Origin of the sequence: Porphyromonas levii, from assembly GCF_018206105.1 — a bacterium.
Lineage (GTDB): Bacteria > Bacteroidota > Bacteroidia > Bacteroidales > Porphyromonadaceae > Porphyromonas_A > Porphyromonas_A levii.
Genome location: NZ_JADRGN010000010.1, coordinates 1 through 57,671, shown reverse-complemented (window position 1 = coordinate 57,671; position 57,671 = coordinate 1). Strand labels below are relative to the sequence as shown.

Below are 57,671 nucleotides of genomic sequence, written 5' to 3'. Positions count from 1 at the left end.
CTCGGAGAGGACAAGGAAGTGAGGGATGGACAATACGACATAGAGCCAAACGACATATTTGGCGGTCAGTTGGACTATGTCACGTCGAGTATAGGCGCATGGATGAAGGAGGAGTATGTATGACCCAGTGCATCGTATATGACGAGACTACCAAGGAGAGCGAGACCTTTTGCTCATTGACCGCTGCCAAGAAGTGGATGCGAGAGCGCATCAAACAGAAGCATGAGGTAAGTGGACAAAAGTACAGGGTCTATGCCGACGGAGAGTTTGTTAATTGTGGCTCTATCAGTCTCACAGGCTGCAACAAGTCTTTTGTCGCCAATACAAGGCAGACTAAGAAAGGATATTAAAATAACAAGGTAACGGCAAGCCCCACCAACTTGCCACTATAACATTTTCACATTATGATTTACACTCACACTATCGGACGCATCGGAGCAAAGGATTGCCGCGTCATCACAGGAACACACGGAACATTCATGGCTGTTGACATCGCAGTGGACGACTACAGCAAGGGCAAGCAAATCACCACTTGGGTAAGGGTGAAGAGCAGCAAAGAGAACCATATCCGCTTGGCTGAATACCTCACCAAGGGTCGTATGGTGCTTGTGGAGGGTACGTTGACCTCTTCCATTTGGACAGACCGCAACGGAGAGAACCACATACAGCATAGCATCATAGCTGACTCCATCGCCTTTGTCAATGCAGGGAAGAAGGATGCAACCGACACACCTGCAACAAAGGCACGCAAGGCAGCCAAGGCAGAGGGCGAGGCTCCCGTACCGCCAGCAGATGCACCGCAGGACAAGGGCGATGACCTGCCCTTCTGAAGGTTGTATAGACTAAGAGTAGTACGTACTAATCGTAGTAAATCCTATTTTGCTATGGTTAGTATGTACTATCAGTAGCAGAATAGTAAAGTAGTATTTACTAATAGTAGTATCACGTTATGACACAGATAATTGCAGTATTAAATCACAAAGGCGGCGTGGGGAAAAGCACGACCGCAGTAAGCCTTGCAGCAGCCCTGCAACTGAGTAAGAAGCACGTCTTGGCTATCGACATGGATGGACAAGCCAACCTCACGGAAGCTTTTGGATTGTCCATCGAGGAAGAGCAGACAGTCTATGGTGCAATGTGCGGACAATACCATTTGCCGTTGGTCAAGTTGGCTAACGGTATTACGGTTGTTCCTTCTTGCCTTGACCTTTCAGCGGCAGAGTCAGAGCTTATCAGCGAGCCGGGACGGGAACTTATCTTGAAGGGACTTATCACCAAAGCCATAGCCAAAGAGCATTTCGATTACGTCATCATCGACTGCCCACCATCCTTGGGTTTGCTGACTTTGAATGCCCTCACCGCAGCAGACTACATCATCATCCCTGTTCAAGCGCAATACCTTGCCATGAGGGGTATGGCAAAACTGATGGACATCATTCGCATAGTTCAGGAGCGGCTTAATCCCAACCTCAAAGTAGGCGGCATCGTCATCACGCAGTTCGACCGCCGCAAGACGTTGAACCGCAGCGTGAGGGAAATCGTCAATGACAGTTTTCACGAGAAAGTCTTCAAGACCGTCATCCGTGATAATGTGGCTTTGGCAGAAGCCCCCATCAACGGCAAGACCATATTCGAGTATAACCCCAAGTCCAATGGTGCCAATGATTATATGTCTTTGGCAAAGGAAGTGTTGAACCTAAAATAGCATAGTCATGAGCAAGAGCAGTATGTTGAAAGAGGGAATGAAAGGCGGTCTCAACGGACTCCTTTCTTCCACAAAGAAGCCCACAAAGGAGCAGATAGCCACAGAAATGGACTCCTCACAATCCGTTTCTGAGACTACCGAAGTGCCGGTGCATTGCAACTTCCTTATCAACAAGAGCATCCACACGAGGATGAAGTACCTCGCCATCAAGAAAGGGATGTCCTTGCGTGATATTGTCAACGAGGCAATGACCGAATACCTAAAGCGGCATGATACATGAGTGCCGTGCGGTATCATCGCCGGACAGACGATGATACCGCTATCTCTTCTATGAACAGGCTTTACTATCTGTAGTATGGTAGTAAACACTATTCGGCTATTGTACTACTCGTAGTCGATACTACTTTTAGGAAATACTATCCAAGCCTAATATAAGACATTGGTGCTTGACATTTATAAATACGCATCTTGCCCGATATAAGGTTTTTGTCCCTACATTTTCAAACCATTTTCTCTTTTCCCTTATATCAACTTACGTTCATCCCCAAATACAGCTTCGTCCCACGCCATCCCGCCCTGGTTCCTCTTTTACATAACAGATTTCTTTTCGCCTGCCTTGCCGCTGCGGATATTGTTTTGCAAAGGTAATGCTGGCGATTGTTCAAACACCAAATCGTCCATTGCATTTGACCGAAAAATCTTCCTCTGCTCGCAGAGCGTATTTCTCGCTCCCGATTTGGCTTTTTGTTCGCCATCACTCTTGAAAAGCAAAAAATATCCCTTGGGCAGGCAGGAAAAGCCTCCGAAAAAAGGGAAGAAAAAACATCAGAGCAATGGCACACAAGAATGACTATCAAATCCAAAAGCAGTTAGACAAGCCTCAGACTTGGTTCTGCAAATACTATCCCGCACGCATCCGCAATGTGGGTGAGAAAGAGATTGCCGACAGACAATTAGTGTTCGATTTCAAGGACGGAAGAGCCTACGAGGAAGTGGCGCAGCGCACCGCAGAGAATATGCTGACACTCTACGGCAAGGGTTGCGTGAACATCGTCTTCGCCCCCGTTCCGGCATCCACAAGCGAAAGCAACGAACTCCGCTACAAGGCTTTCTGCCACAGGGTTTGTGAACTGACAGGAGCGGAAAACGGCTACGAGCACGTGAGGGTATGCGGAGAGCGTAAGACCATCCACGATAACCGCAAAAACGAGGATGAAGTCCGCAAGGCGAATGTCGTTGAGTTTGATGAGCCGTTCTTCGACAATAAAATGGTGTTGGTCTTTGACGATGTGATAACCAAGGGTCTCAGCTATGCCAAGTATGCCAACCAACTCGAAAGTCTCGGGGCATGTGTTATTGGCGGTATGTTCCTCGCACGCACACATTATAAAGTAAGGTAAAGTATGACAAAGTACGACAAGGCAGTGTCCGTATGCTTCAGCGGACACCGCAGCGTACCCTTCGCCAAGCGGAGGGAGTTGAAGCAATGTCTCAAATCGGAGATAGCCAAGGCGTATGCCGACGGCTACCGGTATTTCTATTGTGGCATGGCAATGGGATTTGACCTGCTGGCGGCAGAAGCCGCCCTTTCGTTGCAATGCGAGTTGAAGGACTTGCAGGTGATAGCCGTTGTGCCGTTCCGTGGTCAGTCTGACAGGTGGAGCAAGGAAGAGCAAGCCAAGTATGATGCCATCCTACGCATCGTGGATGAAGTGGTCGTATTGAGCGAGCGATACTACAATGGCTGCCTTCTGAGGCGCAATGACTACATGGTCAACCACAGTTCAAGACTCATAGTCTACTTCGATGGCAATCCCAAGGGCGGCACGTTCTACACCGTCAGAGAAGCCAAGCAGCAGGGCTTGGACATAGTGAATCTTCATAATAGTGTATAACCCATAAAACAGAAAATGCTTATGGACGATATTGTTGCAATCATCGTTTGCTACTTCGTGTTCGGAGCTTTGGGCAATGTGCTCAGAGCTTTGTTCGGCGGAGAGAGACGAAACGACTTTCGCAGAGACAGATGAGCGAGTCTTCAACCGTTTCATAGAGTGTACTACGACTTTTCTTTGTCGCCGTATTGTACTCTCTCTTCCGCTGCCATCTGAATTGCCTCAGTAGGCAGTGCGTATTGCCGTGCGCTGTTTGGTGCAGTGGCGGCGGAATCAGTGGCGACGGGGGCAAGACGTTCCTTCAGCCGGGTGTTGCGCTTCAACACCTTCATGTTGTGAATGGCGTAGGCAAGGGCTTTGGTCTGACCCACCAATACACAAATCTTCTTGGCACGGGTGATTCCTGTATATATGAGGTTGCGCTGGAGCATCACATAGTGGGTCATCAGCACCGGCATCACTACAATGGGATATTCTGACCCTTGCGACTTGTGGATAGTGGTGGCGTATGCAAGGGTCAGTTCGTCCAGTTCCGACGCTTCATACTCCACCATCTGACCGTCGAAATTCACCGTCAGCGTGCGTTCTTCCATATCCACGGAGCGCACATAGCCGAGGTCGCCGTTATATATATCCTTGTCGTAGTTGTTGCGCAACTGCATCACACGGTCGCCCTCCTTGAAGGTGTAGCCACCACGGACGAGTGCCGCCGTGTTGTGGTTCAGTGCCTGTTGCAGAGCCATATTCAGGTTGGCAGCCCCCACCACGCCGCGCTGCATGGGCGTGAGTACCTGTATGTTCGCCGTCGGCTGGCGGTAAGCCTTGGGCAGTCGGTCGCGCACTAACGAGACGATGGTCTCCGCCACCTTCTCCGGCTCTTCCTGCTTCATGAAGAAGAAGTCGGTGTGCTGACCATTGCTGATGTCAGGAAAGCAGCCACGGTTGATGGCATGGGCACTCATCACGATGCGGCTCGACTGTGCTTGTCGGAAGATGCGTGTCAGTCTTACCACTGGGATGACACCAGAATCTATGATGTCGCGCAGCACATTGCCAGCTCCCACACTGGGCAACTGGTCGATGTCGCCAACGAGCACTAAGCGCATCGTCGTGGGCAGTGCCTTCGTGAGGTTGTTCATCAGGATGATGTCTATCATCGAGCATTCATCCACAATCAGTGCATCCCCCTCCAAGGGGTTCTCGTCATTCCGTTTGTAGCCGTCCTGCGGATTGTATTCCAGCAGTCGGTGGATGGTCTTCGCCTCCATGCCTGTCGCCTCGTTCATCCGCTTGGCGGCACGACCGGTGGGAGCGGCAAGCAGTATGCGCATACCTGCCGACTGCAGTGCGGCGATGATGGCCTTGGTCGTGGTGGTCTTTCCCGTGCCTGGTCCACCCGTGAGCACCATCACTTTCGAGGCTATGGCCTGTCGGATGGCTTCCACCTGCACCTCGTCATATTCAATGCCAGTCTCTCTTTGCAGTTTGCCAAGGTCAAAGCGAGTGGTGAATATAGAACCCTCTTCTTTCGTATGTACCAATGTGTTCAGGCGGTTTGCAGTGCCGCACTCGGCATAATAGAACGGCGGCAGGTAGATGGCAGTGCCGTCGAGCATCAGGTCTTCCGTCTCGATGGCATGGGTCATGGCGGTGCGGATGCACTCCTCGTCGGCTTCGAGCATCTGCTTTGCCGTGGCTATCAACTGTTCCTCCTCCGCATAGCAATGCCCCTCGTCTGCCAATTGGTTGAGCGTGTAGATGAGTCCGCTACGTAACCGCCTCTCGTCGTTCATCTCATATCCCATTTTGCGGGCGATGCCGTCGGCGGTCTTGAAGCCGATGCCCCAGATGTCATCAGCCAGTCGGTAGGGGTTCTCCTTCACCTTATCGATGCTCTCCTTGCCATACTGACGGTAGATTTTCGCTGCGTATGCCGTGCTCACTCCGAAGCCCTGCAGAAAGAGCATCACGTTCTTGATGTCCTTCTGCTTCTCCCAACTCTCACGTATCTTCTCCACACGCTTCTTGCCGATGCCCGGCACCTCGTAGAGCCGCTCAATGTCTGTCTCGATCACTTCGATGGTGTCCGTTCCGAAATGCCCAACGATGAGTTTGGCGAACTTCGGGCCTATGCCTTTCACCAGTCCGCTGCCCAGGTATTTCTCTATGCCATAAGCCGTGGCAGGCATCACCTCCTCCCACGTCTCGCACTGGAACTGCTGTCCGTACCGCTTATCCACCCTCCATTCGCCTTCGCATAGCAACACCGACCCTGCCGGCACTTCCAGCAGGTTGCCCACCAAGGTGACGTGGTCATCGTACCCTTTCACCTTGACTTTCATCACCGAATAGCCGTTCTCGGCATTCTGGTATGTGATGCGCTCTACGACGCAACGGAGTTTGGTCATGCTTTTCAATCCTTATTTCAACTGCTTGCCGTCTGCAAACGCATTGCCCACACGCTGCCCCAAGGCGATATAGCCGTGATGAACAGGGTCGTAGGTGATGAGCTGCATCTTCTCCACGTCTGGTTTGCTATCCTCGGCAAGAAACTTTTCATCTACCAGAATGTTCACTATCTCAGCCACGATGTAATAGCCCTCTTCCGACTCGTCTATTTTCTCTTTGATGCGACATTCCAATGTCATAGGGAAGTCTGTAAAGACGGGAGCGTTTACATTCTTCGACTTCTCGACGTTCCAACCTGTCTTCGCCATTTTATCCGCATCGTTCTTGGCAGATACGATGCCTACGAAATCTGCTGCCACCATGGTCTGCTTTGTAGCAAATGCCACGGTGAAGTCAGGGCAGTTGTTCAGGTTCTCCGTAGTGGCATGTGCGCCCATGGCAATCATAATTTCCTTTGCGTCCCATTGACCACCCCAAGCAGCGTTCATTGCATTGGGCTTGCCGTTCTTGTCGTATGTGCCGATAATCAGTACCGGCTGTGGAAGCATCCAAGATTTTTGTCCAAATGATTTCATTTTTATTCTATTTGTTGTGTTATCAATTTATTCAACTTATCTTCTCGTATTACCTTCGGTTGTGCCTTACCTGCCAAAACGAGAATCTTCTTCCCATTCCTGTATATGTGCAGCTGCCTGCTTCTAACGATAGCCGTCAAGGTCTCATCATCCTGCATGGCTTGCCATATCGGATAATACACACCTTCGGGTTCAAACAGCATCTTTTGAAGGAGTGAGCACATATTGGTCGTATCTATTGTCATATCGTTACGTCATATCATTAACATGATTCTGCCAGCTTCTTTTGTGAACATTTCAGGGAAGTGGCAGATTGTTGCATACACCTGCTTGCTTGTCACAGGCTGACCGTCCTTTCTCAGGTGCAGCCCATTACGATTGATGGCATCGGCTATCTGGTCAGTTGTCATGCCGCCATTTCGCTTCACCATCACATATACTATGGCTTCTTCTATCTTCATTTTGTCGTTATATATCTAATAGCACCACCTCTACCGAAAGGGTATTCACTGACATCTTTATTCATATAAAGAGAATCCGAATAGGTATTTCCTTCAAAGCAGCAACGAGGTTTTGGAAAGATAGTACCGTCCTCTGCTTGCGTGACAAATGAATATGACTTGACTTTAATGACACATCTAACAACACCTTTATATACGCCAAGTACATATCCTATGTGTGATGCCTTTTCACTACTTATTTTCCAATATTTACGAGTTGACTCATAAATGTCGTATCTCTTATAAACCCCATTAGCTTTAGCTTGATTATAACTTTGATTGAGATTTACCAAAAGTATGTAATCCCCATTCTTTATTTCAATCTTTGGGCAATCATATAAGATGTTGAGTTCTTCTATGCTCATAATACCTTCATCCCATTGGTGGTGACCAGCCATGAGATTGGTCAACTGGTTATTGTGATTGAATCTTGAATATGTCAGCATGTCTATCAAGGTGGACTCTACCAGATATGCTTCTTTTTCTTCAAGATTATGACGGACAATGTAGTGAGCTACCTCTTTCCCCTCTGATATGATGCTTCGAATGGTGTCAAGTTTCAGATTAGGGGTATTATCTAAAAGAGCAGCCTCTGCATGTTGGAAAACCCTGTTTCCCTTACCTTTGCCTATGTAGAATATTTTACTGTTTCTTGGATCAACCAAGGCATACACATAATATCCTAAAGCCTCTTTGACTTTCTGTCTGAATTCCATATCTACGATTATTAGTTGATTATGGCTACTTTAATGACTCCATCCCGCTTCTGCTCGAAAAGTTCGTAGGCTTCCGCTATCCATGCAAGCGGATAGCGGTGCGTGATGAGCGGAGTGGTATCTATCTTGCCTTCTTTGATGAGCTGAAGTATCTCTTCGCAGTCACAGCCGTCCACACCTCCCGTCTTGAAGGTGAGGTTCTTGCCGTACATCTGAGGCAGTGGCAGCACCTGTGGCTCGTCGTAGAGGGCTACAATCGTTACTATGGCGTTTGGTCGTGCACATTGCCATGCCAGTTGGAATGTGTCCTTACCTCCCGCAACCTCCATCACCCGGTCGGCTCCTCCGTGGTCACTGTGCTTCATAACAAAGTCGGGACATCTCTCTGGTGTAGTCAGCAGGACATGGGGATAGTGTTGCTTGACGAAGGCGCGTCTTTCTTCTGATTTCTCACAGACGATGATGCGCTTGGGATGTTTCAGCATCGTGCAGAGCAAGGAGCAGATGCCTGTAGGTCCTGCTCCGATAATCAGCACAGTGTCATCTTCCGTAATCTCACTGATGCGAGCTGCCCAGAAACCTGTGGCCAACACGTCACCCACAAACAATGCCTGTTCATCGGTCACGCCATCGGGAATGTGGTTAAGCCCCTGCTGTGCCAAGGGTACTCGCACATATTCCGTCTGACCTCCGTCGATGCGACAGCCAAGTGCCCATCCTCCATGTGGGGAGGTGCAGTTGTTCACATAGCCATGTTTGCAGTAGAAGCATTCTCCGCAAAACGTCTCCACGTTCACCGTCACACGGTCGCCTTTGCGGAATCCCTGGACTTCAGTACCCAGTTCTTCCACAATGCCAACCATCTCATGGCCAACGGTTATTCCCGGCACAGCCCTTGGTACACTGCCATGCTTGATGTGCAGGTCGCTCGTACAGATACTGCTCATCGTCACACGAACGATAGCATCCGTGGGCTCCTGTATCGTAGGTTTTGGCTTATCCACTAACTCGAACCTACCTTTATCTATATATGTATATGCTTTCATTACTTCAAGAATGGGTCAATCGTTGCCAACAACTCTGATTTCTGCATCACACCGCTTGTTCTCCACAGCACTTCGCCGTGTTTGAACAACATGAGCGTAGGTACAGACTGTATGCCATACTGGCTTGCAGTCACCCCATACTTGTCCACATCCACCTTGATGATGCGGATTCTGTCACCCAATACTTCCTTCACCAGCTCCAAGATGGGGTGCATCATCTTGCATGGCTGACACCATGTGGCGAAGAAATCGACCAAGACCAGTTGGTCGCCTGATATAACGTCTTTGAATGTTTCCATTGTCCTTTATATATGCAGTTCTACGTCCTTTCCGAATGGCGCGAGCGACAGTCCTGCCATCTTGAAGTGCTGTTTGGCAAAGGGAATGCCAATGATGGTGATGAACAGCAGCGCCCCGAAAAAGACGTGCATCAGCCATGCCCACAGACCGCCAAAGACAATCCATAGGATGTTCAGCGGTATGCGGATGCAGCCGGTGGGACTCTTCGCGTCCTTCACCTCAGCACCGAAAGGCCACAAGCACAACAAGCCAATCTTGAATGTCTGCAAAGCCACAGGGATGCCGATGATGGTGATGGCCATTGCCAAGCTTCCCGTAAAATAACCGATGGCGGCTTCCAGTCCACCGAAAAGCCACCACAAAAGATTTCCTATTATACGCATATTCTTATTCCTCTCTATTATTCCTTTTCTTCAATGGTCCGCTGTGCGGCCCGCGGTTCAGCGTCACACCATGCTTGTTGAGTATGCGGAACACGGAACTTCGGCTCGTGAAACCGCTGATGGCGAAGATGTCATCAATGCTATGCCCCTCGTTGTACATGTTCACGATGTTTTTCTCACGCTCCAGCTTCGACAGTGCCCTTTCCGACTTCTTGGGCGGTCGGATATTCTGTTGCAGATGAATGATGTGAGCCGATGTCTTGCGCAGCACGGCACACTCCTCAGATAGTGACCCAAACATACGGATGACCTGAGAAGGCTTGGTGTCGGGAAATAGTTCGTCAAACGTGTCGATACGGTCTTGGATGGAAATGATGCGAACCACCTTCACACGGCAGTATTCTATGAGTGTAGCCAGTTCGCGGGTGCCACGCAATGCGTTGCTGAACCTCGACACCACCAGCTCATCGCCGCGCTCCAGACTCGATATGAGCTGCTTCCACATCGGGCGCAGCCTTTCATGTTCGGACAGTTCCTCTATCACCTGTACACAGCCGTATTGCTGCATCCAAGCCTTGTCTTCTGCATACTCTTCGCCATTGGTGGCGATGAAGATGTAACCTACTTTTGCCATACTGTTGTACGCTATTAAATGAAATCAAGTGCAAAGGTACACTATTTTTCCGAGAAACAATCATACTTGGACGAAAAATCATACTTAAACACGATAATTTGCCATTTTCTTTTCACTTGATTTCATTGAAAATCATACTCGCAAGTATGATGCACAAATAAGATTAAACTTACTGTCATTCTTGCAAATATATCGCTGAAACGCATTAACTTTGCACCGTCAATTTCAAAATCAGACTCAAAATAATGACAACAATGAAATATGAACCCCAACTTTTCGGAGGACAAACCAACCTCCATTGCATGAAGCAAATATTGCATAATGCAAAATCAAACTCGCATGGCGGTATCAGACTTGCCATTTGTATTGCCACTGCGTTTGCCGTAATCATGCTGACAGCATGTTCAGACGGAAACGGCACGAAGTCGTTCCATTCAAGCGATGAAGCCATCAGAGAGTATCATGGCTTTCTGACCACTCTTCGGCAGAGCGACAAGGTCACCATCCAATCGTTGGCAAAGACCATCAATGAATGGCGCGTGTTGAACGATTCCGTGACATCTTGCATCTCACGTGACACTATCAGGAAGGCCCACTCATACCCATTTGCGATATATCATGAGTTGAACGACTCCATCCACATCGAGCTGTGCCGTATGGCGATGTCTAAGCAACGCACCTTTCACGACCTGCTCTATCTCAGAGAACAGACCTCTTCCCATGTTGGTGATGAGGAACTACAGCAAGCCGTGAAGGAAGCACAGCCGTTCTTCGCTTCCTTGGACAGCCTGCCTATCTATAATAGAGGAGGTAAACAGGCGGTACTGAAGCGTTACCTGCTGTTCCTGCAAAAATCCGCCAAGCAAGGCATTCACGGCAAGGAAGACCTGCTCGCTTTCATCAAGGAAGAGCATTTGTATTTCAAATCTTTCCTGCAATACCTGCCGGATTTTGCTGACGATGACATCGGTGACATCAGACGGAATACCGAACAATGCTGTCGGGAGATACTCCGTGCCGCCGACCGCAAAGATTTGTCCCACAAGGATGCAATGATTTATCTCTCCATGCGCACTAACCTCCGTCTGCTGCGCAACGCACAAGCGGCTATCGAGGATCTGAAAAGTGGCAGGGTAAAGGACGAGCACACCATGCACGCCTACCTCCTGATGATGATGCAGCCGTTCATGTCCATGGATGACCTTTCCGTGAGTGTGCTCTCCGACAAGGACAAGGCAGACCTCTACGAGATAGCCGATGCGCTTCCTAAGGAGATGGACAACCTGGCCAAGAAGCTGCACCTCGACAAGCAACGCCTGTCAGATATGCCCATTCTCATGATGAAGATTTATGTCACAAGATTATAAACACCCCAAACAGAGAATACGATTATGTTAGAACAGTTTTGCGATGATTTCCTTGCCATCGTGCCTTTGCAGTTGCCAGAACTGCTGGACAAGCGCAAGATGGAGAAGCCTGTCAAGTATGACGATTACGTGCTTCTTACTTTCCAGTTGAACACCCCTTTCACGATAGAGGAAGTGATGGATATGCTCGAAGACGAGATGGAAATGATAATCCTCTATCACCACATTCCAAGCCGTCATACGGAGTTCGGGCACAGCTGCTGTGCCTATTCCAACCCCTCTTTTGGACGGATGTTCAAGGTAAACGGCTCCACCGATGAGCGTGGCATGGTCAGCCAGATAAAAGTGACCATCTATGACTCGCTGGAGCACATGTCGGCAGATGTATGCCTCGACCTCAGCCTGCACTGCAAGAACGGATTCTTCAAATACATGAAGCCCAAGGAGGAAGTCCTGCTCGACTTCATCTGAAAGTTACATTTGCCAGATGACAGTCCTGTTCTACCGCAACAACGCTCCATTCTGTTGTCCACAACAAAAGCTAAAGTCATGCCGCAAACTCCCGACCATCCGATGAAGGAAACGCTTTACATGAAGATTATCCATCTTCTCGACCGTCACCGAACATGGCTGGAGATTGAGAGCATCGCCACTGTCCGCAACCACACGATAGTCAGGAACGGCAGAATGACCGACATCCTCAGCCGTGTGCTTGTGGTCAAGGCCATCCACCATCATTTCCCCTACACGAGAGGGCAAGTGTGGCAGATAGCCGAGTACGACATGGAACAGGCTATCAAGAGCCTTCGGACAACCGACGGAGCTTTCCGTCAGAGAATAATCAAGGGAGAACTGACACTGGAGGATGTGGAGCGTATCATATCCACTGCCACACACGGTGTCGTCCAGCCCGACCTGAGTCCACTTCCATTATTCACATGCTATACATATTATGACAAGTAAGATACTGTTTCTCATCCTGACGTCGGCGTTCTTCTTTGTGCCGATGATTCTGCACAGAAGCCGCAGACAGTTTATGACACGGTTCTATCTGCGCATGACCGCGCTTGTGGCAGCGAGGAAGCTCTACCGGCTGATGCTGCTCATCCTGCTGTACGTGTTCCACTTCCTCTACCTCTGTGTACACTATAACGACATAGGCGTAGTGGCTTCCACCATAGCGTTTGCCATATTCTTTGTCTTTATGGATGTAGAGAGGTGGCTACAGCGTCTGCACGAGGAGCGGACACCATTCCGCATCGCCGCGTTGGCGGCAGTGGTGTTTGTCTTCACTCCTCATCTGTTCACGCTTGCTGTCACCATCTCCTTTGTCCTTCTGGCATCACTGTTCTATCCCTCGCGCATAGTCATATCGCTGTGGAAGAACAAGGCTGACCGCAAGATGCTCCTCGAAGACACAGAAATGCTCATCATATACTACTATTAAGTATCACCTGTATCATGCCGTTCCTTTTGTATAATGGAGCTGGCGACAAACAACAGTATTCACCAAACAGATTATTGAAATGAAGAAACAGAAACATAGAACGAGTTCCGGCAAGATGTCTGAACGGATGTCCCTGTTGGAGTTCTTGAAAGAGAGGTCCGGGATAAGGCTGTCGAAGCTCGAAGCCTACCTTGACCTTGTGGACAAGGCTTCTGTACAGTACATCCCCAAGGATCTGTGCAAGCAGGAGTTCAGCCTGTCCCACGGGCAGTTTGTAATCACCATTACCGAACTGGCAGGATGCTGGCATTGGCATCGCGCCACTGTCCGCACCTTCATCGAGCAGTTGGAGAAGATGAACCAGATTTCCGTCACCCGTCTCACGAAGAGCCAGATTATCACCATCCCGATGTTGGCTGAGACACCTGCCGTTTCTCCGATTGACGCAGCCTTGGATGTGTTCCGCCAGAAGATGCGTACCGCATTGGACGAATGGCGAAGCGGCAAGATGTCCGCTTCGGCTTGCGCCTCGGAATGTGAACAACTCTACGAAGATGCTACAGAGGAAGTAGCCATTTTCTTGCAGAAAGCCGACAATGGCGATTCAATTGGCAAAGTGCCATGCGGAAGCAACATTCCCGAATCTGTAGGACACGCCTTTTGTATGACCGCACTTACAACTGTCTGCGAAGCCACCTTTCATCAGGTGCTTGGTCAGAAATCAGATAACACCCTCGCCACCTCCCTTCTTCCCTTCTTTTACAAAGACCTGGGAGGAGACTGGCTCTCATTCATCGAGGCGGCAAAGGCAATATCAGAATTGGCATTGGATGGCAGCTCACCAGCCTTGCAGCAGGAAAGCGCAGCCATCAAGTCGCAGTTCCAGTCGCTCTGCCGACCGTTCCTTGCCATTATAGCCAACCAAGAGGTTTCCTGTCCTACTATTATAGGCTCTAATGACCTCTAATAATCATCGTATAACGCTTCTTCTTTTCTACTGGCACCGTGCTTCACACGTCTGCCATTGCTGTAAAATAATCGGGCTTGCCCGTTGGTCGGAAATGAGGGAATTTGGGTAGCCTAATACCCCTCTTGGTCTCCGACCATCGGGAGGCTGTCCTTACAAGCAGCAAGCTGGGGACAGGAGAGTTGTACACACATAAAAGGAAATAGGTTATGGCAACACCAAAACAGGTTATGGATTTCCGACCATCTAAGGGAATCACCACAGCACAGAGCAACGAGCACCAACGCCGTTGGACGGAAAAGGGTTGGGGATCCGCTGAAGCGACAGGCAACTACGACCGCAGCCGTGAGCGGCTCAACTTCGAGATTCGGGGCGGCAAGGTCTGTCCCATTGACAAGAGCCGAAGCATCCCGGAGCGCATGGCTGACATCCTGCGGAGCCGTGGAATCAAAGACCCCAACGAGGGACTGGCAGAGCCGCGCTTCCGCACTGTGGTCAATTTCATCTTCGGAGGCTCTCGTGAGCGTATGACGGAACTGGCATTCGGTGACCAGAAGGTGAATCTGACTCATGGAGCGGACAATTCACACCTTCACCGATGCAAGGACATTGAGGAATGGGCAAAGGATGTTTACCGCTTCGTCGCGGACAAATACGGTGAGGAGAACATCGTCGCTTTCATCGTACACTTGGACGAAACCAATCCACACGTCCACTGCACCCTCTTGCCAATCAAGGACGGCAAGTTTGCATACAAGCAGATATTTGCCGGAAAGGACAAGTACGAGTTTTCTGCCAGAATGAAAGCCCTGCACAGCGAGTTCGCCGAGGTCAACAAGCGTTGGGGCATGGAGCGCGGGACTTCTGTTTCAGAGACGGGAGCACGCCACCGCACCACCGAAGAATACCGCCGCCAGCTGTCAGAACAATGCACCACCATTGAGCAGTCCGTCGCCGCCCATCAGCGGACACTCGCCTCGCTACAGTCGGACATCCGTCTGGCAGAGCGGAGAGTAAAAGGACTCACATCTATGGTGAACAACCTTTTGCAGGAGAAGTCGGAGAAGGAGGCGGCACTTGCTGAATTGCATCGGCAGGTTCTTGCAGGTCACGACAATCCTGATGCTCTCCGTCAGCAAGTCCAAGAGCTGGAGCAGGAACTGTCCGCTATCCAGTCGAAACTGGACGACAAGCAGGAGAAGCTCTCAGAGGCTGACCGCAAGCTCGATGCCCTGCGTGAGGAGATGACCGCCATGAAGGAGCGCACGGAGGAGTTGCGGCAGGAGGCACACAGATATTCCGATACTATCCGACAAGGTGCGGACACCGTTCTCAGAAATGCCCTTCTCGAAAACATGGTCAGCGAGTTCTCCGAACGTGTAGCACGGCTTTCCAATGAGGGCAAGGACGTGTTTGACGGTTCCCTGCTTCAGGCCTTTGCAGAGAATGGAACGGAGGTGATGTACTGTGCCACGCTTCTATTCCTCGGCTACGTCGATGATGCCACCACCTTTGCCGAAGGTCATGGCGGTGGCGGCAGTTCGTCCGACCTCAAATGGGGACGTGACGATGACGAGGATGAACGCGCTTGGGCACGCCGATGCATGATGAAGGCTGCACGCATGATGCGCCCCTCTTCCGGCAAAAAGAAGAAACGATAAGCGGCACTGTCACGTATCACCTGTTATAGTATTCACCAGATTAAATTGAACAACATGAGAAAAATACTTATTCTATCCCTTGGCTTAGCCCTGTCATTGGGCTTACAAGCCAAAGACTATCACCGCACGGCGGACACCACCACCGTTGTACGCAGACTTTCGGCAGACGGTATGCTTCGTCCGCTTAAACCTTCCTACATGAAAGGGGCATTGGTCGCTTCGCCATGGACGGACAACTGGTTTGTCCAAGCGGCAGGAGGAACTACGGTCTTCCTCGGCAAACCGCTCGGATGCAACGACCTATTCGGTCGCATGAAACCGGCATTCTCCGTGTCGATCGGCAAATGGTTCACACCTTCCGTCGGCGGTCGTCTGAACTATGGCGGTATGCAGTTCAACGACTGCAACAACTCCTCGCAGGACTACCAGTACCTGCGTGCTGATTTCATGTGGAATGTCCTCGGCAACCTCTACAAGGACGATGTACACACCTTTGCCCGATGGAGTGTCATTCCATACGTGGGCGTGGGTATGCTACACAACAAGGTGAATGCCCACAAGCCCTTTGCCATTTCCTACGGCATACAGGGGCAGTATCATCTCTCCCCACGCATTGCTGTTACGGCAGAGATAGGCAACATGACCACCATGCAGGATTTTGACGACTATGGCAAGGCACACCGCCTTGGCGACCATCTGCTGTCCGCATCCCTCGGCCTCTCTGTCCGCATCGGCAAGACTGGCTGGAAGCGAGTGATAGACGCTCGTCCGTACATCGCACAGAACGAATGGCTTTCCGCCTACGCCGCATCCCTTTCTGACAGCAACAGCCGCTATCACGCCCAGCACGATCGAGACTGTCAGACTCTGGAACAGCTGCGTAAGATTCTTGCAATCGAGGGACTTCTGGACAAATACGGCCACCTCTTTTCTGACGATGCCACTTCCTCCGTCACAAACGGTTATCCTCGAAACGACTACAGCGGTCTCAACTCCCTTCGAGCAAGAATGAGAGACAAGTATGGTAATGGTCAAAAGGCAAAGGTCGTGGAGTCCGCCTCTTGTACAGAAGAATATGGCAATGCTGAAAGTGAGCCGGAAGACGATTACCTTTCGCTCATCCACTCAGGAAAGGCTTGCATAGGTGCGCCCATCTATTTCTTCTTTGAACTTGGCACTGACAGGTTGCTCAACAAGTCGCAGCTCGTCAACCTTGATGAAGTGGCGCGCATCGCCAAGAAATATGGCTTGAAGGTGAAAGTCATCGGTGCTGCCGACAGTGCCACGGGCAGTGAAGCCATCAATGACAACCTCAGCCGTTCCCGTGCCAGATTCATTGCAGAGGAACTGATGAAACGTGGCATAGAAAGTGGCACCATCTCTCAGATTTTCGACGGCGGCATTGACGATTACTCGCCCAATGAGGCGAATCGCCATACCAGAATCCTGCTGTATCTATAGCCAGACATACAGCTCCGAACAAGAGCACTAAAACTTTTTTTCATTGATAAATTTTAGAAAGGGAGGGCTTGTCCGTGATGGATAGGCCCTCCCTTAATCATATATGTATCAACGCATATTCTATGCGCATATCTTTTTTTTATCCGTGTTTCTCAGTACTTGACCAGTCAAGCAGGAAATCATATATACTCATTATCTGTATGCCGTTTTCGTCGCTCCACTGCTTGGTATGTTCTCCCACGATCAGTAGTTTACGGAAAGAGTCATCTACAAGACGCAACGACCGTTTCTCCTGTTCCATCTTTTCTGCATCGGGCATACGCCACGCCGACTGGATGTAGATCCGCTCGCTCCCTTTGTTGCAGACAAAATCCACTTCCAATGTCACCCTCTGCTGCTTTCCTTCCGTATTCCTCACTCGATGATAGACGTTACCCACATCCACGAGCCATCCTCGCATACGCATCTCATTGTAGATGACGTTCTCCATGATATGTGTCGGCTCGCTCTGACGGAACGACAGAATAGCATTCCTCAGACCTACGTCCTGATAATAATACTTGGACAACGAACCTATGTATTTCCGTCCCTTGATGTCGAACCTTTCTGATTTTTCGATAAGGAAAGCATCCTGCATATATTCCAAATAAGCCGACACTGTCTTGTCGGTTATGCTCTGCACATTGCTGACGGACTTGAATGTATTGGCTATATTCAGCGCATTGACAGGTGCGCCGATACTGGATGCCACGGTCTTCGACAATTCTTCAAATTCCGCTTTCAGTTCTATGTTGTTCCGTTCGTAGATGTCACGCAGATATACCGTGCGATAAAGGCGACGCAGGAAATCAGCCTTCTTCTCATCCCCAACCTGTGTAAGTAGTTGCGGCAAACCTCCGTACAGTCTGTATTCAGCCCAACCGTCTTCTTTCGAACCGTCATACACCGTCATGAACTCCTTGAAGGATAGTGGCCACACATGTATCTCGTCACCTCTGCCTCGGAATTCCGTCACCACGTCAGAGGACAGGAAACGCGAGTTGGAGCCTGTGACATACACATCCGCCCCTTCGGTAACCGACAAGGAAGAGAGCACCTCTACAAAGTCGTCCACCTCCTGCACCTCGTCAATGATGATGTAATAGTTCTCATCGTCAATCATCATCTTTTCCACCCAGTCCAACAGGTAGTCCGGGTTCTTGAACTCTCTGTTCTTCCTACTCTCCATGTCGATGACGAGGATATGGTCTTCTCTCACGCCCTCATCCAACAGATGCTGACGAAAGAGTTTCTTCAGCAGGAACGACTTGCCTGAACGTCGCAATCCTGTGATTATCTTTATGAGCCCGTTGTTCTTTGAACGGCTCAACTGTTCTATGTACCTATATCTGTTTACTATCATGTTTTACGAAAAACTGTCACTTGTGACACTTTTTCGGAGGCAAAGTTATATATTTTATCTCAAACCAAAGAAGGAAATCAAAAAAAAGAACTAAAAATCAATGATTTTCCCGTTTTGTAGTGTCTATTCCACTTACCGATGCCCATTTTTCTTTGCAAAGTTACTGCCCGGGCGAATGGTCAAGTACCGCCATGCTAACAGGCAGAGGACTGAACGACAGCTTTCCGCAAATCAAAGATTTGGGTATTTCATTAACTCCTCTGTCTGTTTCCTTGCCTTATCGCCCTCATTCCGCAGTCTTTTGATGCACGAAAAATCAGTTCCCGGCAAGCGGAGCCGAAAGGCTTCAAAAGGAGGGAAGAAAGAAACGGTTAAGCGAACGCAGAGGGAATTTATTCACTATGCTGAGTGTGAGTTTCTTCAACGAAGTTAAAAACAAGTTGAACATTCAAACATTAAACGATATGAGGACAAGAAGATTGAGCAAAGAACAAGGAAAGCAGTGCAATATCAGCCGTTTCCCCAACTTTCACAAGAGCGGAAGCATCAAAGGCATGAAGCGCATCTATTATGGCATGGATGCCTTGTTGGTGCGTTGCGGAGATTATATCTACAACGTCAGCAGTGAGCCAAACATCTATTATCAGGCAAGTTTTTAACTCTTAATTCAAAGGATATGAACAATAGATTATCAGAAAACGAGCAGGCATTTGTCGAGTGCTTCTCACGGTTCGTAAACGGTCAGTTGGGTTCAGCCGCCAAGGTGGGCAACGCCCTTGCAGATGACCATCGCTATCTCATCAACGAAAAAGGTAAGGTGGTGTTTGCCTTCTTGGAACGCCTTGCCAACGACTATCAAAAAGGTCGTTATGACCAGCGTGACGAGTGGGTGTGCCGATTGGCAGCAGAGACCATCGAACACCTTGTAGAGAACAGAATGTATTACAGAACACTTAACAACGATTGACTATGGCAAGCAGATTGATTACACCCACGTTGGAGGAGAGACTGAAATCCTATCCTCTTTACTCACAGGACGGCAAAGGCAAGGATGCCGTTTGTGTGGCAATATTCTTCATCGGACACGTCCGTTGGTTCGTACTTGAAGGGCAACAGGAAGGTAACGACACCACGTTATTCACCATCGTATGTGGTCTGCATGAAACGGAGTATGGCTATACCTCCGTCAAAGAAATGGAGAGCGTAAAGGTGGATGGTTCCAAATATGGAGTGGACGAGATATTTCAGGTGGAGCAGTTGGACGGCTTCAAGCCGGTGAAACTGAAGAGCATTCCAGACGAGGATTTACAGGCTTTCCTGAATAGAATGGAAAAGAAGTGAACATCATATGATAACCCCCAAAGACAAAAGATAATGGACAGTAATCAACTTATCAGGCATATCTGCCGCTGCATTAAACGAGACCGCTTTTGTTGGAGGAACTATCTTCAACCATCCTCTTACTATGGTCGAGAACTCGCAGTCACTCCGTTATTTTGCTCCTATGGGCAAATCGGGTACAGCATCTATTTCCCATATTCCAATTTGCCAAACATCGACTACGATTGGGAGACCAAAGAATTAACTGTTGATGACATAGATTGGAAAGAGTGGATAAGAGACTGTCAAAAGTAACTCCATAACCAAAGCAGCCGCAGGGACAATACTCCTTGCGGCTGACTATTGTTAGTACCTACTATGAGTAGTAAAGCCTACGATTAGTATATACTACGATACTACTCTCATCTTCGGAAAGCGGACTTGGCAACGTGCTCCTCTTGTACCTCTTCCTTCTGGTACTCCTCCATGTCGAGCAGTTGCTCATACGCGGAGCTGATGTTTGCGTCCATAGAATGGTCATGGCTGAAAGGGAAGGAGTGCTTCACAGAGAGTCCTGCATTGGTCACAGTCCCCACATCCAGACTATCCTTATCCTTGTTATATTGCAGGTTCAGCAAACCACCATTTGGCATCTGGAATATCGGCATCTTTCGTTGCGCCAATTCCGAAAACTCTTCGGCGGTCATTTCCCTCGCCACTGCCTTTACGTCCTCACTGGCACGTCCTATGCCATAGCGAGTGATATGGTCCCGCACCTCCTGTTCCGTATGCTTTAGGAATACCTCGTAGGTGCCACCGACACTCCCGTTATAGACCACTGCAAAGTCTTTATCCTCTATCAGCAGGTCGTCGCCTCTGTTCTGGCACGGCTTTCTGTAGGTCTGCTCCTCGTCCATGCCGTTACCGTCATAGTAATCCTTGGCAAGTTTCATCAGTCCATCATAGTCTCCTCGATCTTTCAGCTTATCCAGTTCCGATGTGTCATCCGTTGATTGGAGATAGGCGACGGAGGCGTAATATACCTGCCCGGCATCCTTACTTCCCTCCATCTTCTTTTCATTGCCGACATTTTCCGTCTGCTCAGCCTTTTTCTCCTGGTCTATCTCCATCGCAATCTTATCGATATGCTGCGTGAGCATCGAGGTGGCTTTCTTCACATCGAGCAACGTGGTCTTGATGAACTGCGGCGACTCTTTCAGCGAATCCAGCCAAGACTTCAAATAGGCAGCCGAATCTCCTTTCAGATACTTCGTCATTCCATACCGCTGAGCGGTTAGCGCAGCCGTCAGTTCTGCCACCAGTTCCTCGCGTGCATACTCAGCCGAGCCGAAGGTAGCGGGCTTGATGCGGTCCAACTGTCCCTCCGCACCCGTTGAGTGTCCCATCTCGTGGAAAAGGTTCGAGTAGAAAGACTCCCCATCCTTGAATTGCCTTTTCTCCGGCATCACAATCTCGTTCTTGCTGATTGAGAAATAGGCGGAATCACCGAACATGGGTTTGATTGGACATATCCAACGGTTGTCCGCTATCATCCTATCCACGGGTTCAAAGGCAAACTGCTCGTCCTTCTCCACCTTAGGCATCGAGTATTCCTGTTCCAGTTTCTCCCAAAACTCTGGTCTGACCTCCTTCAGGTTGGTCTGCGACACATTGAAGACATGGTAAGTCTGAAGCTTTGGATATACATTGTACTTCTCGCGCTCCTCCTGAGAAAGCTGTTTGTAGTCCTCCCACTTGATGTGTTCCTTTGTTTCCTTATTGACCACCGTAAACGTGGTGAGCATCACGGGGAATGAATGCTCACCTTTCAATACCGACACACGAGGCTTTTGATTCTCTTCTTTCTTGCCGGTCTTGTTAAACTGTTGTATGCGGTCGAAGGTGCAGAAGCGAGGAATCTTGTAGCCCTCCTTCTCGCAATGCAGAAGCAACATAAACGCATTCATACCATTGTACTCTCGTCCGTTCAGGTTCTTCGGCCATTGCAGCGTTCCCTCGGTAAACCAGGGCTTTTTCCATCCGTCTTTGCCCGACAGCGACTGAATACGCTCAATCATCATATCGGCAAACAGGTCGAGTGCCTTGTCTTCGGCACTCGGACCTTCCTTAGCATAAGGCTTTCCCATAGTCATTTACCGTTATAGGGCTGCGGAACATATTCATTCATCTCCGACACTCGGCAGGAGAAGTCCAACTTGTCATTGAAGACACTGACAGAAAATGCGCCCTTGATGTTCGCTTTCACACCCGGTTGTAGCCATACCTCGCGTTTGCCATCGAAGAGGAAGAAACTTACCCAGATGTATTCAAATCCGTCCTGCACTTTCTCTGCGCTAAAAGCGGAGAACTGGCAGTACGGCACACCATTCTTGTCCGTCTTGTCCTCAATGCTCTTGCCCACCTTGCCGCGGAACTCCATCACACCCTTGATGCAGTCCTCGGTTTCGGCAGGCTGGTGGCTGATACTGCTTGCCGACAGATTGAAGTAAAAGGCATCACCCCGTTTCCTCGGTACCAATACACCGACTACCTCGATGCGTTCGCCGATGTTGCAGCTGCCCACCTCCGTCAGTGTTCCGTCCTTGATGACCGACACTTCGATGGTCTTGTTAATCCCGCTCTTCGCCGGAATCACTACGTTAATGGCAAAGCTCACAAAGGCCTTGCCCTCCTTGTTCGTGCGGCAGGTCGCAGCCTTGCTGACCGTTCCGCACACGGTTACATTACATTTGATCATTGCTCGATACTTTTTGAATTATACATCTCCATCGTCCAAGTGAAATGTCTTCGCAATATCAATAATCTCTTTTCAATCATCATATACCGGCGCACGTATCAGTTCATAGACTATCCACGCAGCTACAATAAGTTGGAAGCCGAGATAGATGATGGCCACGGTCTGACCGAAAAGCCATTGGGTAAGCATGAAGTGCCCTGTCACTGCCAGCATACCCATCAGCATTGTACACAAATGTCTTGCTATCCTTTTCATTTCCTTTGCAGATTTTGTTGTTGACTTTCTGCCTCCATTCCTTGCTCGAAGTTCTGCGAAGCCTGCTGTGTAGCCACGATGCCTGTCACCATTCCCGCTATCTTCATCCGCTTGCTTTCTTCCGACAGATTGGCATTGCCCAAAATGAGCGATAGTCGACTCATCTCCGAGGAAGTCAGTTCACGGTCAATCTTCACCATACCGCTCTCTGCATGAAGCACAGTCTTGCCGTTCTCACCCACAGCGATGGTGCATTGCCTCATGCCTGGAACAAGTGAGGTCAGATCTACAAGCCGGTTGGCTGCCATGGCAGAGATGAGCCCCTTTTGTCGTTCCTCATCCTTGCTGTCAATCTGCGCTGCCAACATCATCAGCGACATGAAGGTGGTCATCGCCATGTCGAGTATTGGATCATTAGTTCCCGAAATGCCCACGCCGCTGTCCTCTGAGGAAAGCAGTTTCTTCATCCAGTCCTCCGACGAAACTTTCTGCTCCTGCGGCGCATCGCTCTTGTATTTCGCCAACAGGTCATTGCCGTTATGCAGGGCCTGTAGCTTGATGTTGCCCTTCTGTCCGATTTCTGCCAAATAAGCGGCTGGATCCATATCCCTTTTTGAGCCGTCAGCCGATACGCTCTTCACTCCAAAATGCAGATGCTCGCCAGTGGTTCGTGTGCCAGTGTTTCCCGACACTCCCAACTTCTGTCCGGCATTGACCACGTCGCCTACCTTTACTGCTATGTTGGAAAGATGCAGGTAAGAGCATTGCACCTTGCTGCCATCCTCACGGCTGTATTCCACGGTAACGGATTTCCCTCCTGCCGTGTTCGCATGATGATTCACCGCCACCACCTTGCCGCCGTTCTCCGTAGCCAGCACCGCCTCATGGTTCGTCTTGATGTCAATGCCCTTGTGCATCTGCTGCTTGGTGGCATCCATCGGATCCTGGCGATTGCCGAATGGCGAGGTGATGAAGAGAAATACCTCTCGCTCTACAGGAAAGGAATACCCGGCAGACTGTGGTACATGGGCGGCAGGCATTTCTCTGCGAGGATTATTCTCCACCCCAAATGACCGACCTCCTGACCGCATCTCAGCCATCACCTCACGGTCATACTTGTCCAGTCCGTTGGCTTCAATGATGCGTTGCAGACTCGCTGCATAACCGCCGCCAGTGGCATAACCAGCCTTCTCAATGCCCTTCGTCCATCCCTTGTAGTCGTCAGGTGAAAGCGTGAAGCACTGCGCATATCGCTTGTTCTGCTTCAGGAACTGCGAATGATGCTCATAGCTGTCACCCACGCTTTTGTACTTGCAGAACTTCTCATTGGGCTTGTCGTCCGTATAGACTCCATATTCGCCGCCATTCTTCAGCCACGAATCCGTAGCCTTGATGCCGAAGTGATTGTTGCATTCGCGAGACAGTTGGCTCTGTCCGTTGCTGCTCTCCAGAATGGCTTGCGCCAAGATGACAGAGGCAGGAATCCCATACCTGCGCATCTGCTCTTTGGCTTCCTCCGCATATTGTGCGGCATACGCTGCATTCTTTCCCATAAGCCTATCTCCTTAAACTTGTATGTTGTCCTGTTTCCTGGCTTTCCTGTGCCATCTGCTTTCCAGTCTCTTGTCCAGGTGTCACCATCTCCGCGATACCACGCTTCGACGATGTTGTCTGCTTCGGCATTTCCAACTGGTCACAGATGGCTACCCGCTCTCCCGCACGAATGAGCTTCGGAAGATAGGTGTCGAGAGCATGATATGGGAATCCTGCCATTGCCAACGGTTTGCCTTCATCATCTTTGCGCCCATTGCTCTTCGTCAACGTAATACCCAATATGTTGGAAGCCTTTACCGCATCATCCTTGTAGGTCTCGTAGAAATCACCGCAGCGAAACAAAAGAATGGCATCAGGATGCTTTTTCTTCAAGTCAAGATATTGTTGGACAAGGGGAGAGATAGCAGCCTTGACTGCCTTATCTTCCTTCTTCTCTTCTTTCTTTTCTTCCCTTTGTTCTGATGCCTGTTCTTTCTGGTCTGAAGGCTTATCTTCCTGCTGTGCCATTTCCTTCTGTTCATCATGCTTCTCGACAGTTGCCGTTTCCGCTTGCTTCACCTCCGTAGCCTCTTCTTGCTTCTCCTGTGTACTTTGCTCGACGTTGTTGTCTTTCTGCAATACATCGGCAAACAACGAGGCGGCAAGGTTCTGCTTATACGAATCCCTGTCAGGAGCCACCCACAATCGTTGCCATTGTGACGGACTGACACTTCTCGGCTGCAATTTCTTGCCGTCGATAGTGGCTGCACACAGGCATTCGCCCGACTTGGCACGGAAAACTGCCACACGCTGGATGCGGTTCAGATCAACCTCCTGCTCATTGCCACCAAAAATATCCACCTTCAGATCGGGCTTAGCCTCTGCCATGGCATAATACTTCTGTGCCAATTCCTCACGCACACGCTCGATATTGTCCATCGACTGCTTCAAGGTGGTGAAGAAATGATTGAGGTCGCCTTTGTCGGGATAGACGGCAAAGCCCTCCTTACCTTCGGGCTTGATATAGAGTGCCCACCGCTCCTTGTCATCCTTCACCAACTGCACATTGTCGAAACCAATGTCACGGCTATGGGTCACGGCTTCCGTGGCATCCAACGAGGAAAGGTCTTCTATCGACCAGTTGCGCAATCTGGACACCGTGATTTTCTTGTCGGCGAAATAGCTGTCATCGGGACGGAAGCCCAAGGCTCCATCGGGATTGTAGAAACGCACGTTGTCATAACCTTCTTTCTGCAAGGCATTGGTGAAGCGTTGCTTGTTCATGCCCTTGATCTCGTTGTTCACCTCCAACGATGCCCCCTGTGGCAGCACCACATCGGCGGTCTTATTAGCATCATCTCTCACGATGACCACGGTACGCTGCTCCTCGTTGGGATGCTGCTTGATTTCGTCTGCTACGAAGTAGTGGTTGGGCAACTGCCCCTGTATCTGCGCAGTCTCTCGCTGATGCTGGTCGGTAGCATATTCCACCTTTTCACCCTGTTCGGCTTTTTTGAGCACCTTCAGTGCACCGTTCACCTCGCTCTCGATGGCATCAATCAGACAGGGGTCTTCCTTCAGCTCCCTCGTCCAGTAGTCCACCATGCCAAGGCTGTCCTTTGACAGACGGGCGGGCAGTCCCAGTTCGAGCATCTTCACACCCGAAGCAATCTCCATGATGAGACGTTCCTTCTTCACGGCATCCTCCGACGGGGCTTTGCCGTTCTTCATCACCATACCTTCACGTGCCAACCGCTGCTGATGACCGGTGGCAGACACCAACTGGCGCATCATCTCCTGTACATAGTCATTGTAGTGCTCGAAGTCTCGCTGTCGGGGCAGGTAGATGACATCCTTCTCGGTGTCGTAGTGAGCCACGCCCGTGCCGTCCTGACGGACATTCACGAGGTTGTCTTTCATCTTCTGAAGGAATCCGCTGACACGTCCATGCAACTGTTTGTCCTCCTTGTCGCCATAACCTCTGTTTTCCATCGTGCCGTCTTTCTTCAAGGCCGTAGTGTAGGCGGTTTCGTTGGCCATGGGCAGGAGGGTCTGGTCGATATTGAAGAGCACACGTATCTCACGGTTCTTCACTCCCTTGTATTGCTGCTTGTCCTGCTCCGACAACTCTGCGTATGCCTCCTTGGGGATGACATCATCGGGATGGTTGCGGTTGACGTACTTGTTCCAGTTGTAATACAGGAACGGCACACCTTTCTCATGCTCCCTCACGCTCTCACCCCGTGCCTTCGCTTCGGAGAACTGCGTAAACAGGTTGCTCTTGCAACCCTTGGCATCGGAGTCAAGGGCAAGAACAAGGGCATTGAACGGACTGACCGAAAAGCCCTTGGGATAGAGCTTCGGATATAGCTTCCCACTTGCGTTCAACCAATGCCCCTTCGCATCTACCGCACTCGTCAGTGCCTCAGTAAGCAGCGACACCTGTTTCTCCGCCGCCCGCTTCTCAAAATCTGATTTCTCTTTCATGCTTTTATTTTTTTTATTGTATTCCTCTTGGTCGTATCATTGTTTCCCGTGTCTGTTCCTCATATTGATTCGCTGCCAGCTGTCGCATCTGGTCGTTCTTGGCGAGTATGGCATTAGCCAACGTATTCAGTGGCAATGCCCCCGACTGGTACGCCCCAATCACGCTGTCAGGCAGTTGGATGGTACATGGCACATTATCGATGTTGGCAACCAAGCACCTCCCTTGCAGCATCGGGTTGCTGATGCGAGGATTGAGTGGCTCATCGGGATATTGTCGGTACTGCACACGTAACGCACCAGCACCCACCACAGTTGGCGCAATGCCTTCCTGCTGTTTCCTGCCCAGCACCTCATGTCCCGCCTTGTTGAGCAGATTGGCACCTCCCATGCCCATCAGCAACATCTTCAGTATGGGATTTTTTACGAACATTCCAGCCACAATGGAGGCCAAAGGAAGGAGACTATTGTCCATATTCAGCGATTTCGTCTTGCCCGTGAACAGTCCCACCAGTACATCGGGCAGCATTGCCAACACATAGCCAAGGTTTTTGCCAATGTCTGAAAAGCCGTCCAGCCCGAAGCTCTGTAAAAGTCCGTCCCATCCGCTTTCATTGGTCTGCAAGGCGGCTTGCTCTGGCGGTTCTACAGATGCTGTTGCCTCTTCAGTCGATGAATCAGGAGTTTCCTGCGGTTCTGCTTTCTTCTCCTTCTCAGCCTCTGCATCCAGTCTCGCCTTAACCTCCAGATACTCGTCTTCCTGTCCGGGTGCGACTATCAAGGGCACATCCTTGTACTTGCCTGTACGTTTGGCTGCTTCGTTTCTCTGAGGGTCAAGGAACGTACCTTTATTCCATGGGAAGGAGGTCTGTTCTGTTTGTTTCGTCCAATCCATAAATGTGATATTGCTCGTGGGAATCTTGTTCTTGAAATGGCTGTTGGTAGCCTTGATATAGTTGTTCTCGTGGTTCTTGATGACCTTTGCCTGTTTGCGGAATGAGGCGAAGACATTGGTGTCCGTACCGAAAACTCCCTTGCTGATACACTCCTCGACACTGACCTCTTGTTTGCTGCCTTTTTTGCCAAGGCATTCCATGCCGACATTCATCACCATATCGATACCGACAAACTTGGCGAAGGTCGCCCATGAGCCGATTCCTCCCATGGCCACGGCATCGGCACCCGCTCCAGCTGCCCATCCCGCCGCCTTCTCTGTCCGAGAGGGCTTATAGGCTGCCTCTCCTTTGGCTTCTATCTCTGCGGCAAGGGGTGACTTGTTCAATTCGTAGGGCAGACCGAACAGACTGCTCTGTGCCGCCTTGCGGATGATATAGTCGGCTGAGGATTTGGGCATACGATCTTTTATCAGTTTCTCTATCATCAGCTGCTCTATACGGTGGTCGATATAGGCGTATGCCAAATCACAACCGAGTTGTTTAGAGAGTGCATCGTACCGTTCTCGTCCTATCTCCGTCACCACCGCCTTGCGCCACTCCTCAGCCATCACGGCAAGGTCACGCTGCATGTCCTTGTTGCCGACAATAGCCTCCTTGCACATCGCCAGATAATCTTCGGTGGTCTTGCTGTTCCACTCGCCTGTAATCCTCAGCGTGGCGTATGGGTCATCACCGGGCATATTGGCAGTGGCCAATGAGCGTAGGATGCCAGCCGCGCTGTTGGAGTAGGCTCGCATCTCGTCTGCCTGTCTGTTAGACAAGTCCCGCTGTACCCTGCCCATCACGGGGGCAAGGTGACACCCGAAGTAGTCGCCCATCAGACGCTCTATCTCTGCGAATCGCTGACTGTTCTTTACTGCCATATACCTTTTTATATATTATACTGCTGTAATATCTGTTCCTTTGTCTGCTCGATGGCATTGTGATATATCTCCATCTGCTTAGGATAGTGTTTCTCCAACCATGCGTCCTTGTCCACTTGGCGGTGGATGAACTGAACAGCCATACGTTCCTCTATCTCCACGGAAGGTTCTCCCTCTTCCTTGCCATTGAACCATGCCTTTGTCCACCATCTCACGCCAGCCCGGTCGGGATAGACGCTCACCATTCTCGGTATGTCGAAACTCTGGATATCCACGTCCAAATCGGCAAGAGGATCAATGATGCCGTCATGCGTCAGGACTTGCTCTTGGAGTTTTTTTTTAATACCTCGTCCATCGTGGAGAGATACACCTGATGTCGCATGGCAAGATAGTTGAGAAAGTCGGCAATGAGCAGGTTCTGCACCTTAGCCGCCAAAGGCATACAGCGGTTGCCGATGCCCAAGGGATTAGCCATGCTCGGTATGGTCTCGTAGAAGTAATGCTTGCTCGCTCCCAACGAGAAGATGTTTCTCAACGACTGCTCCATATGCTCGGGCAGAGAGTATGCTCCCTGTTGAAGGTCCTCGAAATAGGAGGGGAGGAAGCGGAGCATCAATGTCTCTATCTCCTGACGGTCGGTGTCGTAGGGTGAAGGGATGTTCATGTCAAGTTCATTGATGCCCATTTGGGAATTGTGCTCCAATGCCTTGATATTGCCGTAGAGCATGGTGAGGAACTCCAATGGATTGATTTCCTCTCCGTCAAACCTCACCTCCATGTGCAGCAGGTCGCCACTGATGGCAATGGTCTGACCGGCCTTGACGCTTTGGGAGAAGTTGGCGAAGACATTGGAGAGGTGTCTGTAAGTCACTTCGTATTTGCCGTAGCGGATGGTCTGGTAGATGCCATGCTCCGCGTCTGACCCGATGGCAGAGACGGTTCCCGTAGCCACTGCAGACAGCAAGTAGTGGTTCACAGAGAAGTCTATGCCGTGATGGAAGAATGTTTCTCCCGTCACGGGGTGCTTCTGCTCTCCGTAACTCAAGGACATCTGCACGTCCTGCTTCGTGGGCTCCTCAAACGGCATACAGTAGCCGCTCGATGAGCGTAGTATCATTTCTTCTGTATATCTCATATCGCTGTATATTGATTATCGTTTCATCCCTCTGTTCTGGGTCTCTGCCTCTTCCAAGTTCTGCCCATGCGAAGATGTGCCGCCTCCGTTAGGCAGAGCTTGCGCCACCTTAGAATTGTTCCCGATGATCATCGCTCCAAGTAGGGCACCCGCAATCTTGCTCATCCAACCAAAGCGTCCGAATACCATGAAGGCGGCAGCCACTAGTCCGACGATGCTCATACCAGACACGTTGCCCTTGCCGATATTGCCAAAGAGATTGCCTATCATGTCGCATCCTCCGCCACCGAACATATTTCTGAAGAAGTCACTGATGCCGCTAAACTGGGTGTCCATCTTTCCGGCTACAGTGTTCACCGCATCAACGGCTTCACCAGCCTTGCCCGTCAGAAGCTGTACGTCGTTGGCGGTTTGTGCCACCGCTTCCGTGGCATTCTCGCCGATGACAGCGTCACCCACAATGCGTGCCACGCTCTTGTCCGTGGTCAGCTTCTCCCATGTCACATAGCCTGCGGCACTACCTACTGCGGCTGTCTGCATAGCCTTGCCGGCTCCCATAAGGGTGCGTTGCGGGTGGAGTGCCGCACTGCCTAAGGTTTTTCCAGTTACTCCGATGACATGGCCGGTACCTCGTGCCGCCTTGCCACCATATTTCAATAATGAGCTCCAAAATCCCATATCTCTTTATTTTATGATGATTGTTGTATCAGTTGTCTCTGTTGTCGTAGGAATAGCCACCGTTCCCGACAATTTTGTTGTCGGGTTTCAGTGTCCAGTCCTTTACGGTTTCACATTCTTGCCCACCTGCTTCCACCGCCTCTTGGCAGCCGCCGCTATCTCGGCTTTGTTCGCTTTGGCGGGTCTTGCCCCTTCGTCTATCTCCATCCAGACATCGCCCATGGTGGTGTATTTCACCGCCCTCGTCAGTCGTTTCAACTGCTTGTTCATCTTCTTCAGTTTGGGACGGATGCCGAAGACTATCTCCACACGCTCCTTTTCGGTCATCTTGTTGCCCGACAGGCATACTGTGCGGATGTCATTCACAATCTCGATGCTGTTCATAATCAGCTCGCGGTATATCTTGTTGCGCTTGGCAGACAGGGCTACGGCAAGTCCATTAGCTGGATGGGCATCTAATTGAGCCACCAATCCTCCCATGTTGTCCACCAACTGACCTATCTCGTGATAGAAACCGTATATCTGTGCAGCATAGCTGACGATGGAACGGAAGGAGTCCAAATAGTTGTTGAACTCCCGTTGCAGGTCGGTAGTGGCTTCCACTTCCTCCTTGGTCCAGATATGACCGGTGGATTGTAGCAGCATCACCTTCTCCTGGTTCTTCAGTTCTTTCTCTGCCTTGTTGGTGTACATCAGAATCATCCCCGCAAGAGTCGGGTCGTTCTGCGCCCGCACTCCTGCAAAGGATGACAACATTAATATGGAATAAACAACTATAACTCTCATATCTTATTTTCTTTATAATTAGCCACCATTCCCGACCATTCCGTTGTCGGGCAGTCACTCTCCACTCACTCTCGCCGCCCTTCTCCACCGTCCCATAGCCTGAGCCGCAATCTCCCCGTTGCTGCGGTCTATCATCCCTGCCGTCACGCTGTTCCACACATCGGTCAAGGTGTAATAGCGTATAGATAGGTAGAGCCGATGCAGCTTCTTGCTGAAGGCACTCAGCTTGTCGTTCAATGCCCACAGCGTTTTGCTGCGTTCCGCTCCTGTCAGCATGTTCTCTTTACCTCCCTTGGCGACGGCATCTTTCAGCAGTGTGAAAACAGACACCAATTCAGTGGCGGTCTCCATATACAGGTTATTCATCGAGAGGGTAGCGACAATGCCTTGCGGATTGTTGCTGATGGCCTTGCGCATCTTACACAAGGTGATGAATATCTTCACACCATCATCGTACAGATAGGTACAGGCTTTGAGGGAAGATGCATAACCGCTGGCGGTCTTTAGATAACTGTTGTACTTCTTCTCCCATTCGTGTATCTTTGTAAACTCTGCGGCGATGGTGTTCTGCAACAGGGCGGTCTTGGTCTGACCCTTGATTTCCTTTTCTATCTCACCGTTGATGGCTTCGTTGCCCTCTGCTAATGCCATCCATTCCAAAGGGTTGGCTGTCACAATCTGTGCATGGGCTGACGGCACGCTCAGTACCAATGCCACGACAATGAGCCAAATCTTATCTATTCGTAATCTCATACACGCCCTTTCTTCGTTTGTTCATTTCTACTCTTGTCCGAATCACACTCACCACATCATAGCTGTTCTTGATGCCTGTCATATCCAGTTTCGGTGTCGTTCTGTCCATCGACAACACGGTCACGCTTTTTAGTCCGCACAACTGCTGCATCAAAGTCTGGTGCTCGGCAAAGTCCACCACTCGGTACAGCTCCATATAGTTCACGCTCCGCTTAAACACTCCGTGCTCACAGATGAGTTGCTCGCTCCCGATATGGTAGCGGATGCTCCTCAGATAAATGAATCGGTAGAGTAAACAGAGGGAGGCCAAGAGACTGAGGACAAGCAACAGGGTACTATATACACAGTCTGGCAATCCTCCAACAAGGAGCATTGCCAAGCACAACAGCAACAGTGGCAGCTCGTTAATGAAATACTGCCCGATGCTGGGTCGTAAGGTGATGATGCTGTTATCTTCTTGTCTCATACGCTTCTATGATATGTGTTCTTTTCTTCTTTTTCCCTTTGTTTCTCTGCCTTGCCGGCTGCGATGAACTCGGCATAGTCAAAGGTGTCTGGTTCGCCTTTTGCAATCAGTTCTGCCGATTTCTTGTTGAGCAGCGCATCGTTCCAGTCCTTGTAGCAACCCAATGGGTGGTAGGCTTGCACATGCTCATGTTGGAAGCCCATCTCTGCTGCTACCTTCCTGAAGTTTGCCACAAACTGCCATCCGGCATCATCCTTGTCAAAACCCAAATAGTGCCGTGCGTTGGGTGTGATGGACAGAAGTCCTCGCATCTGCCCCTCGGTAGGTGTGCCACCCGTAGATACATACACCATCTTCACAGGGTTTATCTGATACTCTGCCATTGCATCGTAGGCACTCTCAAACCATACTATCTCGCTTACTTTATCCAACGGCTTTCCCGTCAGATTGGCAATCCACAATCCTTCACTGCTGTTGCTCCCCTCTGCCTTGCCCTTATAACCGCCGCTTCCATCTATCTTTGGTCGCCCTCGTTCCTCAAAGCCCACGGTCTTATCGGACTCTTTGGGCAGCACAAGTGGAAAGGCAAGATTGGCAAAGGTGAGTCCATCTGTCCGATGCTTGGTAGCCAGACAGAAATGACGATGAAAGGCATACTGCGTATAGAGGTCGATGCCTCGATATTTGAAATAATGATAAAACTTCTTCTGCGTCTCTCTGTCCTGCGGATTGAACTTGTGGATGTCGTAGTCATTCAGGTTGAATGGCTTTCCGTCCTTTCTTGGTTCTACGATTTTCGAGGGTCTGTCCTCGATGGGTTGATTGAGCAGTCGGTTGCAGACAAGGTTGACGAGTCGGTCTGGTGCCATACCTGCCTTATTCTCAGAAAACATTTCAGGATGCTCCTTGATGAACGAAATAACATTATACACCTTCTGCTGCGGCGGTTGGAAGCAACACTTTCCGTTCTGCGTGACAATGAACTTATCGCCACGCACCCGTCTGCCCTCACTGTCAGTACGCACATACGACGGATAACGCAAACCATCTCTCTTGTTCAGATGATACCCTGCGTCCACCAGCACTTCCTGTATGCTCAACCTATCCAGAAAGTCATCGTATGTCAGCTCGTTGCTCATTATAAATTGTAAATTATAAATTGTACATAGTTAATATCCTCTCCTTATCTCCGTGGCAACATGATTGGCTTCTGCCTCAAAGTACCTTGCCGCAATCTCCTGTGGTGAATCCACCCCCGGCTTGAAGTAAGGACGTGGACCTCCATGATGTTCTGCATACAATTCCGGGGCAGGATGGTGATGATGGTGGTTCATGTCATGAGCTACCTCTGCCGTAACGACCGCTCCTGCCGTCAGTGCCGCCAGTATCTTCGTACCCAGTCCGGCATTGGCTTCTGGACGTGTCTTCATATCGACCTCATTGAATACCTTCGAGAACAGTTTCATTCGATGGTAGTCATCCACCGCCAAGAATTTGTCGTAGTCCTTCTGCTTGATTTCGTGCGTGATGGCTTCACCATTGATAATGGCGGTCATCCGGTACTTATCCTCGCCTTTCTTTTCTCCCTCTGTTTGTGGAACTTTCTCTACCATGATGTCACCGACTTCCACCTCACGTCCGTGTGCTCCCTCACGATACCAACCCTTGTTTTCATTGAGCAAGGCAAGGTCTTCACCTCTCACCATGGCATCGCCTTGCAATACGTCACGTCTGACAGTCTCTTCCTCTTCCAACGGAAGCAACCGTTCCTCGTCTTGTTGCTGTCTCTGTTGCAACTCCTGTTCAAGTTCAGGATGCAGATGCAGGTCGATGCGCTCCTTGCTGTTTAGTGTGTCCATCAGGATTCTGTCTGCAAAGTCGTCCTTGATGATGCCATTCAGCAGCTCCAAGCGTTGAACGACGGGTACTTCCTTGATAGAGTTGGAGGTGAGCTTCTTCAGTTCCTCTTCCGTCAGGTCATACACCATGTCGGCATTGGCGCTGTTTGACTGGATGGTCAGCGTCTTCGCGTTCTCATCAATGATGATGCCATGCGAAGTTAAGCATTCCTGCCACTTCTCATTGGTGAAATAGACAGGTGAGGTAATCAGTTCCTTATAAGGCTTGGCTGGTTCCGTGCTTCTCGGGCGACTGATGGATGGTGTGATGATTCCTTCCAAATCTTTCAGCACATCCTGTTGCTGTGGACTATAACTCTGCTGCTGTCCCTTGTAATAGAATCCGTAACCGCCGCTCTGCAATTCGCCGGGCTTCATCCTTCCGTCCCAACGCTCCGGAACAATCGGTGCTTCAGGAAAGAACAATCGTCCTCCGACTCTACGAAGATGGAATCCCTCCTGGCTGCGTGGAGTCCAACCAAGGAAAGGAGGTGGCATACCAATGCGCCCCATCCGTCCATACTCGCCGATACCAACACGATAGCCGTACAGTCCCATAGCCACACGTCCGTTGGCATTGCGTGCATGAACGAAGTTCTTGGGCATATAGAAGTCGTTGCCCACAATACTCGTGAAGGTATTGTAGGCCAACTTGTTGGCATGATTCGTTCCCCAGTCGGTCAGAGCCAACATCTGCTTCTCGGTGATGTTATAGGTGAGCAGCGGACTGTCGTGACCTTGCACCACAAGCTGATAGCCGCTGCCATTGCTCACCACATGAGCCTGCATACCATTGCGCATGAGCAGGTCACGCATCTCTGGCTGCAGGTCCATCTGTCGGGGATTCGTATTCTTTCTTATCGCCATACTTATTCTTCACTCTTCATTCTTCACTCTTCACTCTTCATTTCTCAAGCTTCTCCGTTCTCTATTGCCTTCTCCAGTTCCTCATCCTTGTGATGTACAAACTGCTCCGCACTCTCTTCACAAATGCAGAGTCCGTTCTTCAGACAATAGCTTTCATATTCTTCCTGCCATTCAGCAGAATGATGGTTGACATACTCCAACCAACCGTACTCGCCGCTTTGCATCTTCTCAACGAGCACATCCTCTGGATAATATTTGTTTGCTGCCATATACTTATTATATTATGTGTAGATTACTTGTGCATGGAAAAAGAGGCGCGGTTGCGTTCTCCGTTCTTCTTCTGCTCATTCCATAGTTCTTCTGTATACTCCTCTTCAGGCACATAGTCGAGATTACCGTCATCGCCCATGACCCAACAGCCGTAGCAACCGAAGGTGTATTTGTCCCACTCTCGCTTGGTGTTCTCCTTCCACTTCTGACTGTCACCTTGGTTGATTCGAATGCCGGTCTTGTCATTCAGGTCAATGCCTATCGTCACTTGTTCATCCTCCATGATGAGCGTGAGTGGCTCACCCTTCTGCATCACGGTCAGCTCTGCCGAACTCAGTTTCAGCTCATCCTTCAGCACCTCTAAGTTGCGCCCGATGACAGGCGTTGGCACGGACATCACCTGATTGGTCTCCGTGTCAATCTGCACGAAAGCCTTGCTGCTTCTGCCTTCCGCATCCTTCACGTCGGCAAGGATAGCCTTTCCATCCAGCAAATCCTCTTGCTGTTCATGAGTGAATGCCTCCAACGGCGACTTCTCCAGCTGCGGATAGAAGACCACATCCACCTTGCCGTCCTCCATACGGACCAACGCAAATCTGGTGCGGCTCTTCTGCGTCTCGCCCTCATCATTAGTCACCTGAATGGGCAGCAACGGCGAACGTCGTCCCTGACCAATATCTTCCAATGCCCACAAGGGCAGGTCTTCAATCTTTTCTTGTGTGAGACCAAAACGAGCCAGTGTCTGATAAGGCACCTCGCTCTCTTCAAATCGTACTTGCTTCATACTTTAACTTTGAATTTGAAATTAAACTCATGCAAAGTTACTCCTACTATTATATACAATCACTCTATGGCTTCTCACATCCTCAATCTTTTGACGATTATTATTATTTGAGTTTGATTTCTGCTCAAAAATCAAACTCGATTGCTATATTATGTTACAATCTACTTGTCTTCCCTTTGTTCTTTATGCCAGTCAAAGAATTGCTTGTTACTTTTGCGCCATGAAACGATTTATACTCATCACAATAGCAGCAATATTCTGTTCATCAGCAACAGTATTCGCCCAGTTCAACACCGTCACGCAGACCAACGCACGCCGCAAGGCTGTGCCAAAAACGACGCAGTCCGCAACATCCGATCAACAGCCCCCGTGCTCGATGCATCAGCAGCGAGACTCTCTTGCCTTTACCCAAATACAAAACCAAACGGAGCAGACCGACCGCCTCCCGGCACTTGTCAGTCCACTCCGTCATATCTCTGTCACCAGCCCTTTCGGCTATCGCAGAGACCCATTCACAAAAAGAAAAGCCCTACACAACGGGCTTGATCTGAAGGCTGATTACGAACCTGCATACGCCATGATGCACGGCGAGGTCATCAAGGTAGGCAGGGACAAACGTTCAGGCCTGTATGTCACCCTCCGTCACGGTGACTTCACCGTCAGCTATTGCCACCTCTCACAAGTCCTCGTCACCAAAGGCATCCACGTACATCCCGGCACCATCGTCGCCCTGACAGGCAACAGCGGTCGCAGTACAGGGCCGCATCTTCATTTGACATTAAAAAAGGATGGCAAGAACATCAATCCTGCCATCCTTCTTAGTGTTTTGGAAGACCGTATAGGTTACCTAGTACCAAAATAATACCCATTTGCTATTCTTACTTGAAATCACATTTATTATTTTTACTCAACTAAAAACAAAATCAAACTCAAGCAGCTGATAAACGCAATATAAATCCTACCAAAAAACCACCTAATGCAGCAAATAAATAGGAAGAAGCATTTTCAACCTTATTCTTGTTGACAAAATAACAAATGATTCCAATCAAAGGAATTAGGAATGAACAGATGAGAGCAAACACGCCAGCTTTTTCTGATTTTTCTTCAGCCATAATTTTGATGTTTAAAAGTTATTTGAATTTTACAGATTCGAGCAACTCGTCCACATAGTCGGTAGAGTTATCCAAATCATAGAAAGAAGCCACAAACACTTTACCTGTTTCGTCATCAAAAAGAAGATAATAACGCCAATAAACATAAATACCATTCACATAGTGTTTGGTAACCCTATACAAACAGTCATTACCATTTACGTTTATGGCCCCTCTATTGACATTGTCTGTACTATAATTCCTTATATCTTCATCTTTCCAACTATTCCAATAACTATCAAAATTTTCAATTGATTTGTCTGAATCATAATCTGAGCACATAGTACAGCTGCCTATTTCATCATTATTGATACTAAACACGGTTGCACTTGTCCCTTCGATATCCACCACTTGACTTTCACACTCAAAGCTATCAGGAATAGTAAAAATCACGCGTCCGTCTGTTCTTTGATTATATGAAAGTTCTGTTTTTCTCAACTCAGTTTCCTGGTTAGTTCTTGAATCTACCAAAGAGTTAATTTGAGAATAGCCTACAATAAATAAAAAGACAGGAAGAAGTACAGAAGCAGCAACTAGTGCCCAATCGGTAGAAGATACTTTTCTGAATGACTTAGGTAAAACGTCTTGAACCTGATTAGAGAATGTCAGATATAAGAACCAAATAATTCCCCAAATGAAACTTCTTACGACCTGTGTTACACTCTGGAGTCCATTCTCTTCTGTAGATCCACTAATTAAAACAAATAGATTGGTCAAGAATACAAGAGCTACATATGTTTTACCCCAGAATACCGCATTTGGCTTTCTATTTACAAATGAATAGACAGTAAATCCTGCCACAGCTAAAATGAGTAATCCAGTAACAATATCTACAGCGCCTAAACAGAAATTGCCAGCATAATCAGCAGCATTAAATGTGGCTATAGGATATATCGCACTGATTAATCCTCCAACGATAATGGCAAAAAAGAAAAAGGACAGCCATCCATGAATTTCTGTATTTGATTTTAACCATTCACTAGTAATTTCAACAGGTTGAGAATCATTAGATAGTGGAGTCTCACCAGATGGCTCTTTTGTTAAAGTAGTGTAATCCTCGACTTTGTTTATTTTTTCAGTAAACTGTTCTTTAATTGGCCGCCAGTTATTGATGGGATAGTTTGTTAAATCAGTATGTAGGTCTTTGTTTGCCACAGACTGATCATCGATAGCTAAGAAGGTGTATTGATATTGAAAATAATAATCTTGAAATAGATTATTCAAAACATTCACTAGTGACCCATTACCAGTTCCGCTATTAACAATTCGATAAGCATAATTATTAATAATGCTCTGACTAGGTTTTTCATCGATTAAAATTTCATATTCTGTTTTAGAGACAGAACTTAAACATGAACTAACGGCATCCTTTCTATTCTGTGCTAAGGCTGATATTACGTCAAATACTATACCTTGCAAAGAATCCCCAGAAATATCCATTCCGTAAGGAATATTGAGGTAAGCTGTAAGATTATCTCCAAGTCGATTAGGTATTATTTTGCTTACAATAAGCATGATACCCGTCTTAACAGGAGATAATAATAATATGGATGTACCTGATGTTTTACCAAACAACTTGTCATAACAGGTTCTTACATCCATGACATGATTTAACCATTCTGCTTCTCGATTAGAAGCATAAATCATCTGACGTCCACCTGAACAATGGAAACAAGCTGTTTCTATATGACCTTTCATTTTGCTTAAATCTTATTTGTATTTATTATAGGAACCACGTAAAGAAACATCCAATTCGTTGATCATAGTCATTGGTATACTTGAAAAGACCTTGATCTTTTAAGTATTTCTTGTAATAAATACCGAAATCAAGATTCTTGCTAGCAAAGCCTACCTGAGGTTCAATCGATAAAGTTTGTTTATTTACACCGAAATATTCACCTTCTGAAAAGTTGAAACCGAATGCTGCATTACAGCCAATATAAAATTTGCTATATGTGCCAGTTTTAAAGAGATTAAATCTTAAACCTACAGGCACTTCTACAGCATGAGCAACGGTAAGCACAGAAGAGTCGTCCCAATAGTAATCGGCATCACTGTCTAGATACATCAGATATGAATACTCAGCCCCGAAAAGCAGATTAACAGGATCATCCCATCTACCGAATCTGAACTTTAGACCCGTACCAACAGCCATTATATCGTCAAGGTAGTCTAAATGAAATACATTCCATCCTACCATAAAGCGGTTCCTCCACCAAGCTTTATGAGCTGCAACCTTTCTCTGATGTTCGTAATATGCTTTGTCTGATTTTACTTTATTGATGTAACGTTTTACCAAAGCTTTGGTATCATCATCCTTTGCATATGACATAGCTTCATTCATATTATACTCTGATGAATAAGTAGAAAGAGAAGCTCCGAGTAAAGCCGCTAACCTGTTTGACGTTGGGTTGTAGTAAGGATTTGATGTTGAAAGAGAATTAAGATACCTTCTTACTTTTTCAACATCAGAACTTGAAATTACGTCATCAAACTCTTTCTTGTCGTTAATAGCCTTAAGGTGCTGAGCAGGAAGTCCAGACAAAGTCTGAAAGTTATTTGCATCTTTCAAATATGAATAAGCCAATGTGTAATTATTGGTTGAAAAATACCTCTCACCTTTAAGTATATTGAGTCGGTATTTAGCTTGATTGACATACGATGAAGAAGGAAAACTCTGAATAAATGAATTTAATTTGTCTTCATCGTTGGTATTCTTGCAATTGTTCCATTCTATTTCAGCCTGAATGTTCTTTATAGCTTTGTTTGCATCTTCCTTATATGCAAGGATTGAGGAATTAGACAAATATGAGTTATAAGCACTAATTGTATTTTGTTCCTTAGCCTTTTTCCACATATTATAATCCTCGATACGTTTCTTTGCTTGTAAAACGTATTCGCTATTAGGATATTTTGATATGAAGTTCTCTAACGAACTTGTTGTACCAGCGTTACATGCATCTAAATAAGCTTGATAAATCAGTTGTTTCTGTTTCTTTATTCCAGACTCACAACTTTCCAACAATTCCTTTGCTTTAGAATTGTTAGGATCAATTTTTAGCAAGCTATTTAATGTGTTTTGAGCAGCCACATAATCGCCTTTTGCAATATAATTTTGAGCATCAGATAACTTTTTATTTATCATCGTGCTCTTGTCAAATTGCTGCATGGCCATAGTACCAGCGAACACATTATTTGCACTTGACATTGTAATCATGCCAAGTACAAAAAATACGATTATGAATTTATTAAACTTCATATCAATTGGATTTCTACATGTTATAGCAATACGCTTCATTCTCATTCGTAATCAGATAAGTACCACTGTCGGTAAAAGTAATCTTATCCGGCTTAAATGATATAGATTTCAGTTTGACTTCTAAGTTATTTGGAATGTTACTATAGAAGATGCCGTTCTGACAAATTACAACTAAAGCGCGATTGGTTACACAAGCATATTTAATATGTCCATATTTATCGCTCGCCTTATTTAGATTTGATTTATCTGTAGAGTTTGAAGCATATATGTGTTTGTCTGTAATGATGACAAAATCCCCATTCTCAGCTATTGAAACACAATAAATATCTTCTCGGTCATTATTGAACTGATTTAGCTTTAACTTCATGTCATCAGGAACATATCCGTACCATCCATTGCGTCCATAAACTATGCAATAATATCCAGAACTTGTCGCCGTAACAGATTTAAATGTTTCTTTGTTACCATTCAATTCTTTTATTTTTGCGACAAATGAGCTATTAAGATTTCCTGTTGTTGCATATCCATTGCCACCATAGACGGCAACACCTGCTCCACTTTCCGTTAAAGCACCTAATCTGCATTTTCCCCAACCTTTAATGCATGTTGTCAAATAAGAAAGTCCTGACGCATTATCTGTATACGCTCTTGTAGAGCCAGACATCGAAACTCCGTTCTTTGCATAGGTTTGAGATTGTGTTATATTGATTCTCTTCTCAACACCACCTGCGGAAAGAACAAAATAATCAGTACGTTGATTACCTGTATAGTTTGCATCAACAGATAAAGTGAGGGTATTACCTTCTTGCATTAAATGCCCCCAGGAATATGTATTTGTGGAAATCTTCCAAGTGTTGTTGGTGCTAATCGTGATAGATTCTTGACCACCTTCTGAGGCAAAGAACATTTCTGTCTTTGTAACATTCAGATACGGTGAGCTTGAATAAGATGAACCGGATTGAGAAACATTAATTTTTATCTCTTGGCTCCCTGATTTTAGCTTGAAATAGTCGGTTCGTGAAGACGTGCTGGAATTAGCATCAACTTTCAGTGTCAATGTATTGCCACTTCGGGTTAAATGTCCCCAACTAGCAGGATTAACAGAGATTGACCATGAAGGTCCAGACACTGTAATTGTTTCAGTTCCTCCATAAGAACTGAAAGACAAGTTAGATTTAGAAGCAGAAAGGGTGCTACTATATGAAGTTCCTCTATTAGTCGAATTTGAGCTAGAACTAGAGCTATTGCTACGAGATGATGCAACAGGCTTTCCCCCATTATTACATACAGCCAAAAGTTCCTTGGCTTTTGCATTATTTGGATCAAGTTTCAGAACACCATTCAGGTAATTTTTAGCTGCTGAATAATTCCCATTATTGATGTACTCTTGTGCCTTCTTCAACTTCTCCTTTATCATAGTTGATTTGTCAAATTGACAAATACCATTTACAGAGGTCGAAGCAAAAGCCAAAGAGGCAGATTGACCGGTCAGTAGTGCAATCAATATGATTGCATGGGAAAGTTTCATAATCAGTTCATTAGTTCTAACAGATGTAATTCTTTACTCTCTTTGGGATTAAAAACTTTAATAGTCTCGAAGCATTTATCTATAAGGTTGTTGAGATACGGAATAGTCCAATTCTCACTATAGACATCTCTATAATAACGAGTATTCTTTATCTTATCAATGTAAGTTAATGCTTGCTTTTGACCAGTAAAAGGATTACCCAATCCCTTATCGTTCTGAGCCTCTATAAATATAGCATTAAGTTCCTGTGTAAACTTACCATATTCATTTAGCAAGAACCTCAATCTTCCAAACTTGCTTTTCAATTCTGGAGAATACATCTTCTCAAAGTTTTCCATTGCCTGATTCACTCGGTTCTGGTCATACTTCTTTCGCAAACAATCATTTGATAATCGAGCAACAATTGTGTCTGCAAAAAGAAGATAACTATTAAGCCTTTCAATCTTTTTGTTCTGAACCTTAATTGTTTGCTCATAATCATAAAGCTTACCATTTAATGAGGTCTCTGACTGCTTGTACTGTGCAATTAGACCTTTTAAACGATCTATTTCATGTTGAAGAGAGTCGACTTTAATAACCTCAACGGGAGTCTCGGCAACAACTTCAACTGTGTTTTTTAGTGTATCTTGTTCCTGAGCATTTATACCTAAAGGGAACATGACCACAGAAAATAGTAAAATGCTGAATTTCTTCATAATTAATTATTGAACGTTGCATTTGAGTAATAACTTCCAGCACGGCTTTCGAGTGAACTTATATCAGATACTCTTCCATATGTGCTTCTTGCATTATTCTTATATTCATCAAATTTTTCGGAAATGCTTAACGCTATTTTGTCATATTCTGTTTGACTGTAATTATAGTAAGGTCGTAGCCTTTCTACTTGCCCAGCCAAATAAGAATAATGAGCTTGTTCCAAACGAGTAGATACGGAATTTAAACGTGAAACGAGTTCTGTACAATTATTAATAGGTGACATTGAAGCATACTTCTTTGCTGTTGCAATTTTCTGCTTTGCTGCTTGAATACCATTATAACCACTAACAGAAGCGGCTCTCTTTGCTTCGTAATATGCTACAATCACATTATGAACTTCATTTAGAGAAGAATTCGCAACGCCCTGAATAACGATTTTATTTTCCGTAGTTACAAGACCTTGCAATTCTGAAATACGAGTATTTATTTTCTGTAATTCTCCCTCATTCCATACAGATTTACTAAATTTTGAATTACATGCAGACACATAAGTTGGAACGTACTGCGTTGCAAATAACTCCAATAATTCATTTCTTTCTTGATTGGTTAAAAAAGAGTTGGCCAGTTGCAAATCAAGTTCATGAGTAATAGCAACATAGAAAGAATCTAAGGCTAAGTCTGTATTTGCAGACTTAACCTGAGAAATATCTTTCTTGTCGGAATTGACATATTGATTTTTAAATTCCAGTTTACCAGGAGGAGACACAATGGTCTTATAATATGCCATTACGCCACCAACCGCAAGTAATATGGCAACTACGAGCAATATGATTTTTATTGATTTATTCATAATTATAGTCCTCCATTTGTAGTCTTTTCACTTTTTCCTGTTCCTTTCTTAGCTGGTGAAGCACCAGATTTACCAGATGTAGAACCAGATTTGCTCGCATTTTTCCCACTATTGGCACCTACATTAGGATGAAATCCTCCATTATTAGAAGAAGGTTTGGGAGTCTGATCTCGATCCAGCCAATTAATATAATTTGTAAGACTTATCTGCTCATCATCAGGCTTATTATATGTTGGATTGTGTGAGCCTTGTTTTGGATTCCAACCATTACTTAATGTCTTATTCGCAGATTCACATACTTTCTTAAATTGTTGAGATTTTGAAAGTTTATCATACCAATCATTTAAGAGACTGGACAAATCAAAAGTATTCATATCCTCAAACAGGCCTATTAGGTCGGGATACGTCTCCATATCTGACTTCGTCCAAGTAGAGTTGCCATCAAGATATTTAATAGCAGCATCAAGAGAGATGTCTGCGGTACCATTCTGTCCTGATTCAACCTGATTGTCGGCTTGATTTTGAATGCTATCATCAGTTTCCGTGGAACCTTCTAAATTATACTGTTGGGCAGGACGATCTTCTTCCCAAGGCGGAAGACCAAACTTGAAATGATGAGTGTCAAGCCATGCGTCAAATGCAGCATAAGCAATGATAAGCATAACAACAGCCAATGCTGCAAAAAAGCCCCATAATCTCTGTTTCCAAACGAACCACGAACTCATTCTTAAGACCTTGTTACCATGGTTTTCTTCTTCAAATTCATACCCTCTGAGAGGGGAATCGTATTTTGAAGAAAGATACTTAGATTCCAATGTCATTTCTGCATGCTTGCCATTGGCCAGTTCTATTGTTGTTTGATAAGACTTCACCTTACGATTTAAAATAATTTCACAGATTTCGTTAAGTAATAGATTTCGTTTATGTTCAAAAGGTTCGTAGTCAGGTGCAGAATATTTAACTGTAGCCTGACGACAATCTTCTTCATAAAGAAATACTTCCTGCCCATTTGTAATATCAGTGCCATTAATGGAAATACGCACATCTTCAATCTTTTCATGATTGCGGTTATAAACCGTAAACATGGATGGATTGATACGCTTTTTCCATTTTACTGTTCTTGGATCGATGAAACATTTCTGCCCATCTTCCTGAATAGTAATAGGGGGTAAAATCACTGGTTCAAAACCATCTCGCAGAGCAAACAATTGAATTCGATCCCCCTTCTTGGTTAGAACTGGGGAATTGAACTCTTGTTTTGTGGAGAAAACAATCTTGGTTCCTCTACCAAGAAGACGAACTTCTTCTGGTGATGGTGCCTTAAAGATACAAGTCTTTTCAATTGTTATCTTTGTTAAATCTTTGAATCTTGAGACTTGTTCCTTTGCAATTTTAACTTCACTGTTCTTATCTAGAAGAAATATTGCCTTGAAATTTGAATAGTATGGCTGATAACGATCAGTATCTAGGATTTCCTTCATGCTGTAATACACGTCAATAAATCGCACACCGAACTCTTCGCCAGATGAAGGAACATAAGATGCTGCATAATCTTTCTTAGGATATTCTTTTGAGAAGAAAGATTCAATATCTGAAATATAATCATTCAGGTTTGATTGAGAGAGAATATTACGTACATAATTATATGTGTTCATAACATCCTCACCACTTGCTTCAATAGTATTTGGGATATAAATCCATCCACTAAGGAAGTCGCCAACACGACCAGAGATTGCTCTAAGTTGAGTTAAGAAACAACCTCCTTCATCGAAAGACATAAATGTCACGATATTATCTGTTCCTTGCAAACCATTAAAGAGTTTAAGAAACTCTCTAATATCTACAACTTTATTTGTCCATTGACCTTTATTGCATTCAATGGCATTACCCGCACCCTGACTTGCGAGCTTTATTGCGAAACCTAACTTGTTCATTATCTCTTAAATAAATTGAATCCTTTTTGAAGTTTACCATTCTTAAATCCCTTAGAACGCTCAAGCAACTTGCGAACGACATTGCTGGCTGGTCTCTCGTCAAACAGACAATAATCCTGAAAGCATACTTGACCAAGAGAGAATGGAACTATTTCCACATTTCCATTATTAATTTCACAGTCTTTGCAAATCTTAACAAGTCCATTGTAGAAACCACCATAAGTTTCCGAAATGTATTCTCTTAAGATACTTGATAATTGACCTTTACCAGCCTTAGCCTTATCTACCTTAGTTATCATTAAATAGATGGCATCTGTATCATCTTTGAAAATACCAGTTCGTTCAATGTAGCGAAGTGCACCGTCAAGATATACATTCTGAGTAAGACCTTCATACTTTCTGTCATCTGCGCCATATTCAAGCACAAAGAAGTGAATCTTTCGGTTCTTAGTACGATTATCTATCAAGACACGAGTAAGAGTGTCGAGTGCATCCATTTCATCATCACTCATATCCTCATTTGCATCAGACTTATACATACAACGAACCAACTCACCTGCTAAGTCAATACAGGTTAGTGGATGAACTGCATTATTTTCATCTTCAAGGTCAAATCCCATCTCGTATGTTGAATAGATGGATGTTCCTTCCGGCAAAGTACCTACACGGTCATTTGATTTGAAAAGAGCTGCCAAACGAGTCATATAGCCATAGCCCTGGCAATCATTATCCTGGCACATGCTCTTTGCAACGCGACCATTGCCTGCAACGCTAAGAATTGCTCCTAATGCACAACTCTTACCAGAAGATGGAATACCCCAGAAATAGATTTCGGTAGATAGCTTATTGATCTTATCTAATTTACGCGGTATAGCAAAACCTTGAGTTGTTTCACCATTGACAAGGTGTCTGATGAAAGCCGCATTAATACCGATTGTCTCGAAATCATCATAATCGAGATAACCATTATCTAGAAGCATATTCACAACAGATGCACGCAGAATGTTATGGTCTGCCTTAAGCATAGCCATCAGGTCTGAGTGTTTGATTTTACCTCTGTCCAGATATCCTACTATGGTTTTGTAGATTTCATCATCAGTATTAATGACAGCTTTGTCTGCCTGTATATTTTTGATACGTTTGACAAGCGCGTCTATATCGAAGCCTATAAACTCTTCACGGCGTAATTTGTTTATGAGCTTCTTTGCCTCTACACAATGTATGTCATCAGGGTTTTCTTCACAGAATCTACGCAATTCTGGAATGCTGTTTTTATCAACAGACTCCCAGGCATTAGCAGAAGCCTTATGTACTTCTGCCTCCTGCAAACTGCGAATAAGTGAACGAGCTTCTTCTCTGTGGGAACCATCAGGATATGTGGACAAATACTTTTCAAGAGCTTCTATACTTCTTGAATTTCTTGCATTTGTCCAATCCTCTTGTTCGGATCCCGCAATTTTACGCTCAACTTCTTTCCTCACAGAAGCTGGGAAGCAGCCATCTGTGTCATCACATAGCTCATCGAATGTTACAATGCCACTCTTGATGTAACCAACAAGTTCATCAGCAGTGTACATGTCAACATTCTCGAGTATAGCTAATTTACTTGGCATATTATATTATTGTATTATTCTTTTGGATTATTACCGTATTCATTAGAACCTTCATCACTTCCTCCAAACATAAGGACAAAAACATAGAAGGGTATCAATTGGTACCACCCTGAGTTTCCTCTATCATGGCAGCGTTTTGCATTCTGTGCCCATATGAACCAAATCATAGGAATGAACGAAATTAAAACGAACAAGGAGGCTCCCGCAGATGGATCAGGAGTTGCCATCATTGCGTTAATTACTCCATACCATATCATATAGATAAGGAAGGACAGACAATATTCTGTTCTTCTGATTCTTCCATTAAAAGAGAATGGTCTTTTGAACATTCCTTTGTTAGAAGGAGTGTTAGAAGTTGATGATACTTTCTTTTTCGCAGGTTCAACAGTAGGGGTATCTGTTGCGGTGACAATTGAGGCTTCTGGTATAGTTATCTCAGAAGGAATATCCGTATCTATGGCTTTTGGAATTTCTATATCGTCTGAAGGATCTTCATCTAAATTAAGAGTTGGTGCATCTTCTACTGTAGGTGCTACTTCTGGTGCAGAAGGAGTTGCTTCAGTTGTCTTTGCTGCAAGTCTCTCTTCGATGCGTCTGCGCATTAGAGGAGTAAGATTACCACTTTTACTCAGTTCATATACTGTTACCGTGCCAGCCTTGATTGCTTCGACAATCTGATCTGCGGTATATTCTCTTAAATTGTTAAGTATATCTGATTTTGTTGCCATAATGAGATTATTTACATTGTAAATGAAGCGTAGTCGTCATCCTCGTCGTTAGACTTTGCTTTCGAAGGAATCGGTTCGTCATCTTCTTCGTAAGATTCAATTTTAACTTCTTGACGTTTTTTGATAGGTTTAGATGGTTCTATAGTCATACTTGACGAACGAGATGCACCCTTTTCCATTCCCAAGAGACGCAATTGGCTCTTAGTGTGTCTATCCTGAAGGAAATAAGGGAATAACAAGGCAAAGTACAAAACGATTGAACCGAGAATAGATACAATAGGAGGAAATGCTGTGCCTGTAAATTTACCAGTGAGTCCATCAAGACCTGCATCAACAGATGCAAGACTTCCACTTACTTCACTAAAAGTGTTCACCTGATTATATCCATTGAACTCTTCATTATTCATTTTGTGACTTGAAAAATCTGCAAGTTGAATATTCCATTCATGAATAGCTTTCTTAATCTCTTTCGTATTTCCTAAAAGGAAAACATTCCAAGTGCTTGCACCATTACTAGATGATTCTATCCACTTTGTTGCTTCTGTTTTCAAAGAATCATAATTTTCAGAAATAAGCTGAAGACGTAATGCCTTTACCATATTCCCCTTTTGGATTTGTTCACTACCTTTGGTAAAACCACAAGAAGTAAATTCTCCAGGTTGTATGCTTTGATTATTAATTACTCTGTCAAGCATGTGTTCATAATTTGCTATTCGCTCTTTTGAGTATGAGTCATAGTCAGAAAACATTTGCTTTGAGGCAGTAATAGCATCTGTAAAGTGACCTACAATCTCTTCGTCTTGGCTTTGTACTGTTCCAAAGTGATAGAATGGCAACATACAAAGAATAAACACGATAGGAGAACCAAATATGAAAACACGTTCTACCCAAATACGCTTTGCGAATTTTTTAGTTGTAGCCTTCATCATCTGTGCTCCAATGAAGAACACAAACAAAACTATATCTATTACAACCATGGCGATGGAAGCCTTTGTAAAGTCTCCATCCGTCATATAGGTTACACCTACGAATGTTATATAACTTAAAACAATGAGAGCCAAAAATGCTATTATATGCCCCCATGAGAATTTTAATTGTTCGTTCATTATCTTATCTATTATTCGGTAACAGTTTTTCTAATTCGGTTATTTTTTTCTTGTACTCTGCAATCTGCCTGCGAATTGCATCATAATCCGTCTCATTGGTTTGTTGAGGAGGAGTTTGAGGTACAGGGGTTTCTTCGATTTCCACTACACGACGAGCTGAAGAATCATCACCTACTCCATCAGGAACAGGTCTTAATTGTCTTTCCTCGGGTTCACTAAAATCACCTCTTTTCACAGCAGCAAGGGCTTTGTCAACCAATACCATTGGAGGAATATAGCCATACACATCTGCTCCTGTTTTATAGAGAACATTACGAGCTTGTGTCACTGTCAAATCCTTTTTCAGAGATTTCATTAAAGCTATAGTACCAGTAACAATAGGTGCTGCCATGCTTGTACCATCACAAGACTGGAATCCTCCCCTTGGGAACGAACTATAAACACCTTTTCCTGGTGCAGATATATCAGAACATGGTCCGTAGTTTGTGAAATCCGTTGGATAAAGATTCTTATCAACTGCTGCAACTACTATAGAAGAAGCATTTCTGTTTTCAGGAGGGACGCTCGACAGAATATCATCATTACCAGCCGCAAACACCAAAATGCATTTCTTTTTTGCGGCGAGCATACATACTCTTGCCCAAAGCCTTTCTACATTTTTGAATTGAGAGCGAGCAATTTGATCCTGCTGCTCTGGAGGAAGCATGTTTAGCCCTTTAAATGATGGACAAACAGAAAGATTAACAACATCTGCATCATGATGAACAGCATACATAACACCTGCGACAAGTGCTGATAATGGACATTGTCTATTGTCGAATACCTGTATTGGCATTAACTGACAATTAGGCGCGACTCCAGCTGCTCCTTCATTAACATAGTCCGCACAACCAGCAGCTAGACCTGCAGTGTGAGTACCATGACCATCACCGAGACTTAACCTGTTATCCTGAGTAAACACATTGTAAGCATCTACGATTCTTCCCTTGAACATTGGATGTGCAGCCTCAATACCATCATCGACAACTGCAATTTTAACGTCTGAGGAGCCCTTAGTAATAGCCCAACCTGCCTGAAGGTTTATTGCTTTGATATGCCAACCTTTGTTTACGGACTGAGCACTTACCTGTCCATTTAACTCATAAATTTCTTCATCAAAGACAATAAATTTATGATTTGGAATCTTACTGTTAATGTTTTGCCGGATTTGGTCTCTTTCGTTTTCAGGAATTTGTATTACAAGAAGCTTAACTTCCTTATCGTAACCAATAATGGAATACTGATTGCCAGGATAAGCCTTTTTGAAATCTTGAGCCAAAGATTCGATATTGTCATTCTCGTTCTCCATAAAGAGAAAGAGTCGATTGGCAATAGTATTTGGAACTCCAGGTTGTTCAACAATAGGGATGTCGGAACCATCCTCACCCAAAACAGGTGCTACGTAAGTTCCTCCATCAGGAAGTACACCATCTTCACCTGTTAAAGGATGAGAATAACCATTATTATCTACAACCCTACCGTCTGAACGAGTTATAGTGTCCATAGGCACAACGCCATTGATTGGTGCGTGATGACCAGAACAGCCGACACAACCTCTAAGTAGCCATGATAGAAGCCAACAAAGAAGTATGCCAAGAAGAATCCACAACAGCCACTTCAAGCATCCTTTACCAGCAAATAAACCAGTCAGCCAAAGCCACCAACGGCGATACCAAGGAATGATTTCCTCATATTGAGCAGTAAAGACTTTATCTCCGTCAACGAGCATGTTATACGGTGAGACATTCCATCCCTTAAACTTATATCCTTTATTCGGTGTTATTCCAGGAATTTCACCATTAGCTAATCTTGTATTAGCCTCTTTGCGTACAGTAGAGGCTCCATCAATCTTTCCATGTTCACCTGCATCAAACTTACAACAGAAGTAATCTGGTGTTGGCGGTACAGGTGGTACAGGCGGATTTGGCGGTACAGGTGGTGTCGGTGGAGGTACAGGGGTTGCTGCCTTCTCATATTTAGCAGTAAAACTCATATCTGAATTGACAACCTGACCAAGAGGAGAAGGTTCCCAGCCTGCAAAACTCCAACCATCCATAACGGTTAGTTCTGGAAGGTCAGCACTTGTCAGAATTGCTCCCTCTGCTCTGTTCATGCTCTTATCGAGTTTAGAAAGAGATCCGTGTTCACCGGCATCAAAAGAAATCTTATACTTCTTTACATATTCAAAATCATGAATTACGGAACCAACGACCTTGTGCTGACGAACATCAGGAGTCATACCCCATGCTACAAGATAGACTTTACCATCACCACAATAGACTCGATCATCGTCAATGTATTTGATGGCTCCTGCCATGATTTGCAAATCCTCTCCATTCAATTCCATAATGGAAGATTTGTAAGTTCTGACAGTATCTTGAAGTATACTCTTGTATCTATCGTATTCCACACCCGACAAATCTGTTAGGCGACTCGGTCGTTCATTCCAATTGTCAACATGCCAGCAAATTTGGTCTTCGTCATCCAAATACTCAGGTGTAGCAAGAAAATGATGAAGGTTTGTGGGCACAGTCCTTTTGACAACGCTAAAAACGCTGTCATATCTCTTATACATAGGGTCATGACCAATACCTTGATAGTCGGTAAAGTCAGAAACTTCTGTATAGCAGAGTTTTTGTTTTCCAAAGAAAGTATGTCCTGCCATAATAATATTATTTATAGAGGGTATCACATCCTTCGATTAATTCTTTAACCTTAGCATTTGCCACTGGGTCAACATGAGAAATGTCACTAGCGTATAGAAGACCAATTGTGACAAGGTTTTCCCAACGCTGGAAATTATCCCAGAGAGGCAGTTTCATCAAAGACGTTTTATCTACTTCATCTATATTTGAAGCTGCATCGAATGCACTCAGTGTTTGCAACAATGGCTGCGGCTTTCTTATAACATTCCAAGCTGAAGGGCTAAGGTCAACCTTAATCTTACACTTATCTGCTTTAACCCTGATAGACTCTGCTTCAGCATCGCTGATATAATTACGTCCTACAGAGCTTACAAAATTATTAAGTGTCAATGCCGCATAATCAGCAATAGCATTAGGCTGCTCGTTCAAACTGAACACCTTGCAATAGCGGTCAATGCGTTCTGATAGCACATTCTTGATACCCATCTTCTTTAGTAAAGCAGACAGCATGAATACAACATCCTCCGAGTGTGGCAACATATGCTCCAGAACCTTAACCTTATTGTTTATATAAGCGTTCCAGTAATCTACAATATGCTTTGTAACTACGTCTGCTACAGTCGTTAGTGTCTCAGTCTCGCTTGAAATAACTTCAGCTATTGTACAGCCACGTGTTTTCAAGGCCTCTTCAAGTTTTGCTATGTCGCATCCGAAGAAGCCACAAAGCTTCTGAATATTGACTTGCTTGTTCTCTGTTGGGTCAATATCTGCCTGTTTTCTTATGAAGTTGATAACGGAAAAGTCCTTTGGAGTATCTGTATGGCAGATAATAATATCGTAAGCGATGTCACGAAGGTCACCAACAGGAACCATAAGGTTGTCAATGATATGACCAAATATCTCAGGTTTCTCGCCAACACTGAGAATAAGAGACATTCTTATGTCACTTGCAATTTGCTTAACCTTCTGATTTTTGGCATCTTTATCTTCTGGCTCGAAATACACAGACAGTGTATTATACATTTCTGTCTTAATATTCATAAGTTGGACAAGGTACTTTTTCTTTCGAGCTTCTTCTAATACTCCTGCAATGGAATCAAGGCTTCTAATAATAGCCTTAGAACCATCATTATTTACAGTAGCAACATCATTCCAAGTCTGTTCAGGGTCTGCGAAATGACGCTTCACGAACTCGTTCTTCAAGAAACTTGCTTTTAAGTTATCAAAATAGTTCGGATAGTCAAGATGAGTGTGAACGCACTTCTCATCTGATTTAATGTCACCATCGCTGTAGCCATCAAATACGCCATTCTTACCTGACCAGTAAAAATCACGAAGAGGGTATATATTCTGGAAAGCAGCAGAGCGGAATAAACCACCAGGCTTCACCCAATCATCGAGCCATCTGTTTGGCTTAATGATTTCAGGGAATACAGTATCGAAACGATTCCAGTGAGCATCGAGTTTGTCAACATTAGAAGCATTGTCGGTTTTTGTTCTTTCCAAGTCAATATTGAACTTCGTGGCAACAAGGAACAATGGAGCAATTCCGTTAGTATTGTTCAACATGCTTGCACGTTCATCAGGCGTTGAACCAATATTATCTTCAAGCCAACTATTAATGGTCTCGCCAATTGTTGCTTCTGCTTTTTGGTCATTATGATGGCAGAACAAAACGCTGCTAATGCGAAGAGAACGTGAATACTTGTTAAACAAGTAAGCGACCTTACCGCGTCTGAGAATCTTAGGCAATACGGTATGTATTTCCTGTTCCTTATATTTCTCACGCGAGCGTGCGCCAGGGAAGTCAAGAAGATCCAACTTATGAAGGAACTTTCTGTCATTTGCTACCGATGCAGGTAATTCAAAGGTCAACTCTGCTATAAGTGCAGAAAGATTGCCTTTGTGGAAATCACGTGCAAGTATATTGCCCTTTGAATCGTATACATCAGTATAAATTTCATCTCTACCAGTATCTATTTGAACTCCACATACAGTGTCAAGCCATTCAATCTTAAGCAATGTACCCTTATCCCTGAGTACAGCTGAGAAAGGAACATAAATGTCTGTTTGGAAATTTAACTTTTTATACTCATTGATGAGAATGCTGAACAAGTGACTTAATTCTGCATTCTTATTCCAAAGAAGGCTAAAGATTTCCACCCATTTATCATAGGAAACGTACTGAATTACAGGAGCAACAATCTTAGCAAAATTTGACTGATTAACACCTGCTGCTGCATTGCCAATTACATCATGAAGGTAATCAGCAATATCTTTAATGTCATCATCATCAATTTCATTTTGATGTACAATCTTTGAAGCCCACAGATTATTCATTCCTTCAAGTGCCTTATTGATGTCATCATACTTCAACACGCTATCCTGATTAATCTTGATGTCATTGTAATATGAATCTGCCAAAAGAAGTATAATGTCAACAACTGAAAGGTTACGCACTTTAACGTAATCTTTCATGGCAGGGTTCCCTTGACTCAAAGTAAAACGTGTGATGACACCCGTTGATTCTATCTTGGCATTGTTACCGCCACTTGGGTTAAGATCATCGATGAAACTGTATGACTTGCCAGCATTGACAATTACAAATGGAGAATTGGGTGATGACAAGAGGCTACTCATCAAGTAGGACTTACCTACCTGACTTTCTCCATAGGCAGCAGCTGAACAATTCTCTTCCAAAGCAGCATAAATTCGTCTCAACTTACGGCGATATTCTTTGAATACCTCGTAAGGGAATGACTCTTTACCAAACTCTTTTGCCCAAGCGATTGAACCATCAATCAGGGCGATATGTTGATTTATATCTTGTAACATGATTTTTCATTTTAAGATTAGAAATCAAAAGCGCCTGAATCTAACCAGTACTGCTCGTCAACACCAAGGCTCTGGATATGAATCTCCAGATTGCCATCCATAACATCATTTCCTTCCTTATCAGTTATAGAAGAAATGGTAAGGTTCTCCTTATCTTCAGCATCACGCTCGATGGTTATCTTGAATGGCATACGCTTCTTCAAGGTATCAATAGCTTCATTAACTAAACCCATCACTTTTGCATCGGTTGGACATCCTTCGTTACTAAGTACAGCCTTCTTTCTAATCTTGTCGGCCATCTTATGACGATTAAAATCAATTGAGTACAAAGCACGGCATGGATAAGAATCCATACCAATCTGTCGAACATTCAACGTCTCAGGAATGCTACTAACAGTTATATCGCCTCGGTTCTGATCGGGAGTAATGAAGTACTCTATCGGTTGTCCTTCTCGGGAAGCCTCAATAAAGTTGACGGTTGATTTTAGATTCTTCTTCAACAAGTCAAGATTTATAATGAACTTATTCAGGTTTGACAACTCAGATGCATAATGTCCAAGAACACCACCCATTGCCACAACTGTTTTAGCATTCTTAATGTAGCCTGTATTCTCCCCGAATGGGTACCAATCGCCTACATAGTAATCGTTAAGAACAATCAGTCTGTTAGGTGAAACAGAATAATATTTTAAGAAAATATCGCGAATAGCAGGTAGCGAAGCTGGACGACCAGAGAGAAGCACCACATCACATGCAAATGAATACACGATTGTAGCAACCTTCTTCAATAGAGGTTCAAATTCTTTACGCACAATTTCCGAAACTGCTTCTTTGTTGAAACGCCAACTCAATGTTGTTATGTCGATGTTCATCTTTCTCTTGAACTCTTCAATAACAACATCATTAGGAGGACAATCTGCGAATACATCAGAGTACTTAACAACGCAATCCTTGCTATTCTGTTTCAACAACTCAAGGAAATGGCACATTAAAGGTACCGAGTACTGGATATTAAAATCCTTGCGTAATACTCTATCTGCAATTGATTGTCCGTTATAATCTTCACCGAAGAAGTCTTTTATCTTCTGACGATAATCTCTTGTAGAAAGTGATTTGAGCTCTGTCCTGAAAGCACTATTTTCATCAAGTAGCATTATGTTCTTGATGAGTGCATGAAGCATATCGTCACCTGCAAAGTAATAACTATCGTAAAACTTTGGATCAGGTGTGATGGTAGTAACATCACCCTTGATGTAAGTGTACTTACTAATCATCAAGTCTGAGGTTCCAGCTCCTATATCCAAAGAGCCAACAGTTATTGATGGTTGAACATCACCATCATCAACTTTGCCATAAAGGTTAAAGAACTCCTGACAGCAACCCTTGTATTTGTGACCTACTTCACCATACATGTAAACCAACTGAGAACATGTGGCTTCGTCATAATACCAAGAGCCATCGTCATCCTTCATAGAACGAACTGCTGGGATGACTTCTACTGACTTTCCTGGTTTTGGATTATCAGAAGGGTTCTTATATTCAAAGTTCTCAAGAAGAATAACAGCATCCTTGGCACAATGTATCAAAGCCTCACGCTCAACCTTTGACATCGCGGTTGGACATGTGATGATTATTCTGCGAATCCTTCTTGGCATGGAAGGTTTACCAAAGCCTGTCTTGTTAGAACGATGTTCTTCACCATTGATCTGTGTTTTTGCCTGAATAAGCATCTCAAGGAAAGAGAACGTCATGAGTGAGCGGCGAGAATAATGGAATGAGCTACCACTCTCGCCTGTCAAATCCAACTTTCCATCACTCTTCAACTGGTTGGTAATTCCTCTGAGGTTGAGGATATGGTCATCCTTTTCCCCATTAAGTACAAGGAATTTCCATTCCTCCTTGTTTGGTCGCCAATCCCAAAGATAACGCTTAGGACTTGAATATGTAGATAATGACTCAACTTCATCAGCACTATTAGTAGCGAGATGAATCAACGTGTTAGCTTCTTGGCCTAAACGAATCAGGCTTGGATAAACAAATTGCTTGCTATCCTTTATACCAAAGTCGCCAAAATCCACCTTGCGGAAAGCAAGTCGCATATCGAAAGGTTCGTCATGCTTGTTAACAACGAGCGATTCTCCTGCTTCTTTTACCAAGTTGGTGTAATCGGTCAGTTCGAGTTGACGAACCTGATTGAAGTTTGTGTTATCTTCAATCAATAATGCTGTCGTACGAGAGTTACCGATGTCAACAACCATGTCAACATCCTTAATCTCAACATCAGTGTCTTTATATAGTTTAATCTTTGGAAACGCGTCTTTTTGTGCAAGATAGTTTATCAAGAATGCATAGGAAGCAATATAAGCCATACGTCTAACATTGGCTCCCTTGATCTGAGAAACTCGAGCAATGCCAGGATGAACAAGATGGAGAAGATATTCATCAATATAGCTCCAGTTATTACCAGGAGAGCAGAAATCCATCAGATAAAACTCGTTGCTACAGAGCTCAAAGTCCATATCACCCCTGAAAACGTCTGGGAAAACAGGACACTCATCATATTCATCACTTTCGCAACGAGCTCTTGTATCAAAAGCAAGCAAAACATCATAGTTCTTCTGCCCCTTCTCATCTCCCTTTGGAACCAGCTTAACACGAGCCCAGTTTAGAGGACCGAATTTAAAGCGTTTTGGGGTGCGCTTAAAGAAATACGGAACGGGTATCCATACGTTTTCGAACATAGACAATTTGTTGTCTCTGTCCGCAAATGTCATACTGAAAATATCACCCTTTACTCCTGGGCAATTCTCATCTTCTATGCGTAATGGTAGTATTCCATCGTTTTTTAAATCATTAACATCGATCTCGATAGTAGGGTCGCTGAGATAACCACCTTTATGGAGCTTTTGCTTATTGTAATAATAGCATTCATCATCCGTACGTAATTCATAAACGGGATCAAGTCTCCATACACCATTTTCAGTATCGTACCATTCATGATACCATAATTTGA

The 57,671-nt window shown here is 45.7% G+C and carries 57 protein-coding genes (1 of these 57 running past the window's edge); 18 read left to right on the top strand and 39 right to left on the bottom strand.

The window, feature by feature from the left end; translation table 11 throughout:
* The 7 genes from IX315_RS03680 to IX315_RS03650 form a co-directional block, all read left to right on the top strand.
* Positions 1 to 123 carry the final stretch of a hypothetical protein gene (locus tag IX315_RS03680; protein WP_211837194.1) on the top strand. Its footprint begins 444 nt before the window's first position, so only the last 123 of its 567 coding nucleotides appear in the window; its start codon lies off the left edge, out of view; it ends in the stop codon at positions 121 to 123.
* Positions 120 to 350, top strand: coding sequence for a hypothetical protein (locus IX315_RS03675; RefSeq protein WP_244973085.1), 231 nt, complete (start codon positions 120 to 122; stop codon positions 348 to 350). The genes IX315_RS03680 and IX315_RS03675 overlap by 4 nt, the downstream gene beginning before the upstream one ends.
* Positions 351 to 404: 54 nt before the next feature.
* Complete coding sequence (locus IX315_RS03670; RefSeq protein WP_211837192.1) at positions 405 to 830, top strand: single-stranded DNA-binding protein; 426 nt, start codon at positions 405 to 407, stop codon at positions 828 to 830.
* A gap of 119 nt (positions 831 to 949) precedes the next feature.
* Entirely contained in the window at positions 950 to 1,705 is a 756-nt protein-coding gene (locus IX315_RS03665) for a ParA family protein (protein WP_211837191.1), read from the top strand.
* A gap of 7 nt (positions 1,706 to 1,712) precedes the next feature.
* Positions 1,713 to 1,985: a plasmid partition protein ParG gene (locus IX315_RS03660; protein WP_211837190.1), complete on the top strand. Its 273-nt coding sequence runs from the start codon at positions 1,713 to 1,715 to the stop codon at positions 1,983 to 1,985.
* Positions 1,986 to 2,538: 553 nt separating this feature from the next.
* Positions 2,539 to 3,105: a ribonucleotide-diphosphate reductase subunit alpha gene (locus tag IX315_RS03655; protein ID WP_025830721.1), complete on the top strand. Its 567-nt coding sequence runs from the start codon at positions 2,539 to 2,541 to the stop codon at positions 3,103 to 3,105.
* Between the two features lie 3 nt (positions 3,106 to 3,108).
* Positions 3,109 to 3,600 (top strand): SLOG family protein, encoded by a 492-nt coding sequence (locus IX315_RS03650; RefSeq protein ID WP_211837189.1) that lies wholly within the window; start codon positions 3,109 to 3,111, stop codon positions 3,598 to 3,600.
* 164 nt (positions 3,601 to 3,764) lie between these two features.
* Here the strand turns inward: IX315_RS03650 and recD2 are convergent, their stop codons facing one another.
* The 9 genes from recD2 to IX315_RS03605 are packed head-to-tail and all read right to left on the bottom strand — an operon-like array spanning position 3,765 to position 10,163.
* Entirely contained in the window at positions 3,765 to 6,008 is a 2,244-nt protein-coding gene (gene recD2, locus IX315_RS03645) for an SF1B family DNA helicase RecD2 (RefSeq protein ID WP_211837188.1), read from the bottom strand.
* 12 nt (positions 6,009 to 6,020) lie between these two features.
* Entirely contained in the window at positions 6,021 to 6,584 is a 564-nt protein-coding gene (locus IX315_RS03640) for a flavin reductase family protein (protein ID WP_211837187.1), read from the bottom strand.
* Between the two features lie 2 nt (positions 6,585 to 6,586).
* Positions 6,587 to 6,829: a hypothetical protein gene (locus tag IX315_RS03635; RefSeq protein ID WP_211837186.1), complete on the bottom strand. Its 243-nt coding sequence runs from the start codon at positions 6,827 to 6,829 to the stop codon at positions 6,587 to 6,589.
* Between the two features lie 9 nt (positions 6,830 to 6,838).
* Positions 6,839 to 7,045 carry a hypothetical protein gene (locus tag IX315_RS03630; protein WP_149876680.1) on the bottom strand — a complete coding sequence of 69 codons (207 nt, stop codon included), beginning with the start codon at positions 7,043 to 7,045 and terminating at the stop codon, positions 6,839 to 6,841.
* Positions 7,042 to 7,800 (bottom strand): LEM-3-like GIY-YIG domain-containing protein, encoded by a 759-nt coding sequence (locus IX315_RS03625; RefSeq protein WP_211837185.1) that lies wholly within the window; start codon positions 7,798 to 7,800, stop codon positions 7,042 to 7,044. The genes IX315_RS03630 and IX315_RS03625 overlap by 4 nt, the downstream gene beginning before the upstream one ends.
* An 11-nt stretch (positions 7,801 to 7,811) precedes the next feature.
* Positions 7,812 to 8,846 carry an alcohol dehydrogenase gene (locus tag IX315_RS03620; RefSeq protein ID WP_211837184.1) on the bottom strand — a complete coding sequence of 345 codons (1,035 nt, stop codon included), beginning with the start codon at positions 8,844 to 8,846 and terminating at the stop codon, positions 7,812 to 7,814.
* On the bottom strand, positions 8,846 to 9,145 hold the full coding sequence (trxA, locus tag IX315_RS03615) for a thioredoxin (protein WP_149876683.1): 300 nt from the start codon (positions 9,143 to 9,145) through the stop codon (positions 8,846 to 8,848). Before trxA ends, IX315_RS03620 begins: the two co-directional genes overlap by 1 nt.
* 6 nt (positions 9,146 to 9,151) lie before the next feature.
* A complete protein-coding gene (locus IX315_RS03610) occupies positions 9,152 to 9,529 on the bottom strand; it encodes a YccF domain-containing protein (protein WP_149882317.1) in 378 nt (125 codons plus the stop codon).
* A gap of 4 nt (positions 9,530 to 9,533) precedes the next feature.
* On the bottom strand, positions 9,534 to 10,163 hold the full coding sequence (locus tag IX315_RS03605) for a recombinase family protein (RefSeq protein WP_211837183.1): 630 nt from the start codon (positions 10,161 to 10,163) through the stop codon (positions 9,534 to 9,536).
* A 254-nt stretch (positions 10,164 to 10,417) separates the two neighbouring features.
* Between IX315_RS03605 and IX315_RS03600 the strand changes: the two genes are divergently transcribed.
* The 7 genes from IX315_RS03600 (at position 10,418) to IX315_RS03570 (ending at position 17,066) form a co-directional block, all read left to right on the top strand.
* Positions 10,418 to 11,530: a hypothetical protein gene (locus tag IX315_RS03600; protein ID WP_211837198.1), complete on the top strand. Its 1,113-nt coding sequence runs from the start codon at positions 10,418 to 10,420 to the stop codon at positions 11,528 to 11,530.
* Between the two features lie 24 nt (positions 11,531 to 11,554).
* A complete protein-coding gene (locus IX315_RS03595; protein WP_211837182.1) occupies positions 11,555 to 12,001 on the top strand; it encodes a hypothetical protein in 447 nt (148 codons plus the stop codon).
* Between the two features lie 78 nt (positions 12,002 to 12,079).
* Positions 12,080 to 12,493: a hypothetical protein gene (locus IX315_RS03590; RefSeq protein ID WP_211837181.1), complete on the top strand. Its 414-nt coding sequence runs from the start codon at positions 12,080 to 12,082 to the stop codon at positions 12,491 to 12,493.
* Entirely contained in the window at positions 12,483 to 12,977 is a 495-nt protein-coding gene (locus tag IX315_RS03585; protein ID WP_211837180.1) for a hypothetical protein, read from the top strand. The genes IX315_RS03590 and IX315_RS03585 overlap by 11 nt, the downstream gene beginning before the upstream one ends.
* A 79-nt stretch (positions 12,978 to 13,056) precedes the next feature.
* A complete protein-coding gene (locus IX315_RS03580; RefSeq protein ID WP_211837179.1) occupies positions 13,057 to 13,944 on the top strand; it encodes a hypothetical protein in 888 nt (295 codons plus the stop codon).
* Positions 13,945 to 14,153: 209 nt separating this feature from the next.
* Positions 14,154 to 15,605, top strand: coding sequence for a MobV family relaxase (mobV, locus tag IX315_RS03575; protein WP_211837178.1), 1,452 nt, complete (start codon positions 14,154 to 14,156; stop codon positions 15,603 to 15,605).
* A gap of 54 nt (positions 15,606 to 15,659) precedes the next feature.
* The gene (locus IX315_RS03570; protein WP_211837177.1) at positions 15,660 to 17,066 is read left to right on the top strand and encodes an OmpA family protein; all 1,407 of its coding nucleotides are present in this window, start codon (positions 15,660 to 15,662) and stop codon (positions 17,064 to 17,066) included.
* 139 nt (positions 17,067 to 17,205) lie between these two features.
* Here the strand turns inward: IX315_RS03570 and IX315_RS03565 are convergent, their stop codons facing one another.
* Complete coding sequence (locus tag IX315_RS03565) at positions 17,206 to 18,468, bottom strand: ATP-binding protein (RefSeq protein WP_211837176.1); 1,263 nt, start codon at positions 18,466 to 18,468, stop codon at positions 17,206 to 17,208.
* Between the two features lie 464 nt (positions 18,469 to 18,932).
* On the opposite strand from IX315_RS03565, the gene IX315_RS03560 reads away from it, so the two are divergent.
* Genes IX315_RS03560 through IX315_RS03550 form a run of 3 tightly spaced genes read left to right on the top strand, consistent with a single transcriptional unit; the run spans position 18,933 to position 19,809 of the window.
* Complete coding sequence (locus IX315_RS03560) at positions 18,933 to 19,127, top strand: hypothetical protein (protein WP_211837175.1); 195 nt, start codon at positions 18,933 to 18,935, stop codon at positions 19,125 to 19,127.
* A 17-nt stretch (positions 19,128 to 19,144) separates the two neighbouring features.
* The gene (locus tag IX315_RS03555) at positions 19,145 to 19,435 is read left to right on the top strand and encodes a sulfide:quinone reductase (protein ID WP_211837174.1); all 291 of its coding nucleotides are present in this window, start codon (positions 19,145 to 19,147) and stop codon (positions 19,433 to 19,435) included.
* Positions 19,436 to 19,437: 2 nt separating this feature from the next.
* Positions 19,438 to 19,809 carry a DUF2958 domain-containing protein gene (locus IX315_RS03550; protein WP_211837173.1) on the top strand — a complete coding sequence of 124 codons (372 nt, stop codon included), beginning with the start codon at positions 19,438 to 19,440 and terminating at the stop codon, positions 19,807 to 19,809.
* A 401-nt stretch (positions 19,810 to 20,210) separates the two neighbouring features.
* Here IX315_RS03550 and IX315_RS03545 read toward each other — a convergent pair whose 3' ends face one another.
* The 16 genes from IX315_RS03545 to IX315_RS03470 all read right to left on the bottom strand — a co-directional run bounded on the left by IX315_RS03545 (position 20,211) and on the right by IX315_RS03470 (position 36,274).
* Positions 20,211 to 21,935 (bottom strand): zincin-like metallopeptidase domain-containing protein, encoded by a 1,725-nt coding sequence (locus tag IX315_RS03545; protein ID WP_211837172.1) that lies wholly within the window; start codon positions 21,933 to 21,935, stop codon positions 20,211 to 20,213.
* A gap of 2 nt (positions 21,936 to 21,937) precedes the next feature.
* Positions 21,938 to 22,546 (bottom strand): hypothetical protein, encoded by a 609-nt coding sequence (locus IX315_RS03540; protein WP_211837171.1) that lies wholly within the window; start codon positions 22,544 to 22,546, stop codon positions 21,938 to 21,940.
* Between the two features lie 72 nt (positions 22,547 to 22,618).
* Entirely contained in the window at positions 22,619 to 22,801 is a 183-nt protein-coding gene (locus IX315_RS03535) for a hypothetical protein (protein ID WP_211837170.1), read from the bottom strand.
* Positions 22,798 to 24,354, bottom strand: coding sequence for a glucosaminidase domain-containing protein (locus IX315_RS03530; RefSeq protein ID WP_211837169.1), 1,557 nt, complete (start codon positions 24,352 to 24,354; stop codon positions 22,798 to 22,800). The genes IX315_RS03535 and IX315_RS03530 overlap by 4 nt, the downstream gene beginning before the upstream one ends.
* 4 nt (positions 24,355 to 24,358) lie before the next feature.
* Positions 24,359 to 26,821, bottom strand: a complete 2,463-nt coding sequence (locus IX315_RS03525) for a MutS N-terminal domain-containing protein (RefSeq protein ID WP_211837168.1) — start codon at positions 26,819 to 26,821, stop codon at positions 24,359 to 24,361.
* 13 nt (positions 26,822 to 26,834) lie between these two features.
* The gene (locus tag IX315_RS03520; protein WP_211837167.1) at positions 26,835 to 28,637 is read right to left on the bottom strand and encodes a hypothetical protein; all 1,803 of its coding nucleotides are present in this window, start codon (positions 28,635 to 28,637) and stop codon (positions 26,835 to 26,837) included.
* Positions 28,638 to 28,645: 8 nt separating this feature from the next.
* A complete protein-coding gene (locus IX315_RS03515; RefSeq protein WP_177828879.1) occupies positions 28,646 to 28,882 on the bottom strand; it encodes a hypothetical protein in 237 nt (78 codons plus the stop codon).
* A 68-nt stretch (positions 28,883 to 28,950) separates the two neighbouring features.
* Positions 28,951 to 29,772 carry a M23 family metallopeptidase gene (locus tag IX315_RS03510; protein WP_211837166.1) on the bottom strand — a complete coding sequence of 274 codons (822 nt, stop codon included), beginning with the start codon at positions 29,770 to 29,772 and terminating at the stop codon, positions 28,951 to 28,953.
* Positions 29,773 to 29,787: 15 nt separating this feature from the next.
* Entirely contained in the window at positions 29,788 to 30,450 is a 663-nt protein-coding gene (locus tag IX315_RS03505; RefSeq protein ID WP_211837165.1) for a hypothetical protein, read from the bottom strand.
* Positions 30,451 to 30,552: 102 nt separating this feature from the next.
* Positions 30,553 to 31,236 carry a hypothetical protein gene (locus IX315_RS03500; RefSeq protein ID WP_060451221.1) on the bottom strand — a complete coding sequence of 228 codons (684 nt, stop codon included), beginning with the start codon at positions 31,234 to 31,236 and terminating at the stop codon, positions 30,553 to 30,555.
* A 54-nt stretch (positions 31,237 to 31,290) separates the two neighbouring features.
* Positions 31,291 to 31,989: a hypothetical protein gene (locus IX315_RS03495; RefSeq protein WP_211837164.1), complete on the bottom strand. Its 699-nt coding sequence runs from the start codon at positions 31,987 to 31,989 to the stop codon at positions 31,291 to 31,293.
* Positions 31,970 to 32,455, bottom strand: a complete 486-nt coding sequence (locus IX315_RS03490) for a PH domain-containing protein (protein WP_211837163.1) — start codon at positions 32,453 to 32,455, stop codon at positions 31,970 to 31,972. The genes IX315_RS03495 and IX315_RS03490 overlap by 20 nt, the downstream gene beginning before the upstream one ends.
* A complete protein-coding gene (locus IX315_RS03485) occupies positions 32,452 to 33,594 on the bottom strand; it encodes a toprim domain-containing protein (RefSeq protein WP_211837162.1) in 1,143 nt (380 codons plus the stop codon). Before IX315_RS03485 ends, IX315_RS03490 begins: the two co-directional genes overlap by 4 nt.
* Positions 33,595 to 33,624: 30 nt before the next feature.
* A complete protein-coding gene (locus IX315_RS03480; protein WP_211837161.1) occupies positions 33,625 to 35,220 on the bottom strand; it encodes a hypothetical protein in 1,596 nt (531 codons plus the stop codon).
* Between the two features lie 44 nt (positions 35,221 to 35,264).
* Complete coding sequence (locus IX315_RS03475; protein ID WP_094399410.1) at positions 35,265 to 35,489, bottom strand: hypothetical protein; 225 nt, start codon at positions 35,487 to 35,489, stop codon at positions 35,265 to 35,267.
* A 23-nt stretch (positions 35,490 to 35,512) separates the two neighbouring features.
* A complete protein-coding gene (locus IX315_RS03470; protein ID WP_211837160.1) occupies positions 35,513 to 36,274 on the bottom strand; it encodes a DUF4099 domain-containing protein in 762 nt (253 codons plus the stop codon).
* A 376-nt stretch (positions 36,275 to 36,650) separates the two neighbouring features.
* Here IX315_RS03470 and IX315_RS03465 point away from each other — a divergent pair, with 376 nt between their 5' ends.
* Positions 36,651 to 37,136: a M23 family metallopeptidase gene (locus IX315_RS03465; protein WP_243462273.1), complete on the top strand. Its 486-nt coding sequence runs from the start codon at positions 36,651 to 36,653 to the stop codon at positions 37,134 to 37,136.
* A 67-nt stretch (positions 37,137 to 37,203) separates the two neighbouring features.
* Here the strand turns inward: IX315_RS03465 and IX315_RS03460 are convergent, their stop codons facing one another.
* From IX315_RS03460 to IX315_RS03400, 13 genes are all read right to left on the bottom strand, one after another.
* On the bottom strand, positions 37,204 to 37,386 hold the full coding sequence (locus IX315_RS03460) for a hypothetical protein (protein WP_025830757.1): 183 nt from the start codon (positions 37,384 to 37,386) through the stop codon (positions 37,204 to 37,206).
* A gap of 18 nt (positions 37,387 to 37,404) precedes the next feature.
* Positions 37,405 to 39,123: a hypothetical protein gene (locus IX315_RS03455; protein WP_139261791.1), complete on the bottom strand. Its 1,719-nt coding sequence runs from the start codon at positions 39,121 to 39,123 to the stop codon at positions 37,405 to 37,407.
* A gap of 25 nt (positions 39,124 to 39,148) precedes the next feature.
* Complete coding sequence (locus tag IX315_RS03450) at positions 39,149 to 40,684, bottom strand: outer membrane protein assembly factor BamD (RefSeq protein ID WP_211837159.1); 1,536 nt, start codon at positions 40,682 to 40,684, stop codon at positions 39,149 to 39,151.
* Positions 40,685 to 40,697: 13 nt separating this feature from the next.
* Positions 40,698 to 42,212, bottom strand: coding sequence for a BACON domain-containing protein (locus IX315_RS03445; protein WP_211837158.1), 1,515 nt, complete (start codon positions 42,210 to 42,212; stop codon positions 40,698 to 40,700).
* Between the two features lie 2 nt (positions 42,213 to 42,214).
* The gene (locus IX315_RS03440) at positions 42,215 to 42,907 is read right to left on the bottom strand and encodes a hypothetical protein (protein ID WP_034523982.1); all 693 of its coding nucleotides are present in this window, start codon (positions 42,905 to 42,907) and stop codon (positions 42,215 to 42,217) included.
* A 2-nt stretch (positions 42,908 to 42,909) separates the two neighbouring features.
* A complete protein-coding gene (locus tag IX315_RS03435; protein WP_025830763.1) occupies positions 42,910 to 43,758 on the bottom strand; it encodes a hypothetical protein in 849 nt (282 codons plus the stop codon).
* A 2-nt stretch (positions 43,759 to 43,760) separates the two neighbouring features.
* Complete coding sequence (locus tag IX315_RS03430; protein WP_025830764.1) at positions 43,761 to 45,692, bottom strand: hypothetical protein; 1,932 nt, start codon at positions 45,690 to 45,692, stop codon at positions 43,761 to 43,763.
* Positions 45,692 to 47,305 (bottom strand): hypothetical protein, encoded by a 1,614-nt coding sequence (locus IX315_RS03425; RefSeq protein WP_073312709.1) that lies wholly within the window; start codon positions 47,303 to 47,305, stop codon positions 45,692 to 45,694. The genes IX315_RS03430 and IX315_RS03425 overlap by 1 nt, the downstream gene beginning before the upstream one ends.
* 14 nt (positions 47,306 to 47,319) lie before the next feature.
* Entirely contained in the window at positions 47,320 to 48,033 is a 714-nt protein-coding gene (locus IX315_RS09735) for a DUF805 domain-containing protein (protein WP_244973083.1), read from the bottom strand.
* Positions 48,034 to 48,044: 11 nt separating this feature from the next.
* Positions 48,045 to 49,139, bottom strand: a complete 1,095-nt coding sequence (locus tag IX315_RS03415; protein WP_211837157.1) for a hypothetical protein — start codon at positions 49,137 to 49,139, stop codon at positions 48,045 to 48,047.
* Positions 49,140 to 49,143: 4 nt separating this feature from the next.
* Positions 49,144 to 51,870, bottom strand: a complete 2,727-nt coding sequence (locus tag IX315_RS03410) for a S8 family peptidase (RefSeq protein WP_342356942.1) — start codon at positions 51,868 to 51,870, stop codon at positions 49,144 to 49,146.
* On the bottom strand, positions 51,851 to 54,658 hold the full coding sequence (locus tag IX315_RS03405; protein ID WP_211837156.1) for a virulence factor SrfC family protein: 2,808 nt from the start codon (positions 54,656 to 54,658) through the stop codon (positions 51,851 to 51,853). Before IX315_RS03405 ends, IX315_RS03410 begins: the two co-directional genes overlap by 20 nt.
* Before the next feature lie 17 nt (positions 54,659 to 54,675).
* Positions 54,676 to 57,671 (bottom strand): virulence factor SrfB (locus IX315_RS03400; protein ID WP_211837155.1); only part of this gene is annotated, 2,996 nt, incomplete at its 5' end.

Excerpts from the sequence above, each read along its gene's own strand:
- IX315_RS03495 (WP_211837164.1), bottom strand. The coding sequence starts at position 31,989 with ATGAGATTACGAATAGATAAGATTTGGCTCATTGTCGTGGCATTGGTA.
- IX315_RS03570 (WP_211837177.1), top strand. The coding sequence starts at position 15,660 with ATGAGAAAAATACTTATTCTATCCCTTGGCTTAGCCCTGTCATTGGGC.
- IX315_RS03660 (WP_211837190.1), top strand. The coding sequence starts at position 1,713 with ATGAGCAAGAGCAGTATGTTGAAAGAGGGAATGAAAGGCGGTCTCAAC.
- IX315_RS03525 (WP_211837168.1), bottom strand. The coding sequence starts at position 26,821 with ATGAAAGAGAAATCAGATTTTGAGAAGCGGGCGGCGGAGAAACAGGTG.
- recD2 (WP_211837188.1), bottom strand. The coding sequence starts at position 6,008 with ATGACCAAACTCCGTTGCGTCGTAGAGCGCATCACATACCAGAATGCC.
- IX315_RS03500 (WP_060451221.1), bottom strand. The coding sequence starts at position 31,236 with ATGAGAGTTATAGTTGTTTATTCCATATTAATGTTGTCATCCTTTGCA.
- IX315_RS03665 (WP_211837191.1), top strand. The coding sequence starts at position 950 with ATGACACAGATAATTGCAGTATTAAATCACAAAGGCGGCGTGGGGAAA.
- IX315_RS03555 (WP_211837174.1), top strand. The coding sequence starts at position 19,145 with ATGAACAATAGATTATCAGAAAACGAGCAGGCATTTGTCGAGTGCTTC.
- IX315_RS03610 (WP_149882317.1), bottom strand. The coding sequence starts at position 9,529 with ATGCGTATAATAGGAAATCTTTTGTGGTGGCTTTTCGGTGGACTGGAA.
- trxA (WP_149876683.1), bottom strand. The coding sequence starts at position 9,145 with ATGGAAACATTCAAAGACGTTATATCAGGCGACCAACTGGTCTTGGTC.
- IX315_RS03435 (WP_025830763.1), bottom strand. The coding sequence starts at position 43,758 with ATGAATAAATCAATAAAAATCATATTGCTCGTAGTTGCCATATTACTT.
- IX315_RS03535 (WP_211837170.1), bottom strand. The coding sequence starts at position 22,801 with ATGAAAAGGATAGCAAGACATTTGTGTACAATGCTGATGGGTATGCTG.
- IX315_RS03450 (WP_211837159.1), bottom strand. The coding sequence starts at position 40,684 with ATGAAGTTTAATAAATTCATAATCGTATTTTTTGTACTTGGCATGATT.
- IX315_RS03445 (WP_211837158.1), bottom strand. The coding sequence starts at position 42,212 with ATGAAACTTTCCCATGCAATCATATTGATTGCACTACTGACCGGTCAA.
- IX315_RS03540 (WP_211837171.1), bottom strand. The coding sequence starts at position 22,546 with ATGATCAAATGTAATGTAACCGTGTGCGGAACGGTCAGCAAGGCTGCG.
- IX315_RS03675 (WP_244973085.1), top strand. The coding sequence starts at position 120 with ATGACCCAGTGCATCGTATATGACGAGACTACCAAGGAGAGCGAGACC.
- IX315_RS03630 (WP_149876680.1), bottom strand. The coding sequence starts at position 7,045 with ATGAAGATAGAAGAAGCCATAGTATATGTGATGGTGAAGCGAAATGGC.
- IX315_RS03580 (WP_211837179.1), top strand. The coding sequence starts at position 13,057 with ATGAAGAAACAGAAACATAGAACGAGTTCCGGCAAGATGTCTGAACGG.
- IX315_RS03455 (WP_139261791.1), bottom strand. The coding sequence starts at position 39,123 with ATGAAAGGTCATATAGAAACAGCTTGTTTCCATTGTTCAGGTGGACGT.
- IX315_RS03635 (WP_211837186.1), bottom strand. The coding sequence starts at position 6,829 with ATGACAATAGATACGACCAATATGTGCTCACTCCTTCAAAAGATGCTG.
- IX315_RS03405 (WP_211837156.1), bottom strand. The coding sequence starts at position 54,658 with ATGTTACAAGATATAAATCAACATATCGCCCTGATTGATGGTTCAATC.
- IX315_RS03605 (WP_211837183.1), bottom strand. The coding sequence starts at position 10,163 with ATGGCAAAAGTAGGTTACATCTTCATCGCCACCAATGGCGAAGAGTAT.
- IX315_RS03545 (WP_211837172.1), bottom strand. The coding sequence starts at position 21,935 with ATGGGAAAGCCTTATGCTAAGGAAGGTCCGAGTGCCGAAGACAAGGCA.
- IX315_RS03655 (WP_025830721.1), top strand. The coding sequence starts at position 2,539 with ATGGCACACAAGAATGACTATCAAATCCAAAAGCAGTTAGACAAGCCT.
- IX315_RS03475 (WP_094399410.1), bottom strand. The coding sequence starts at position 35,489 with ATGGCAGCAAACAAATATTATCCAGAGGATGTGCTCGTTGAGAAGATG.
- IX315_RS09735 (WP_244973083.1), bottom strand. The coding sequence starts at position 48,033 with ATGGCAACAAAATCAGATATACTTAACAATTTAAGAGAATATACCGCA.
- IX315_RS03460 (WP_025830757.1), bottom strand. The coding sequence starts at position 37,386 with ATGGCTGAAGAAAAATCAGAAAAAGCTGGCGTGTTTGCTCTCATCTGT.
- IX315_RS03470 (WP_211837160.1), bottom strand. The coding sequence starts at position 36,274 with ATGAAGCAAGTACGATTTGAAGAGAGCGAGGTGCCTTATCAGACACTG.
- IX315_RS03430 (WP_025830764.1), bottom strand. The coding sequence starts at position 45,692 with ATGAACAAGTTAGGTTTCGCAATAAAGCTCGCAAGTCAGGGTGCGGGT.
- IX315_RS03670 (WP_211837192.1), top strand. The coding sequence starts at position 405 with ATGATTTACACTCACACTATCGGACGCATCGGAGCAAAGGATTGCCGC.
- IX315_RS03490 (WP_211837163.1), bottom strand. The coding sequence starts at position 32,455 with ATGAGACAAGAAGATAACAGCATCATCACCTTACGACCCAGCATCGGG.
- IX315_RS03515 (WP_177828879.1), bottom strand. The coding sequence starts at position 28,882 with ATGGTGAGCGTCTATCCCGACCGGGCTGGCGTGAGATGGTGGACAAAG.
- IX315_RS03565 (WP_211837176.1), bottom strand. The coding sequence starts at position 18,468 with ATGATAGTAAACAGATATAGGTACATAGAACAGTTGAGCCGTTCAAAG.
- IX315_RS03505 (WP_211837165.1), bottom strand. The coding sequence starts at position 30,450 with ATGGGATTTTGGAGCTCATTATTGAAATATGGTGGCAAGGCGGCACGA.
- IX315_RS03595 (WP_211837182.1), top strand. The coding sequence starts at position 11,555 with ATGTTAGAACAGTTTTGCGATGATTTCCTTGCCATCGTGCCTTTGCAG.
- IX315_RS03620 (WP_211837184.1), bottom strand. The coding sequence starts at position 8,846 with ATGAAAGCATATACATATATAGATAAAGGTAGGTTCGAGTTAGTGGAT.
- IX315_RS03550 (WP_211837173.1), top strand. The coding sequence starts at position 19,438 with ATGGCAAGCAGATTGATTACACCCACGTTGGAGGAGAGACTGAAATCC.
- IX315_RS03590 (WP_211837181.1), top strand. The coding sequence starts at position 12,080 with ATGCCGCAAACTCCCGACCATCCGATGAAGGAAACGCTTTACATGAAG.
- IX315_RS03625 (WP_211837185.1), bottom strand. The coding sequence starts at position 7,800 with ATGGAATTCAGACAGAAAGTCAAAGAGGCTTTAGGATATTATGTGTAT.
- IX315_RS03600 (WP_211837198.1), top strand. The coding sequence starts at position 10,418 with ATGAAATATGAACCCCAACTTTTCGGAGGACAAACCAACCTCCATTGC.
- IX315_RS03530 (WP_211837169.1), bottom strand. The coding sequence starts at position 24,354 with ATGGGAAAGAATGCAGCGTATGCCGCACAATATGCGGAGGAAGCCAAA.
- IX315_RS03650 (WP_211837189.1), top strand. The coding sequence starts at position 3,109 with ATGACAAAGTACGACAAGGCAGTGTCCGTATGCTTCAGCGGACACCGC.
- IX315_RS03585 (WP_211837180.1), top strand. The coding sequence starts at position 12,483 with ATGACAAGTAAGATACTGTTTCTCATCCTGACGTCGGCGTTCTTCTTT.
- mobV (WP_211837178.1), top strand. The coding sequence starts at position 14,154 with ATGGCAACACCAAAACAGGTTATGGATTTCCGACCATCTAAGGGAATC.
- IX315_RS03640 (WP_211837187.1), bottom strand. The coding sequence starts at position 6,584 with ATGAAATCATTTGGACAAAAATCTTGGATGCTTCCACAGCCGGTACTG.
- IX315_RS03510 (WP_211837166.1), bottom strand. The coding sequence starts at position 29,772 with ATGAGATATACAGAAGAAATGATACTACGCTCATCGAGCGGCTACTGT.
- IX315_RS03440 (WP_034523982.1), bottom strand. The coding sequence starts at position 42,907 with ATGAAGAAATTCAGCATTTTACTATTTTCTGTGGTCATGTTCCCTTTA.
- IX315_RS03425 (WP_073312709.1), bottom strand. The coding sequence starts at position 47,305 with ATGCCAAGTAAATTAGCTATACTCGAGAATGTTGACATGTACACTGCT.
- IX315_RS03465 (WP_243462273.1), top strand. The coding sequence starts at position 36,651 with ATGCATCAGCAGCGAGACTCTCTTGCCTTTACCCAAATACAAAACCAA.
- IX315_RS03480 (WP_211837161.1), bottom strand. The coding sequence starts at position 35,220 with ATGGCGATAAGAAAGAATACGAATCCCCGACAGATGGACCTGCAGCCA.
- IX315_RS03520 (WP_211837167.1), bottom strand. The coding sequence starts at position 28,637 with ATGGCAGTAAAGAACAGTCAGCGATTCGCAGAGATAGAGCGTCTGATG.
- IX315_RS03560 (WP_211837175.1), top strand. The coding sequence starts at position 18,933 with ATGAGGACAAGAAGATTGAGCAAAGAACAAGGAAAGCAGTGCAATATC.
- IX315_RS03415 (WP_211837157.1), bottom strand. The coding sequence starts at position 49,139 with ATGAACGAACAATTAAAATTCTCATGGGGGCATATAATAGCATTTTTG.
- IX315_RS03485 (WP_211837162.1), bottom strand. The coding sequence starts at position 33,594 with ATGAGCAACGAGCTGACATACGATGACTTTCTGGATAGGTTGAGCATA.